We start from the raw sequence: 47,465 nt of genomic DNA, 5'->3' as shown, positions 1-47,465 counted from the left end.
TAGCCCGAGACGGTCCCGGGCTGACAATTTCGACTGTAATGGACGTTTCTAAATGACTAGTCATTGGGGACGTTCTTTTACGACTAGTCGTTTAAGAACGTCCCCAATGTCTAAGTTAGGCGATATGGAGGGGGTTGGCGGCGTCGACGGCATCGGGGGCGTCGGAGAGGTCGCCAGGAGCAGTGTCTGCCGGGTCCTCGTCGGGGGTCTCGATCTGCTTGATCATGACCTCCTGGCCCTGCAGCAGATAGGTCTCGCCGCTACCGCAATGGGGGCAGGTCTTGCCGTGCTCGACCGTCGCGTAGTCGCAGCCGCACGCCTCGCAATGCGTCACGGCCTCGACAGGCTCCACAATAAGCTCCGCGCCCTGCGTGATAGGCTTTTTATCTGCCGCCCAGCGCCAAGCATCAAGCAGCAGATCGGGAACGACGCCCGAGACCTCGCCCAGGAGCAGCGTCACGCTCGAAACGCGACTCACGCCATTGGCGCGCGCCACATTCTCGACATCGCGAATGATGTGATAGACGATTCCTAATTCATGCACTTTTTCTTCCGCCGTTCTAACGAACGGCGGTCGACTTGACGCTGCGCGAGCCCCAGACGGACGATCTGCCTTTCAATCGTCGGGCATGGGCAAAAGCCCTATGCCCTCCTCTTTCAAGGCACCTCGCCACGCCTGGGACTCGCTCGCTGTCCAACCGTTCTCTACGCCGTTCTCTTGTTTGTTGCGTTTTTTATTTCTTCCCAAATTTGATTTTGATCGCGCGCTTCAAAGCGTACTTGCCGAGGCTCGGGAGCTTTTGCTCGTATTTGACCATCGTGGAGCACTCGGGGCGGTCGCGATCCAGATGGATGGCGTCAAACGCGCACTTGGTGGTGCACAGGCCGCAGCCGATGCACTTGTTGGGGTCGGCGATCGAGGCACCGCAGCCCAGGCAGCGAGCGGTCTCGGCGCGCACCTGCTCCTCGGTAAAGGTCTCGACGTACTCGCTAAAGGGCGCAGCCTTCTCGCGCTCGCGGTCGACACGTGCCACCTCGCGGCTTGCGTTGTCATAGCTCTCAATCACAACATCGTCGCGGTCAAGCGCGGTGTAGCGGCGCTGGTTGCGGCCGATGGTGAGCGTGGAGCCCGGCTGCACAAAGCGATGGATGGACACCGCGGCCTCATGACCGGCCGCGATAGCGTCGATAGCAAAGCTGGGGCCGGTGTAGACGTCGCCGCCCACAAAGATGTCGGGTTCGGCGGTCTGGTAAGTCTGGGGATCGGCAAGGGCACCCTGGCCGCGGCCGAGCTCCACCTTGGAGCCAGCCAGCAGGTCGCCCCACACAATGGACTGGCCAATCGACATGACGACACGGTCGGCATCGACACGGCGCAGATCGTTCTCGTCGTACTCGGGCGCAAAACGGCCCTCGTCGTCAAAGACACGCGTGCAGCGCTTGAAGGTGATGCCGCACACACGACCCGCATCGTCCAGGTGAATCTCCTTGGGGCCCCAGCCGCAGCTGATGTGAGCGCCGTCCTCAACGGCCTCGCGACGCTCCTCCTCGCTGGCGGGCATCTGGGCCTCGCTCTCCAGGCAGAACATCTCAACGTGCTCGGAACCCAGACGGCAGGCGTTGCGCGCGACGTCGATAGCCACGTTGCCGCCGCCCACCACGATGGTGCGGCCGGGCAGCGCGTCAATCTTGCCGCTGTTGACCTCGCGCAAGAAGTCGACGGCCACGGTCACGTCCTCGGCATCCTCGCCCGGAATACCGGCGAGGCGGCCGCCCTGGCAGCCGATGGCAACATAAAAGGCCTTAAAGCCCTGCTCGCGCAGCTCGTCGAGCGTCACATCGCGACCGACTTCCACGCCATAGCGGAACTCGGCACCCATCAGGCGAATGACCTCGACCTCGGCCTCGATAACATCCTTCTGCAGCTTAAAGCTGGGAATACCGTAAGTGAGCATGCCGCCCGGGCGCTCGTTTTTCTCGAACACGACGGGCTTGTAGCCCTTCTCGGCCAGATAGAAAGCGCAGGACAGACCGGCCGGGCCGGCACCGATGATGGCGATCTTCTGATCGAAGCCGCCGGCACGCGTCGGGGTCACCACGGGCGGGACATAGCGGGTCGCGGCATCAAGATCGCGCTGGGCGATGAACTTCTTGACCTCGTCGATAGCCACGGCGGCATCCACGCGACCACGGGTGCAGGCATCCTCGCAGCGGCGGTTGCACACGCGGCCGCAGATAGCGGGCAGCGGGTTCTCGCGCTTGATGAGCGCCAGCGCCTCGTCATAGCGGCCCTGCGCCGCGAGCTTTAAGTAGCCCTGAACGGCAACGTGCGCGGGGCAAGCCGTCTTGCAGGGCGCGGTGCCGGACTCGTGCGTCTCGATACGGTTATCGTTGCGGTAGTTGGGCGACCACTTGGTGTGGTCCCACTTGGTGGCATCGGGCAGCTCCTGGCGCGGATACTCGGGCACCTGTCCGCCGGCCTTTTTGCTGCAGAGCTTCTGGCCGAGCTTAGCGGCACCGGCAGGGCACACCTCAACGCAGCGACCGCAGGCCACGCACTTATCCTTCTCGACCTTGGCGACATAGGCCGAGCGCGACAGATTGGGCGTGTTGAACAGCTGCGAGGTGCGCAGGGCATAGCACACGTTGACGTTGCAGTTGCAGATGGCAAAGATCTTGTTCTCGCCGTCGATATTGGTGATCTGGTGCACAAAGCCGTTGTCCTCGGCCTGGCGCAAAATGTCGTAGACTTCCTCGCGCGTCACATAATGGCCGCGGTCGGTCTCGACCACGTAGTCGGCCATATCGCCCACGGCAATGCACCAGTCGGCCGGGTCGTCGGCGCAGCCCTCGCCCATCACGCGACGGCTCGCGCGGCAGCTGCAGGTGCTGGCGGCATACTTACCCTCGTATTTGTCGAGCCAGTGCTCGATATGCTCGATCGGCACCGAGGTACTCGCGGCATCGATGGCCTTCTCGACCGGAATGACATGCATGCCGATGCCGGCACCGCCGGGCGGCACCATCGGCGTGGCCTTGGACAGCGGTCCCTTGGACGCCTGCTCAAAGAACTTGGCATAGACCGGATGCTCCTCGAGCTGGCTCACGCGCATGTTGAGGAACTCGGCGGAACCCGGCACCAGCATGGGCAGCACCCACTGCTTGGCGCGCTCGGGGTTTTCCCAGTTGTACTCGAGCAGACCCGTGTAGCTCATGTCGTCGAGCATCTTCTCGATATCGGCCTCGGGCATGCCGGTGAGCTTGACCATCTCGGGCAGCGTATAGGGACGGCGCATCTTCATCTTGCAGAGCACTTCGGCCTGCTCGTCGGTTGCGGCCTCGGCAAACGACCAGTACTCGTAGCCCAGCAGCTCGTCGCGGTGCAACAGGCGGTTGGTGCAGTGCTCACACAGTTTGACGATGGCCTCGCGCGGATGCTCCGGTATCGGCGGCACGAACTCCGCGCCGATATCGGGCTCGGTATAGCTAATCCCCGGTCCGTTGAGAATCATGGTTATCCCTTCTCTTGCCGCAGCCCGGCGAGACCGCAGCGCCCCTCTTTTTTTGCAGGCCGAGCATGCCCCCATGCCGTTCACCCGCCATTGTTGACATTGTGTCAAAAATAGTATTGACGAACCGTCAACAATATTCAAGACTGTTAGGCGAACGGTCAGGCAAAAGAGGATGAAAGGCGGCAAAACATGGGCAACAACACAGCGGATATCTCTGTGGTCGATGCCGTCCCCGCATCCGATAGCGCGGCAAAGCGCCTGACGGGCGACGAACGCCGTCGCGAGATTCTCGATGCCGTGCGCACCGTAAGCTCCGAGCTGGGCGTGTCCCACCTATCGGTATCGGCCGTGACCAAGCGAGCCGGCTGCACGCGCTCGCTGTTCTACCACTACTTCGCCGACATGGACGCCGCCGTCACCGCCGTCATGGACGAGGCAATCGACGGTTTTATCTCCGAGCTCGAGCAGTGGAATGCCGGCCGCACCGTTGGTGATATCGAGGGCGCGCTCGACACCGTCGCCCCACTCTTTAAGCGTCTGGTCGCCAGCGGCCACGAGCTGCCGAGTACGCTCACCTCGAGCAGCGGCGCGCTCTACGGCGGCTTTTTGCACAACGTGGTCCAGCGCGTGGCGCAGTATATCTGCGATACCACCGTGGTGGATTTTGTCGCCCATCATGAGCTACGCATCGACCATGTCTACGAGACGTTCTACACCCTCATCATGGGTCTTTTGATGTATATCCGCACGCACCCCGATGTGCCCGACGAGACGGTCAAGGAAATCATCGCCTCGACACTCCACATCGAGGGCTACACCGCCAAGTATCCGGAGCGCAAGCCCCAGAACTGACGACATTTGGCCAAACTGCCCGCGATCGGAAGAGGGGCCGCGGGCGTGTGAAAGGAGAGCAGCATGCTGTTCGATGTTTGGGGTAGCGATACCCTTATCCACTGGGCCGGCTGGGCCATGGTCTTTATTGGCCTGATCGTGCTCAACGAGGTCGGCCGCCGCACCAAGCTGGGCGCGGCAATCATCTTTGGCGTGGCTCCGCTGGCCATGACCATCTACTGCGTCGCTATCGCCATCGGCGTCTCGCAGGGTGCCGAGTGGGCGCTCACCAACCCCACCCATGTGTACCAGAACAGCTGGTTCCACTACGCCAAGGTATACGCGGCGCTGGCCGGTTGCTGGGGCTTCATTGCCATTAAGTACCAGTGGGGCAAGATCGGCAAGGCGCATTGGTTCCGCGCGTGGCCGTTTGTGATCGTCGCCATCAACATCATGATTGCCGTCGTGTCCGACTTTGAGAGCGCCTATCACTTCTTTGTCCTGGGCCAGTCCACTTGGGTCACCTCCGAGGGCGCCACGCAGCTTGCCGGCTGGAACAACGTGTTCAACGGCATCGCGGGCATCATCAACATCTTCTGCATGACCGGTTGGTGGAGCGTCTACGCCTCCGAGGACAAGACCGACATGCTGTGGCCCGACATGACCTGGGTCTACATCATCGCCTACGACATCTGGAACTTCTGCTACACCTACAACTGCCTGCCCACCCACTCCTGGTTCTGCGGCTTTGCGCTGCTGCTGGCGCCCACCGTCGCCGCCTTTATCTGGAACAAGGGCGGCTGGATCCAGAACCGTGCCTTTACGCTGGCCATTTGGTGCATGTTTGCCCAGGTGTTCCCGTACTTCCAGGAGGAGTCCATCTTTGTGACGCACTCCACGCTTGACCCCGGCGCCGCTACCGCGGTCTCGGTCGCTGCGTTGATCGCCAACATCGCCGCGATCATCTACATCGCCTACCGCGCCAAGAAGCTCGGCCGCAATCCCTACAAGCAGGATGTCTTTGAGGGCACCAGCGATTGGGAGAAGGCTACCGCTCGCCGCGCCAAGGTTGATTACGCGCACGCCGAGTAACATGTTGGCCGCTGTTGGCACTTGGGCATAGGCCCGCTCACCAGGCCTTTCAATCCAATGTCTCGCAGAGCCCCCGAAAAGCGTTTCGCTCGCTTTCCGGGGGCTTTTTGTCGTTGCGCCTCTATTCATCTATTCAAAAACACGCGCATATATAAAATCGGATTTCAAATCATGCGGCGGCTCTATGGAGCCCCGTTTTTGGGTACATTGTTGTCCCGATATTGAGCTTGGGGGATATATGAAAGATGAGACGATGGGCCAAGAGGATGCGGTCCAAGATGCAGAAGCGTGTGCCGAGGCCCTGGAGAGTCTAGACCAGATCGCGCTGGCCGAGATTACGTTTGACGATTCGAGCGTTGATGTGCAGCATGAGCCGGAAATCGAGGCGCAGCTCGATGATCAGGATGCAAAAGACGATGGCGCCGCGCCCACCGAAGACGAGGCAGGTCACGAAGACACCGAAAGCAAGGCCGGCAATCAGCCCGAATCCGACACGGGCGAGGAAACCGTCTTGCTCGACAGCTTGCCGGCCGAGGATTCGCTGACCCGCGAGCTTCCTGGCCTGGGTTCCGCACCAGCCGTGGACGAGACCATCGCCATGGGCGATATTCCCCTACCGTCCGTTCCCTCGGCACGCGAGGCCGAGGTTCGTCATCGCAAGATGTCGCCCAAGCGCCGCAATCTGATGGTCGCCGGTATCGTGGCCGCCGCGCTCGTCGCCGGCGGTGCAGGCTATGCTGCCTGGAACGGATATCAGCAAGAGCAGGCTGCCGCTGTCGCCGCCAATGCCCACACGATGATGTCGGTGCAGATTGGCGTGCATGCCGCGGGCCTCGACTGTTCCACCAGCTCTAAGATTCCCGTACAGGTGAGCGGTCAGGACGCTGATGGCTCATCCGTGAGCGAAACGCTCTATGTTGACGAGCACGGCCGCGGCATCAAACTGCTGCCCGGCGATTACACGCTCTCCATCGCTGCCTCTCCCATCGCGGCCGACGGCACCATCTATACCGTCCCGACCACCAAGGCTCAGGTCACGATCAAGAGCGACGGACAGGACCTAAGCAGCCAGGCCGCCTTTAAGCTCAAGGCGCCTTCGGCCGACACGGTGACTGACGACCAGATCGATGCCGCCGCCAAATATGCCGAGGAGGGAGGCGCGAGCTCCGCCGCCACCGCCAAGGTGCTCCAGCAGGCGGCAACCGCGCGGCGCGACGCCGCCGTCAATGCCGTGAGCGCGCAAAAGGCACAGGCGGCCCGTGATGCCGACGCCCGCCACAAGGCAACCGACCTCTACCAGCTCGATATCCCCGTCGAGTGGTACGGCAAGGTCGAGACTTGGCAAAATGGCAGCACGCTATGCATCTATCTTGCCGGCGACAGCGATACACCGATCGTGACGCTCGTCGCAGTGCGCGAGGGCGAGAGCTTTACGCCCGATGAGGGCGATACGGTTTTGGGTGCGGCCAACCTAGGCAACGGTTATACCGTCTACGCCAGCGGTCCCGTCTATCCGTACGTGGTGCCCCAGACCATCAACGGACGGACGCAGAATCCCGTGTCGACCTACCCTATGGACTCGGCCATTGAGCTTGTCGAGCTCACGACCGGCAACCGCTACACCTATAGCCAGATCAAGAACGTACTGGTCGGCAAAGACGGCAAGGCCGACGCTGCGACCAAACTCGAGACCGACTACCTCGCCCAGATTCTCCTGCCGAGCATCAAGGCCCAGGATTAGCGGACCATGACACCTGAGTCCTGGCCTCGCAAATCCATAGACGATTAGGAAAGGAGCCACTTCCATGCGGGCACAGCATGTACCACGCCGTGTTTGCATGGAATATCGGCCTGCTCATCCATGGTAACGATTACCGACTCGCCAAGATCAAACTGGGCCATCGCGGCATCGAGCGCGGCAATTTCGCGCTCGCGCGTTTTCTCGCTTGTCATATCCACACTTACCTGAATCAGGCCGTAAGCCTGCATGAGCAGTGCATCCCCAGCCACAAAGTCCACCTCATGGCTTTTATTCTTATCTTTAATCAGCAGGCGGCAAACCGAACCGGGCCGCACGGCGGGGGTCCTTCTTCTGAGCGCATTGAACACCGCGGTCTCGAGCCTCTGACCATGATCCAATGCCGATGCGGGGGAGAACGCTCCGAACATCGCAGGATCGACGGCGTAGACCTTAGACGCAGACCGCGTATTATTTGCAAGCGAACGCGTGAACTCCGGCACCGAAAACAGCAGGTAGGCGTCCTCGTAATACTCAAGTAAGTCGCTGAGCGTATTTCGACTGACGGATATCTGTCTGCTCTTGAACTCGTTGTACACTTTGTTCACTGACAGCTCTCGTCCCGAAGATGCCATGCACCGCGCCAGAAACAGCGAGGCCAAACGGGGGTTCTTGACGTCGTAACGTTCAACGACGTCCATGGCGACCGTTCGCGACGCATATTCCTGTAGCAGCTGAATCGCGTCTGCGGGCGTCTGCTCAAGTGTCGCGATGAATCCCCCTCGCTCGAGATATCCGACCAGATGGTGTCGGAGCAACGCTGCATCGCTCGAGGAGAAGGGTGCGTTCGACTCAGGAACGCTCCCCGTCTTATATCGGACGTATTCCGAAAAACTCAACGGAAAAAGCTCTCGCACAAGAGAACGGCCCCTGAACTCGCTCTTAAGTTCTGAGGACAGCATCTTAGAAGAAGATCCCGTCACGTAAACGGTCGCCTTCTCCGTATCGACCACGCGTCGCAGAAACGCACCCCATTCGGGTATTTCCTGGATCTCGTCAAAGAAAAGGTAGGCGCCCTCGCCTCGAGCAGCAGGATATAGTGCATAGAATGTATCGAGCACGTCCGCTAGTAGCGATGGCTCATACGGACGCAAGCGCTCATCCTCAAAATTGAAATATAGCATCCGGTCAAGCTCGACGCCTTGGCCCTGAAGCCGCCGTATCTCCTGATACAGGCGATACGTCTTTCCACAACGACGGGCGCCCACAATCACATATACGATGTTGTCGCGCTTTGGCTCCTGCGGGTTGCCCAGATCAAGGTCGCGCTCAAAGACCTGCGGAATCCCCTGTTGCTCAAAGTCCTTTATTTTTTGAGCCACCAAGTCGTTGAATGCCATAATTCTCCAATCTTGCTCTCCTGCTAATCAAGATTATAACGATTCTTGATTAGCAGGAGAGCAAGATTATGCGTATCTTGATTAATGGATAAGCAAGTTTTCTATTAGTGGCCCCTCCCGGAGGATATCGAGCGGCCGAGGGGGGCAGGCATGAACGCCTCTAGCCGAAAACAAAGTAGCTAAAAAAGCCCCGTCCCAAATGAGCTACTTAACGCCAGGGGTCGGCTTCGAAGAGGGGCTCGCGCTCGGGGCGACGATCGCTATAAGGATCGTAGCCGTCGTCATCCTCGTTCTCGGCACGGATGTAGGGGTCGCGCGGCTTGGGCACAGGCTTGGGTGCAGGCTTGGGTGCGGCCGGCGCGGCGTTGGCAACCGGCGCATTCGTCTTGTTCTTGTCTATCATCTGCATATCTCCTTGCCATGCAATCGTGTTCAACATTATCGATTGTCGCACGAAAAAGGGCGGCGGACCCAATTGGATCCGCCGCCCTTGGCGTTTAGAGACGGCTGGCAGATTTTAAGGCATGTCCCATAAATCTACTCGGCGTCGGGGACCTCGTAGGTAGCAGACGGCGTGTTGTCGCACACGACGGTAAAGCCGCCGTCCTTGTCGGCATCGACCGTCACCTGATCGCCCTCGCGCACCGTACCGTCGATGATGGCGGCGGCGATGGCGTCCACGACCTCGCGCTGGACCAGGCGCTTGAGCGGACGGGCACCGAACACGGGGTCCAGGCCACCCACGGCGAGCATCTGCTTGGCCGCCGGGGTGATGGCAAGCGTCATGCGCTCCTTGGCCAGACGCGCGCGGACGTCGGCAAGCTGGATGTCGACGATCTTCTCGATCTGCGCCATGCCGAGCGGATGGAACACCACGATATCGTCGATACGGTTGAGGAACTCGGGGCGGAAGGTCTGAGCCATGGCGGCGTCGACCTGATGGCGCATCTCCTCCTCGTCCTTACCGGACAGATCGGCGATGGCCTTGGAGCCCACGTTGGACGTCATGATAATAATCGTGTTCTTGAAGGACACCTGGCGACCCTGGCCATCGGTCAGACGGCCGTCATCAAGCACCTGCAACAGCACGTTAAAGACATCCGGATGAGCCTTCTCCATCTCGTCGAGCAAGATCACGGAGTAGGGACGACGGCGCACGGCCTCGGTGAGCTGGCCGCCCTCGTCATAGCCCACGTATCCCGGGGGCGCACCGATCAGACGCTGGACGCTGAACTTCTCCATATACTCGGACATGTCGATACGCACGAGCGCGCGCTCGTCATCGAACAGGCACTCGGCCAGCGCCTTGGCGAGCTCGGTCTTGCCTACGCCGGTGGGGCCCAGGAAGAAGAAGCTGCCGATGGGCTTGTCTGGGTCGGAGAGACCCGCACGGCTGCGACGCACGGCCGCGGCTACAGCGGAGACGGCCTCGTCCTGACCGATAACGCGCTTATGCAGCTCGCCCTCCAAGCCCTTCAACTTGTCGAGCTCGCCCTGCATCATCTTGGACACGGGCACACCGGTCCAGGCGCTCACGACCTCGGCGATCTCGTCGGAGGTCACCTGTTCGTTGAGGCCCTCGCCGTCCTGCTGCTTTTGCGCCTCGAGCGCAGCCTCGGAATCCTGAATCTGCTGCTGCAGACCCGGGATCACAGAATAGCGAAGCTCGGACGCACGGCCCAGATCGCCGTTGCGCGTCGCGCGCTCCTCTTCGCTCTTGGCCGCGTCAAGCTGGCCCTTAAGCTCCTGCACGTGGTCGATGGCGTTCTTTTGGTTGAGCCAGCCGGCCTTTTGCACGTTGAGCTTTTCCTGGACTTCGGCAATCTCTTGGCGCAGAGCCTCCAAACGCTCCTTAGAGGCGTCGTCGGTCTCTTTCATGAGCGCCTGTTCCTCGATCTGCAGCTGGGTGAGCTGACGCGTGGTGGCGTCGATCTCGACCGGCATGCTGTCGAGCTCCATGCGCAAGCGGCTTGCCGCCTCATCGACCAGGTCGATGGCCTTGTCGGGCAGGAAGCGGTCGGCGATATAGCGATCGGAGAGGTCGGCAGCTGCCACGAGCGCACTATCGGTGATATGCACGCCGTGGAAGATCTCGTACTTCTCCTTGAGGCCACGCAGGATTGAAATGGTGTCCTCGACGGTAGGCTCGCTGACCATCACGGTCTGGAAACGACGGGCGAGTGCCGCGTCCTTCTCGATGTACTTGCGGTACTCGTCGAGCGTAGTCGCGCCGATTGCGTGCAAGTCGCCACGGGCGAGCGCCGGCTTGAGGATGTTGCCGGCATCCATGGAGCCCTCGGTGGCACCCGCGCCCACGATGGTGTGGAGCTCATCGATGAACAGGATGACCTTGCCTTGCGCCTTTTGCACTTCCTTGAGCACGGCCTTCAAGCGGTCCTCGAACTCGCCGCGATACTTGGCGCCGGCGACCAGCGCGCTCATGTCGAGCTCGATGAGGTCGCGGTCGCGCAGGGTGCTCGGTACGTCGCCGGCCACGATTCGCTGAGCAATGCCCTCGACGATGGCCGTCTTGCCGACGCCCGGCTCGCCGATAAGCACGGGGTTGTTCTTGGTGCGGCGGGACAGAACCTGAATAGTACGACGGATCTCGTCGGTACGGCCGATGACCGGGTCGAGCTTGCCGGCGCGAGCCAGATCGCAGATGTTGCGACCGTACTGCTCCAACGCCTCAAACTGCGTCTTGTCCTCGGCAGACGTCACGCGGTCATCGCCGCGCAGTTCCTCGTAGACTTGCTCGATGCGCTCCTTGGTCACGCCGGCGTCACGCAGCACGCGACCCGCCTCACCCTTGTCCTCGGCAAGTGCCATCAGCAGATGCTCGGTCACCACAAAGCTGTCGCCCATCTTGGTGGCCTTTTTCTCGGCCTTCTCGATCACGCGAACGAGCTCGTTGGACAGGCCCATCTGCTGACCCTCGCCCGACACCTTGGGCGCATGGTCGATGGCATCTTGTGTGGAGCGTGCGAGCTGAGCCGGGTCGGCACCGATGCGCTCGATGATCACGGAGATATTGCGCTCGCCGGCACCGAGCAGGGCAGACAGCAGGTGGATCGGCTCCACCGCGCCGGCCTGTGCATCGGCAGCCGTGCTCATGGCGGTCTGCAGCGCCTCGCGCGACGTCATTGCTAGCTTATCGATTCTCATGGAATCACCTCTCTTGGGGCGGCCGCCCTACGGGGCGGCTTCACGTTGTTCGAGAAGTATTGTTGCCAGCTTTACGCGATCTTATACACAAATCTAAGTCTCTATATATAAGATTTTCTGAGTGAATTACGGATAGGGTACTGAGATGTCAGCCCGCCGCTGCCCAGGCGCGCTACCGTCTCGATCTGTAACATCTAGCAGCCATTTTTGATCCTAGATGTTACAGATCGAGACAGACCGAAAACCACCACAAAGAGGACAGGCACCTTTGTGGTGGTCGCGGTCTCTACTCCTTCGCCGAACCCGTACTTCCCGATTCGACGGTCCAGGGCATCTCATCCTCGAACAGCCATGTACGGGCAGACCCACTATCGCGTGCAGTCTGCGGGTCAGGCAAGCAGGTCTGTTTATAGGCATCTTGGATACACTGACCCATAAAATCGTTGAGCTCGGTCTGGTCGCCCTCCATGACATAGGCGACATCGCCGTCCATGATGTAGATGCCCGGACCCTCATTGCCCTCGTAGCCCGGATCGTACGAGACATCACATAACTTTGCGCCGTTTGCAGTGTCCAGCTCGATGGACGAGTGGCATCCGCCAACCATGTCGTTCGCTTTTGCCCGATAGGACGCATATCCGTACCAACGCTTAAATGTTTTGCCCTTGAGTAGCTCGGACGCCCTATCGATCAGGCTTGTATCCGTGGTATAGCGCATGGCCCCAAGCTGAATACGCGGATAATTGCTAATGCCCAGCACAGCCGGCTGCTCATCAAAATCAACGGTAATGGTCTCGGGCTTGTCGTCGCCGGTCAGAAGTTCGACAGATTGAGTCACAGGCTTGACCACCGGCTCCGTCACCGCAGCAGGTAGAAATGCCATACCGACAGCGCCCGCGCCAACCACAGCGATCGCAAGCGCCAAGACAATCAATCCAATACGGGCAGAACGGCTCACGGCAAAACACCCCACAATGCAAACCTTCGCCACCTGCACTAATGATACCGCCAGCTAACACTATTACCAAAAGAAGCCGCGCGCTCCTCACCACCACAAAGGGGACAGGCACCTTTGTGGTGGTTTTCGACGCTAACGGTCGACCATCTCGCGCAATGAGATTAAACTTGAATTGCTCTCTGAACATATCCATTTCTGCCTATCCTCAACAGATCTTTGTCTCGAGGAGCGCATATGAAGCCGCCTCATTCCACCGGTCGCAACGTCATCGCCATTCTCGCCATACCCATCGTGATGCTCTTCCTTATCGTCATCACGCCCTTTTCCCTTGGTATCACCTCGCCCTTCGATTTATGCGGAATGGTCGACGCCGGCTCGCGTGCCACCTCGCTCTCCTTTATCTGTCGCGGCGTGTTTTACGAAGATGGAATTCCCACCGGAAGTTGGCAGTCAAAGTTGCCACTGCTCGGTCAGATCGACGGATGCTCCCCCTATTTCTGCCTTGGACCTCAGACGCTAAACTATCTAATCGACGACCAGCCACTCGACTTCATCACCCTCGCCTACGACTACGCACCAAACACCGATGAGCGCCACATGAACCAAGTCCTCGACAAGATGCTTGGACAGTGCGGGCTCACCGAGGAGGCCGGTCGAACCATCTATAGCAACCAGAAATTAAAGCGAACAGAACTCCGCCGTGTCGGAAAAATCAAAGGGCGAAACGGGGCCGCCTACTGGGATGCCTGGGCAACACGCGACAAGGGCGAATTCGGACACAGCACCTATATGGTCACTGTCTACACCAAAGACGGAATTAAGGACAATGTTGACGATTTCGCGTCATCCAAACTCGGCATCACCAAAACAACCAAACCCGCCAGCCCAGATGAAATTCTGTAGAGCCGCCCATTAACATGCCGCTCAACGATCACAACAGCATCGAGCTCGTCCCCACCACCACAAAGGTGCCTGCCCCCTTTGTGGTGGTTTTCAACAAAAAGAAGCCGCCCCGATAACAGAGGCGGCATCAAGCAAGTCTATTTATTAGCGTCCCTCAAGACCCAACGAGAACGTCGCAGTAGCCCCAGCCACACCTTTCCCTCGGGCGACCCTCGCGAAGCGCGTGAGCACGAGGGAAAGGTGTGTCCGGGGCGTACAGCAGAGTTACTCGGCAGCGGCCTTGAACTTGTTGTAGTTGATCAGGCAGCCGGCCTTGACGATGGCACGCTCTTCGGCCGTCATATCGGCAATATAGAGCTCAATCTGCTCGACCGCACCATCGGCGCGCACCACGTAGGCGGCGATGTCCTTCAGGTCGCCATCGAGCGCGGCACGGATACCCGGCACAAAGACGTAATCGCCCACCTCAAAGTTGGGCTCGGCCTCCATCTGGAAGGGCACCATGCCCCAGTTCATCACGTTGGAGCGATAGCGCTTGGTGGCGTACTCGTGGACGATGTTGGCCAGGCCGCCAATTACGCGCTGGCAGCTCGCGGCCTGCTCGCGGGCGCTGCCGTCGCCAGGCTTCTTGGCGTAAATCATGGAACCGAACTCGGTCGCCTTGGCATCGGCCGCGACACCCGCGCCGGCCAGCGCCTCAAACACACCGGCAAGCTCGGCATCGAACGCCGCCAGGTCGCCCGCGGACTCGCCGGCAACGCGACGCTTCTCCACAGCGTCGACCTCCTTGGAGCGACCCACGTAGGCCGGGTCGCGGCGGCTCAGCGTAAACTCAGCCAGGCCCAGCGGGTTGGAGCGGAAGGAGCTCGTCTCGCCCGAGGGAATGAGCTCGTCGGTCGTGGTGACCGGGTCCATGATCTTGGAGCAAACCTTGAGCAGGATGTCGTCGCCGAGCGGCTCCATCGCGGGCCACGGCTTGATGTTGGGGCCTTCGACCAGCTCGTCGGCAGGCTCCGCCTTGCCAAAGCCCCAGCACACGCGCTTCTTGTACGGCGCGTCGTCAAAGGTGTACTCGCAGGCCTCGTCCCAAGTGTCCTCGGGCAGGTCGGTCGCCGGCGTCAGGACGCCGCCGTTGGCAGCCGTTGCCGCAATGGAGCGGGCGTCCATCAGGGCCACGGCGCTCAGCTGGCCATTACCCGGCTTGGAACCCTCGCGGTTGGGGAAGTTGCGCGTGGTGTGACGGATCGAAAGGCCGTTGTTGGCGGGCGTGTCGCCGGCGCCGAAGCACGGGCCGCAGAATGCCGTGCGCACGATTGCGCCGGCCTCCATGAGGTCGTAGATGTAGCCGCGGCGTGTAAGTTCGAGCGCCACGGGCTGGCTCGTGGGATAGACCGACAGCGAGAACTCGCCGCAGCCGGTATTGGCGCCCTTGAGCACGCGGGCAGCCTGGACCACGGAGTCATAGTTGCCGCCCGAGCAGCCGGCGATAACGCCCTGCTGCACGTGCAGCTTGCCGTCGACGATCTTGTCGAGCAGGCTAAAGTGCGTCTTGCCCTCGCCGATCTTAGCGGCCTCGAGCTCCACCTCGTGAAGGATGTCCTCGAGGTTCTCGTTGAGCTCGTCAATCTCAAAGCCGTTGGAAGGATGGAACGGCAGCGCAATCATGGGCTTGATGCTCGACAGATCGACCTCGACGCAGCCGTCGTAGTAGGCAACATCGGCAGGCTTGAGCTCACGGTAGTCGTCGCCGCGGCCGTGCATGGCTAGGAATGCGTGCGTGTCCTCGTCGGTGGCCCAGATGCTCGACAGACAGGTGGTCTCGGTGGTCATGACGTCGACGCCGTTGCGGTAGTCGGTCGTCATGCTCGCGATGCCGGGGCCCACAAACTCCATGACCTTGTTCTTGACGTAGCCCTTGGCAAAGACAGCGCGGATGATGGCGAGCGCCACATCGTGCGGGCCGACGCCGGGGCGCGGGGCTCCCGTGAGGTAGATGGCGACGACGCCGGGATAGGCGACGTCGTAGGTGTCGCGCAGCAGTTGCTTTGCCAGCTCGCCGCCGCCCTCGCCCACGGCCATAGTGCCCAGAGCGCCGTAGCGGGTGTGCGAGTCGGAACCCAGGATCATCTTGCCGCAGCCCGCGAAGTTCTCACGCATAAAGGAGTGGATAACGGCGATATGCGGCGGAACGAAGATGCCACCGTACTTCTTGGCGGCCGAGAGGCCAAAGACGTGGTCGTCCTCGTTGATGGTGCCGCCCACGGCGCACAGCGAATTATGGCAGTTGGTGAGCACGTAAGGCAGCGGGAACTGCTCCATGCCCGAGGCGCGCGCCGTCTGGATGATGCCGACAAAGGTGATGTCGTGGCTCGCCATGGCGTCGAAGCGAATCTTGAGTGCCTCGGGATCTCCGGACGTATTGTGTGCCTGGAGGATCGAATACGCGATGGTGCCGCGCTTGGCATCCTCGGGCGTCTGCGTAATACCGCGCTCGGCAGCCTCGGCCGCAGGCACAACCTCGCTGCCGCCGCGCAGGTAGATGCCGTCCTCGTACAGCTTGACCATACTGTCTCCCACTCTGCCCAAAACGATTTGGGCGCATAGCATACATTCGTTCAATATCGTGCCATAGAACGGTTGCGAGTGGGTTACGAATCTCTGCGTTCACTTTATCTCAGTAAAGCAGAGGACGAGTTAGGTCCTGGGGAGGCAGACTTAGACGCTCAAATGACGAGAGTGGATAATCTCCCACTTTGAGCCTGCAAACAGGCAAAAAACGGGAGATTATCCACTCTCATTCTGCAGGTACTCATTTAAGTCTGTCCCCAATGAGTGCCTACAGGTCGCCGCCCGTGCCCAGCAGTTTGCGCATGACTTGCTCGGGGTTGACCGAGCCGTCGCGCGGGGCCAGGGCGGTGATCTTCTTCTGCATCTTGTACTCGTGCAGCTCGTCCTCGAGCTGGCGCACGCGTGCGCGGAGTTTTTCGTTCTCGCGCTCGCGCTCCTCGGCACGCTCCTTCATATCGAGGATGCGCACCACGCCGGCAAGGTTGATGCCCTCGTCAGTCAGCTGGTTGATGAGCTCCAGGCGCTCGATATCGGCACGCGAATACAGACGCGTGTTGCCGCCCGAGCGCTGGGGGTTCACCAGGCCCTTGGACTCGTAGACGCGCAGAGTCTGCGGATGCATGCCGGTCAACTCGGCCGCCACGCTGATCATGTACAGCGGTTTATTCCTATTGTCCTCGGCCATGCTACCTGACCCCTTTCCGTCTCGTTATCGTCCATCATAAGCCCGCGGGCGCGGGTGTGCGCCACGACCGCCCTAGTACGTCGCCTTGTAACGGTTGACCTTCTCGCGATAATCGCGCGTGTCGACCTCGCGCAGCTTGGTCATGGCATCGCGCTCGTCATCGGATAGGTTCGTGGGGACCTGCACCTTGATCTCGACGAGCAGCGCGCCCGTACGGCCACGGTGCTTAACGTCGGGCGCCCCCATTTCCTTAAAGCGGAACTTCTTGCCCGTCTGGGTACCCGCGGGCACCTTCAGACGAACCGTCGCACCGCCGGGCGTCGGCACGTCCACCGTGCAGCCGAGCGCCGCCTCGTAGACCGAGACCGGTACCTCCATGGTCACGTCGGCACCTTTACGCTTAAACAGCGGATGCTCCTCCACATGCGTGGTCACGACCAGGTCGCCGCGCTCGCCACCCGCAACGCCATACTCGCCGCGACGCTTGTAGCGCAGCTTGCCGCCGTCGACCGCGCCCGCGGGCACCGAGACCGTGATGGTCTGCTGCTCGCCTGTCGAGGGAATGCGATAGGTGACCTTGTGCGTCACACCGCGGAACGCGTCCTCGGCAGTTACGTCGACAGTCAGCGACAGGTCACCGCCCTTGCGCGCGCGGTTGCGGCCCGCGCCCGCACCGGCAGCGCCCGCGGCCCCGGCAAAGCCCGAGCCCCAATCGCTGCCCCAGGCGCCGTTGCCGCTAAAGATGCTGTCGAAGATGTCGCCCCAGCCGCTGGCGCCCGCGCCGGCACCGTAGCCGCCGCCATACGCGCCGCCTGCGCCCGGCATGCCGCCAAACATGAGCATCTGGTCGTACTCTTTGCGCTTCTTCTCGTCCGAAAGCGTCTCGTAGGCCTCGCTGATCTCCTTGAACTTGGCCTCGTCGCCGCCGGCATCGGGGTGATATTTTTGCGCGAGCTTGCGAAACGCGCTCTTGATCTCTTTGTCGGAGGCGCTCTTGGATACGCCCAGGATGTCATAGAAGGTTTTGCCTGCAGCCATCGTAGCTCCTCTCCTGTTTCATCCGCCGCCCAGCGGGCGGCGGCTCATGCTTTCATATGGCACTAGGCCAGAAAGGGCCCCGGGTGTTGCCCCGGGGCCCTTCTCAATTACTCCTCGGTGCTCTCGGCCGTATCGGCCGCAGCATCCTCGGGCGCCGCTTCGGGCTCCGGTGCGGGGCGCTTCTCGCCACCGTAGGTCACCGTCACCATCGCGGAACGCAGGATGCGATCCGCCATGCGGTAGCCCTTCTGGTACACGTCGTTGACGGTCTCGTCGTACTGCGATGCGTCCTCGACGCGACCCACAGCCTGGTGCTCGAGCGGATCGAACGCCTCGCCCTTGGGGTCGATGGGCTCAACGCCCTCGTGCGCAAACACATCAAGCAGCTTGGCATGCACCGCATCGACGCCATCGACGAACTGCTTAAAGTCGTCGGAAAGCTCTTGGCTGCGGGCATGGTCAATCGCGCGCTCGATATCGTCAATCACCGGCAACAGCGCGGTGACAAGCTTCTCGGTCGCGCGCTCGCGCTCGGCGATACGCTCATTGGCGGTGCGGCGACGGAAGTTCTCCCAGTCGGCCTGCAGACGGGCGGTACGCTCGGTGGCGTCCTTTGCCTTGTCCTCGGCGGCCTTCTGAGCCTCTGCCGCAGCATCGAGCTCATTGCGCACGTCGGCAAGCTCTTTCTGAGCCTGCTCGAACTTGAGCTTAAAGTCGTTGTCGGCGGCTTCCTCACCGGCGCGGATAGCGGCTTCCACCATCTCGTCCTCGGTCATCGTCGCCTCCTTGTTGGAATCCTCTACCTGGTTCTCGGCAGCCTCGGCGGCCGGGGCCTCGTTGGCCTCGGTATCGTCAACGGCCTCTACGGGAATCTTCACGTCCTTCTCCTCAGAGTCAACGGGGGCGGCGCCAGCGGCGGCCGCCTCCGTGCGAGCTTTACGGGCGGACATGATTATTTGTCCTCGTCGTCCACAACCTCGTAGTCGGCGTCGACAACGTCATCGTCGGCAGGCTGGGCGCCAGCGGCACCGTCGGTCTGCTGCTGAGCGTCGGCGTAGACAACCTGAGCCAGCTCGTAGGCTACGGCCTGCAGGGATTCGCCAGCGGCCTTGATGGCCTCGACGTCAGAACCCTCGAGCGCCTTCTTGGCGTCGGCGATAGCGGCCTCGGCCTTGGACTTCACATCGGCGGAAACCTTGTCGCCCAGCTCGTTGAGGGTCTGCTCGGTGGAGTAGCACAGGCTGTCGGTCTGGTTGCGGACCTCGACCTCTTCCTTCTGCTTCTTGTCCTCCTCGGCATGAGCCTCGGCGTCCTTGACCATGCGATCGACTTCGTCGTCGGAAAGCGCGGTGGAGCCGGAAATGGTGATCTGCTGCTCCTTGCCGGTGCCCTTGTCCTTAGCAGAGACCTTGACGATGCCGTTGGCGTCGATGTCGAAGGTGACCTCGATCTGCGGCACACCGCGGCGGGCAGCCGGGATACCGGTCAGCTGGAACTTACCGAGCGACTTGTTATCGCGGGCAAGCTCGCGCTCGCCCTGGAGCACGTTGATCTCGACGCTGGTCTGGTTGTCGGCAGCGGTGGAGTAGACCTCGGTCTTGGAGGTCGGGATCGTGGTGTTGCGGTCGATCATCTTGGTCATGATGCCGCCCATGGTCTCGACGCCCAGCGACAGCGGGGTAACGTCGAGCAGCAGGATGCCCTCGACGTCGCCGGTGAGCACGCCGCCCTGGACGGCAGCGCCGTCGGCAACGACCTCGTCGGGGTTCACGGACATGTTGGGCTGCTTGCCGGTCATGGTCTTGACCAGATCCTGGACGGCGGGCATACGGGTGGAGCCGCCGACGAGGATGACCTCGGTCAGATCGGAGAGCTTAAGCTTGGCGTCGCGCAGGGCGTTGGTGACAGGCTGCTTGCAGCGCTCGAGCAGGTCGCGGGTGATCTTCTCGAACTCGGCGCGGGTCAGCGTGTAGTTGAGGTGCAGCGGGCCGGACTGGTTCATGGTAATGAACGGCAGGTTGATGGTGGTCTGCTGGGCGGCGGAGAGCTCCTTCTTGGCGTTCTCGGCGGCCTCCTTCAGACGCTGCAGGGCCATGGGGTCCTGACGCAGGTCGACACCGTTCTCCTGCTGGAACTTATCGGCCATCCAATCGATGACGCGCTGATCCCAGTCGTCGCCGCCCAGGTGGTTGTCGCCCGAGGTGGACAGAACCTCAAACACGCCGTCGGCGAGGTCGAGGATGGAGACGTCGAAGGTGCCGCCGCCCAGGTCGAAGACCAGGATGCGCTGGTCGGTGCCCTGCTTGTCCAGGCCATAGGCAAGAGCAGCAGCAGTCGGCTCGTTGACGATACGCTTGACGTTGAGGCCGGCGATCTTACCGGCGTCCTTGGTGGCCTGACGCTGGGCGTCGTTGAAGTAGGCCGGGACGGTGATGACGGCGTCGGTGACGGTCTCGCCCAGATACTTCTCAGCGTCGGCCTTCATCTTTGCGAGCGTCATGGCGCTCACCTGCTCGGCGGTGTAATCCTTGCCCTCGATGTCGACGACGGCACGGCCGCCCTGGCCCTCCTTGACCTCATACGGCACGGTCTTGATCTCGGAGGTGCACTCGGAGTACTTGCGGCCCATGAAGCGCTTGATGGAGAACACGGTGTTCTTGGGGTTGGTGACAGCCTGGTTCTTAGCGGCCTTACCCACAACGCGGTCGCCGTCGGCACGGAAGCCCACGACGGACGGGGTGGTGCGGTCGCCCTCGGCGTTCACGATAATGGTCGGAGAACCGCCCTCGAGAACGGCCATGGCGGAGTTAGTAGTACCAAGGTCGATACCAAGAATCTTACTCATTAGAAATTCCCTCTCTCTTTTGCGTTCGCGTCGCCTCGACGGTCTGTCGCGCGGCGCTTCGGCTTGTCTTTCAGGATGTAGTGTATCCCCTTATGGGCTGGAATATACAAAATCTAAGTCAATTCATATAAGATTTCTTATCTCTGAGAGTTTAGGTTCTCAAATGTGCAGGTAGATGCACTGTTTGAGTTCTCGGCAGATCTATTGAGATCTATGTAGAGTTGACTGAGGTGTGAGCCTGAAGCCGTACAGGGGGCCTTGGAGCGACCCCGGGGGAAGCGCGACCCAGTCTGAGCGTAAATTCCGGGACGCAGTTTCCGCCGGGCGGTCCAACCGGAAACCGTGTCCCGTTTTGGACGTGGATTACGGGATGCGGTTTCCGCAAACACGCTCAATCGCCCTATATTTCAAGTCACCTGTAGCTAACATTTGCGCAGCTCAACGGCCTCACCTGCATGTTTTTTAGTAAGCCGTGGCATACTCGGCGAACGGTATGAAGATGCCGGTCAGAGGGTATTGCAAACGGTCGCTCCCGTGGTATGTTTTTGCCCGAATCAAACCGACGCGCATCGCCTGTAGCGTCGGTCAACAGAGAGGAAACTACCATGGCTCATCCCGTAATTGATGCCGACGAGTGCATCGCTTGTGGCGTTTGCGTCGACTCCTGCCCCGCTGGCGTTCTGGAGCTCCAGGACGTCGCCACCGTCGCTGACGAGGACTCCTGCGTCGCCTGTGGCGCTTGCCAGGACGCTTGCCCCGCTGGCGCGATCACCGAGATCGTCGAGGAGTAACAACTCCCGCACTTGCACACTCAAAAGTACACCGTGCACAAAAAAAGGAGGCCTCCGCATCGCCGCGGAGGCCTCCTTTTTTGTGCGGATAACCAATTAGGCACCATCGCAGGTTGAGCTCACGTCAGCGAAAACGCCCCTAAGCGAGCAAGGTGACGTGAAAGAGGAGGGAAGCGTACTTCGGTACGCGACCGACGATTGAACGTCAGATTGCCGCTTAGGGACGTTTGCAGCATCGGCTACGACAGATCGTCCTCGTAGGGCATCAGGTCTGCCAAATAGCCTTTCTCCTTGAGTATGGCCTCGATCTCGTCGAGGGTTTGCTCATCCTCTGCCGCAATGCGGTGGAAGTGATAGCCGCTCGTCACCGTTAGTAGTGGAAAGCTCTTGCCGCTCTCGATATCGTGCAGGTAGCGCTCAACATCGCGACGATTGCGAATGTCCAGGTCGGCCGTGATCTTACCGTACACGCGGTGATTGACGATCACGTTGAGCACGGCGCCGCCGGCGTCGACGATACTCGTGAGCTCATCGCCTGCCTGCTCCACGCTGTGGCGAACCTTGACCAAGCGCGTGGGCACGGCGGGGCTGCTGGGGGCCTCCTGCAGCACGTAGCCGCGGTTGGTTGCCACGACATCGTGCCCATCGGCGCGCAACAGGGCAATATCCTGAACCACGACCTGGCGGCTCACGCCAACCTCGCGGGCAAGTGCGCTGCCCGAAACGGGCTCCCTGGCTCCCTCGAGCACGCCCATGATGGCACGACGGCGCTCGCGGGCGTTCATTATTTACCGTCCAGCAGACGCAGGTGCTTAAGCGAGAGGTCGAGGATCGGGGCGGAGTGTGTCAGCGCGCCCGAGCTAATAAAGTCGACGCCCAGATCGGCCAGGGCGCGAATATTGCTGGCGTCCACATTGCCCGAACACTCAGTCTTGGCGCGACCGGCGATAAGCTCAATAGCGGCGGCCATGTCGTCGTGGGTCATGTTGTCGAACATGATGATGTCGGCGCCGGCTTCCACGGCCTCGCGCACCATGTCCAGGTTCTCGCACTCGATCTCGACCGTCGTGGTAAACGATGCATGGGCGCGCGCCATCTCAATCGCGCGCGCCACGCCACCGGCGGCGTCGATGTGGTTGTCCTTGAGCATGACGGCCGTCGACAGGTTGTAGCGATGGTTGCTGCCGCCGCCGATCTCAACCGCCGCCTTCTCGAAAACGCGCATGCCCGGCGTGGTCTTGCGTGTGTCGACAAGCACGGTCTTGGTACCCTCGAGCGCCGCTGCCATTCTGTGCGTATAGGTAGCGATACCGCTCATGCGCTGCAGGTAGTTGAGCGCCACGCGCTCGCCCGAAAGCAGCACGCGCGCATCGCCGCGCACCTGGCCCACGTGGTCGCCGGCGTGCACCTCGTCACCGTCGGCAACATCAAACAGCACCGAGCTCTGCGAATCCAGCAGCTCAAAGGTGCGGGCGAACACATCCAAGCCCGCGATGATGCCATCGGCCTTGGCGATGAGCTCCACCGTGGCGGGGCGCGCCGTGGGGCACACGCTCGCCGTGCTCACGTCCTCAAACGTAATGTCCTCGCGTAGAGCCTGCAGAATCAGATCATCGACGACGAGCTTCATGGTAATGGGATTCATGGTCTACTCCTCCACGGCCTGCGTGCCGGCGGCACGGGCCAAATCATCGATTGCCAGGGAGTCGGCGCTCAGGGCGCGATGACGCCCGTCAAGCGCGGGCTCGCCCGCCCGCTCCACGGCGAGCGACTCGCCGGTGCGCATGCACCAGGCGGCACGGCGGCCCCAAACCAGGGACTCGAGCAGGCTGTTGGAAGCCAGGCGATTCTTGCCGTGCACGCCGTTGCAGGCCGTCTCGCCCGCGGCGTAGAGCTCGGGCATCGAGGTGCGGCCGTCCTTGTCGACCCACACGCCGCCCATAAAGTAGTGCTGCGTGGGCGTAACGGGGATGGGCTCGTCCAAGATGTCGCGGCCGTCCTCAAGGCAGCGCGCGCGAATGTTGGCAAAGTGCCCAGTCACCACGTCGCGCTCGACGGGGGCAAAGCTCAGCCACTCGTGCTCGGTACCGTCCTGCTTCATCTGCTCGCGGATGGCGGCGGCGACCACATCGCGCGGCTGAAGCTCGTCGGTAAAGCGCTCGCCGGCGGCGTTGAGCAAAATCGCGCCCTCGCCGCGGCAGCTCTCGCTGATCAGGAAGGTGCGGCCCGGCTGCGGCGAGAACAGGCCCGTGGGGTGAATCTGCACGTAGTCCAGATGCTCCATCTTAATGCCATGCTCCTGAGCAATGTAGCAGGCATCGCCCGTGAGCTGCGGGTAGTTGGTCGAATGGTCGTATACGCCGCCGATACCGCCCGTCGCCCACAGCGTGTGGCGGGCATGGATCTTAAACGGCTCGCCGGCATGCATGCCCTCGGCGGCATTTGCCAGCTCGTCGGCGGGACGAACCGAGTTGTCCTCGTCGACGGGAACGGCGGCGACGCCGCTGCACACCGTAGCGCCATCATGCTCGGCCGTCAGGATGTCGGTCATGGCCACGTGCTCCAGAATCTGCACGTTGTCCAGCTTGCGAACGGCCTGGAGCAGCCTGGTCGTGATCTCCTTGCCCGTAATATCGGCATGGAAGGCAATGCGCGGGCGGCTGTGCGCGCCCTCGCGGGTAAAGTCGAGGCTGCCGTCGACCTTGCGCTCAAAGTCCACGCCCATGGCCAGTAGGTCGTTGATGACCGAGCGGCTCGAGCGGATCATGATGTCGACGCTCTCGCGGCGGTTCTCGTAGTGACCGGCGTGCATGGTGTCCTCAAAGAAGGCATCGTAGTCCGAGCCTTCGGGCAGCACGCAGATGCCACCCTGCGCGAGCATCGAATCGCACTCGTCGACAGCGCCCTTGGAGAGCATAATCACGCGCGTGCTCGTCGGCAGGTTGAGAGCTGCGTACAGGCCCGCCACGCCGCAGCCGGCAATGACGACGTCGCACTCCATATCGGGGTATTGCTTGGTTTCCACAGGAATCCTCTCCCTTGAATGTGACATAAGGAACCGTCCCTCATGCCACATTGTTCTAGCGCGCTGCGTACTCGAGCATACGGTCGAGCGTGAGCTTGGCCTGGTCGGCGGCCTCGTCCGACACGCCGATCTGCACCTCGCCCTCGCCCGTCTCCAGGCAGCGCACGAGCTTTTCGAGCGTGATGAGATCCATGTTGACGCAGGTGGGCTGCACCGCGGGGAAGTAGAACTTCTTGCCGGTGCCCTGGCAGCGGCGCTCGAGCTCGTAGAGCACGCCACGGACCGTCACGATAATGAACTCGCTCGCGTCGGACTCCTCGGCATACTTGATGATGCCGGCGGTGGAGCCAATGTAGTCGGCCTCGGCAAGGACGTCGGCCTTGCACTCGGGGTGCGCCAAAACGAGTGCGTCGGGATGGGCCTCCTGCGCGTCGACGATCTGCTCGACGGTGATGATGTGGTGGCGCGGGCAGTAGCCGTTGTTGAGGATGACGTGCTTTTGCGGCACCTGCTCGGCTACGAACCGGCCCAGGTTTTGATCGGGGATAAACAGGATGTGCTGCTGTGGCAGCTCGGATACGATCTTGACGGCGTTGGAGCTGGTGACACACACGTCGCTCCAGCTCTTGATCTCGACCGTCGAGTTGACGTAGCAGACCACGGCAAGGTCGTCGCCGTACTCGGCGCGCGCCGCGTCGACCGTCTCGCGCTTGACCATGTGAGCCATGGGGCAGTCCGCGCCCGGCTCGGGCAGCAGCACGGTCTTGGTGGGGTTGAGCAGCTTGGCGCTCTCGCCCATAAACTCCACGCCGCACAGCACGATGGTCTGCTGCGGCAGGCTCTTGGCAAGCTTTGCCAGGTAGAAGCTGTCGCCGACGTAATCGGCCACAGCCTGAACCTCGGGCGCCACATAGTAGTGCGCCAAGATCACCGCGTCGCGCTGGGTTTTTAATTGCTGAATGGCCTCGACGAGCTCTGCGGGTACCAGCGCCGCGCGCTCCGTTGCCGTCGTTGCCGATGCCAGGCCGGCCGCGATATCGCGTGCAAGCTCCGACGCATCCATGTTCGCGCTCTGTGCCATCAAGGCCCCTCTCTTTTGGCGAATCTTGGGGCTTTAGTATGACACCTAGGTTTACAGCTGACAAGACAGCTGTAAACCTAGGTGTAAAGTTGAAATAAAGATTCGACCATGCGGCAAGTCCATATTCGAACTGGCAAGCTGAGGACAGCCGAAAATGGACCCGCCCCATGATTCGGGCAGCCCGTTTTGTCCTGGACCAAGGGGCAGTGGTCAAAAAGGGCCAAATATGAGTACTGTCACCAAATTAGTAGCATCGATTTTCCGGTCCAGAGCAGCAAAATCGCCTTGTTTGGAGCCCGATCGCGACTCTGAAGAACGAAAATCGATGCACTTTTGGCCTCTGGCACCGATTTTTGAGGCCATTTGGCTGCCACCAAACTGGTAACAGTACTCATATTTGGCCCTTTTTGACCACCGGGTTTCCGGCAGGCCCCAAAAGCGGGCCCGAATCGCTCGATCCGGGCCCGCTGGGGGTAGCGAGCACAATCGAGGTGTAAGAAGCAAGAGAGGGCCATCGCCTAGAATCGTCAGCGCCTAGATATTCAACGAGAGGAAAGACAATGGTCCGCAGCGACATGCTACCCCAGCCGGACCGGGGGCTCGGCCTCGACCGGCCCCAGACCGAGGCATTTCACCGACGAGTTCAAGAGGAAGATAGTCGATCTCCACAACGCCGGAAAGCCCAGGCGCGAGGCCATGGACGAGTGCGACCTCGACAAGAGCACCGTGGAGAGGCGGGTCAAGTCGATAAACGAGACCGGCTCGCCGCGCGCCGCCGACAACCGCACGCCCGAGTAGAACCGGATCCTGGAGCCCGAGCGCGAGAACCGCAGGCTCCGGATGGAGGTCAACGTCTTAAGACGAGCGGCGCCAGCATACGCTCGGAAGTCAGGGCCATGGCGGCCAACGGGGGGCCGCTGCCCCATATCGGCGCAGCGCTGGCATCGAGGCCTTCTGACCTGTGTCAAGATTTCGGACACGCATGCTCGAGAAATCAAGCGGCCATAGGCATGGCCTCGAGCTTGGGCTCGGTTCTCTCGAAGAAGGCCGCCATGGCCTCGGCCGGCACCTTGTAGCCGATCGTCGAGCGGGGCCTTCGGCGGTTGTAGTACGCCTCGATGAACTCGACCACCGCGTGCTTGGCGGAATCCCTGGTCGGGAAGCTGCGCCTGTAGTACATCTCGTTCTTCAGCGTGGCGAGGAACGACTCGGCCACCGCGTTGTCGTGGCAGTTGCCGGCGCGGCTGCAGGACAGCCGCACGTCGTTGTCGCGCGCCCATTCGGCCAGAAGCCTGCTGGTGTACTGGGCGCCGCGGTCGGCGTGGAATATCGCGTTGCCGGCCACGTAGCCGCGCGATTTGGCCGACGCCAGCGCCGAAACCACGATGTCGGCGGTCATGCGCTCGGAGAGCGACCAGCCCACCACCATGCGGGTGTTGAGGTCGATGACCGTCGACAGGTACAGCCATCCCTCGCCGGTGCGCAGGTAGGTGATGTCGCCCACGAGCTTGCAGGTTGGAACGGGACTGGTGAAGTCGCGGCGCACCAGGTCGGGCCGGGGCCTGGCCTTCGGGTCGGGGATGGTGGTGCGCTTCCTGGCGTTGGGCGTGCAGCCGCGTATTCCCAGCTCGCGCATCAGCTTGCGCACCCTGTACAGGGTCAATCCGGAGAACTCGCCGGGCAGGAAGCATTTCACGAACCGGAAGCCGAACCTGCGGTCCGACTCCAGCCACACGCGCCGGACCGCCTCGCGCTCGGCCGACCAGTCTTCTCGCGGGCAGCCGTTGGAGAGCCACGAGTAGAAGCCCGATCGGCTCACGCCGAGCACGCGGGCCATCATTTTCACCGGGAATTCGGCCTTCTCCGCCAACATCATCCGGTAGCATGCGGCTACGCCTGGCTTTTGGCGAAGAAGGCCGCGGCTTTTTTCAAGAAGGCGTTCTCCATCTCGAGCTCGCGTATGCGCCTTTTCGCCTCGCGAAGCTCGCGGTCCTCGGCCTTGGGGTCGGGCCCGCCGGCAAGCTCGCGCCGGCGGCTCTGCACCCACTTGTTCACGGTCTTGGAATTCAGGCCCAGTTCTGCGCAGCATTCCGTTATCGGCCTGCCCGTCGAGATGATGTAGTCGGCGGTCTCGCGCCTGAACTCGTCGGTGTACTTGGCGGCTGGGTTGGACATAGCATACCGTCCTCTCGGTCGTCGATGAATGCATTCTAAAGGATTGGGCCTCTAGCATGCGTGTCCGAAAAGACGATACAGGTCAGACAACCCAATCAGACGTCGTCTCGAGCACGTCCTCTGCACGGTCGAGCGTGCTTCTGGCCTTGGCACCCTGTTTGAACCACGAGCGCAGGTCCTCGAGCGTGCTGCCCGCTGCGTACACCTTGATTTTTCGACCGCCCTTCGTAGTCACCGTGCAGCGGTCGCCGCTCTCGCTGTCCTCGTGCGCCGTGACCTTCTTGAGGTAATCGCGGCGGAACGCCACGACGCGGGCATTGCTGATCTCGATGAACCAATCGTCGTCGACAAGCGAAGTGCCCGTGGCACCTCGACTTGCCATCTCCTCGGCGAAGGAGAAACCGAGTTCGCGCTCCTGCCTGCCGATCTCGTAGATACCACGGGCGGGCATGCTGAGCATAAGCAGGGGCAGGAGTCCCCCTATGAACAGGAAGAGGAACGGAACGAGCAAGAGCAAGCGGGCTCCGGCATCGGTGAAAACAGCCATGAAGGCGATCACGAGCGAGAAGACGAGCGCCATGCCGTTGAAAACAATCGTCAACGGCTTGACGGCAGACCAACACAGGCCCGCCTTGGTCATGGGACCGTCGACGGCGTCCGAGACTTCGATGCCCTCTTCCTCCAGACGGGCGAGGAGGTTGAGCGAGCACACCCCCTCGAGGCTTATCGAGCAGAACTTTCGATCGCCCTCGAACAGGTCGATCCTCATCATCTGCGTGTGAAGCGTTGCATGGGTGATGTTGCCGAACGTCGTCTCCTTGCGGATGCCGAAGGCGTTACGCGAGAGAATTCGTTCACCGTCCACGTCGATGCGCGGGATGCTCAGCAGGGCCCAGATGGCCATGCCCGCAAGTGCCATGGCGTGGCCGAACCACACAAGCTCGTGGCCCCACTCGCCCAGCGAAACGCCCTGCCAGACGTAAACACCCAACATGAGCAGCTCGAACGCGACCGCGCAGCAGGCGATGATCGTACGGATGGCAGCGGGCATGCGCACCGTGAAGCGATCGAGGCTGTCCGTCGCCTCACTGCGCTCACGCGCGCCGCGACGGGCGACCCATGCAGTGAGCGGACCGACGATGAACACCACCATCGCCACGCGCAGGAACGATTCGAGTATGTCGCCCATATTAACCACCATCCCAATAGAAAACGTGAATTTGGGAGACTATAGCAGAGCGAAGCGATCTGCACGGCATCGTCCGGGTGTTTTCGGCATACGGTGGAAGCTGGTGGGGGTCGGCGCCGTAACCGGATGCGCATTCGGCCTCGCCAATGCCGTCGGCGGCGAGCTTTTCGCCCGACAGGCCTATCCACTCGTCGTGCATCTGCCGCTTGTCGTCTACCTGTGCGTACGCTATCGCCTGAGTCCGCTGCTCGCCATCCTGGGCGTTACCAGTGCCTACCTGAGCTGCCAGTTTAGCAACTGGATGGGCATCGCCGCATTCGCTGCCACCGATTCGCAAATCGCATATTACGCGGCGCGCATCATCACGACGCTCGGCGTCTTTGCGATCTTGCTGCATTGGGCCAGAGACATCGGTCCGCGCCTGGCGGCCAAAAGCCCCACCGAGTTGGAGATTCTGCTCATCCTGCCGCTCGTCTACTACATCTTCGACTACGCCACCAACGTCTATACCACGCTCTTCCACTCGGGCTCGGTAGTAACCGTTGAGTTTTTGGCGTTCGCCCTCTGCGCGTTCTACCTTATGTTTCTTGCCGTCTACCTTCGCGAATACGAGGCAAAGGAAATCGCCGAGCGCGAGCGCTGGATGCTCGCGACCCGCGACAGCGCGGCCATCAAAGAGCTCGAAGCCTGGCGCCAGTCCGGACGCGAGCTCTCGGTTCTCCGTCACGACATGCGCCACTACCTGCGCGGTCTAGCGGCCCTGATCGAAGAGGGTCACACCGATGAGGCACTCGAGCGCATCGACGCGCTCTGCGAGACCAACGACCGCACCGCCGTGCGCCGCTACTGCGCCAACGAAACGGTCAACATTGCGCTCTCGTCGCTTTCCGCGGACATCAACGCGCACGGCATCACCGCCGACCTGCACGCCGCCGTGCCCGAAACCGTCCACGTGGGCGATGTCGATCTATTCAGTGTGGTATCGAACGCCCTGGACAATGCCATCGCCGCGGCGAGCGCCGCCCCCGAAGGCAAGCGGTTTGTCGACCTGGACCTTCGCTACGAAGACGGTCAGCTTCTATTGCTGGTTTCCAACACGTTTGGCCGTGCGCCGCACATGGTCGACGGCATGCCCGTGACTCAGCACACTGGGCACGGCTTTGGCACCAAGAGCATTATGCTTGCCGTCGAGCGCATGAACGGCAACTGCCAGTTCCGCATTAACGGCGACCGGTTTGAGCTGCGCGCCGTGATGTAGGGGCTGCCGCCAACCTCGCTACAGCGGTGCAGCCGCCGGGGTCAGCTGCTTAATGTAGGCCCACATGCGCTGCTTGGCGGCCTTGTCGGTGAGCGCCGCCTCAAAACCGTCGAGCGCCAGCACGCGGCGCCCCTGCACATGGGCGACCAGGCCGGGCTTGAGCATGGCGGTGTCAAAGTCATCAATTGCCACAAGCATATCGGCATAGGTCTCGCGCATGACATCGGCCGCACTGTTGTCCAGCAGCAGCACCGCCTCGGGGTCCAAGGTCTCCAGCGCCTCGCGGAACAGGTCGCACGTCAGGGCCTCGCCCGCCGCGACCGCTCCGTCGCCCGCGCCGGCGACGCTTGCCAGCACACAAAAATCCTCGGGGGCATATCCGATGGCACCGAGCGCCTTGCGCAACGCGGCGCCATCCGCGCCGGCGGCCAGCTCGCCGCCCGAGCACTCGGCTTCATCCAAATCGCCTTTGACCAGCACAATCGGCGAGCACGCGTTGCCCGCGATACGCACACCGCGATCTGCAAGCGACGCGAGCTCCTGCTCGGTCGCCTGAGCGATGGCTTCTTTTTTCTGGCTTTGTGACGTGGGCATGCGCTCTCCAATCGTTTGCGTGCCCACCATTATATAAAAGAGCCGCCCGCGAGTGGTTGCTTTGCGGGCCGCTGGGTATAAGCACGGTCGTACTGAGTTTTACGCGGCCGAGCCGCGTCGTATTATGGAGGTCACCATGGCTGACATTAAGCAGATTACCCCCGAGAACTTCGGCGCTGTCGTCAACGATAGCCTGCCCGTACTGGTTGATTTTTGGGCCCCGTGGTGCGGCCCCTGCCGCTCGCTCTCGCCCATCGTAGACGAGGTTGCCGACGAGCTGGCCGGCAAGTTGGCTGTGGCCAAGTGCAACGTCGACGACAACCAGGACCTGGCCATGAAGTTTGGCGTCATGAGCATCCCCACGCTGATCGTCTTTAAGAACGGCGAGGAGGTCGACCGCTCGGTTGGCGCCTTACCCAAGGCAAGACTTCAGGCACTGCTGGAGAAACATCTGTAATACGCTTGTTACTTGTCTGCCGTCCATGAGCGGTTTCGCACCGCTCACCGGAGTGCCAAACGCAAGGCATGCGACCACGGATAGTATGGTAGTTACAAACAGCCCCCAGTGAACGGGTGCGGGTCGCACAGGCTCGCACCCGTTTTCTTATGCAGCTGCGCGCAAAGCGGGCGTAGTAAAATCTGAACCACTGAACTGCCCCATACAAAAGGAGATTTCCCATGCATGATGTTGGAATGAACATGAGCCAGCTTGCCATGAGCGTCAAACAGGTCGACGACACCATCGAGCTCGCTCACGAATGGAGCCATCAGTTGCTGCATGCGACCGAGAATTTTGACATGGAGCGCATCGGCGCCAAGCTCGAGGCCGCCATGGCCGCGCTGCACGAGGCCCACGGCGCGCTCGAGGGCTACGAAGAGGCCATCGAGGCCGACCACAACTCCGTCGGCTCCGTGAAGCTGGTGTAACGTGGCCGAACACGAGCACGGCTGCGGATACGAGCACGAGCATCCGCACGGGGCGGACGGCGACGCGGGCTGCCACTGTAGTGGCTCCGGCTCCGAGCTGGTCCGTTTTTCGGTTACCGCACCGGATGACCTGCTGCGCCGTTTTGACGAACAGATCGCGCGCCGCGGCGACGTGGCCAACCGCTCCGAGGCCGTGCGCGACCTGATTCGCGCCTCGATCGCCAAGGAGCAGATGCGCACGCCCGATGAGCATGTTATCGGGTCGCTCACCATGATCTACGACCACCATACCGGCGACCTGACGCGCCGTCTGGACGAAGTGCAGCACGACTACACCGACGAGATCGTATCGACCATGCACGTGCATCTGGATCACCACAACTGCTTAGAGATTCTGGCGCTCAAGGGTCGCGGCGAGCGCGTCTACGAGCTGGCCGACCGTCTGCTGGGCCTGCGCGGCGTTAAGCACGGCGAGCTCACGTGCGCCGCCACCAAGCAGAGCCTGGGACTGTAGCGCACCTGCCAAAAAGGGACAGGTTTGTTGTGGCAGGTTTAGAAGTTTTACCGACCAAAATAAACCTGTCCCTTTTTGGTCGGTTTTGATGAGGGGTGTCGCATGCGGCATGTGCATATTCATGTGACGGGCATTGTGCAGGGCGTTGGCATGCGACCGTTTGTGTATCGCGAGGCCATGGCGCATGGCATTTGCGGATGGGTGCTCAACGCGGGCGACGGCGTGCATATCGAGGCGCACGCTCCGGCCGATGCGCTCGATGCTTTTGTTGCCGCGCTTTCTGAGCATGCGCCTGCGGCAGCCCGCGTTGAGCGAGTCGATATTGCGGATTTGGGGCCTGGCGGTTGGAGCGCTGCCGGTGAGCAGGGCTTTCGCATTGTGGCATCGCAGGACCAGACCGCGCACACGACGCTCGTCTCGCCCGATATCGCTACCTGTGACGATTGCCTGCGCGAGTTGTTCGATCCCGCCGACCGACGCTATCACTACCCCTTTATCAACTGCACTAACTGCGGGCCGCGCTTTACCATCATCCGCTCGCTGCCTTACGATCGAGCGGCCACCTCGATGGATTGTTTTCCCATGTGTCCCAAGTGCGCCGCGGAGTATGCCGACCCACTCGACCGGCGTTTTCACGCGCAGCCCGATGCCTGCTTTGATTGCGGGCCGCATATTACGTGGCGCGAGGCTGTGAACGGCAATGCGTGCGGGAATTCGTCCGCGACACCGGCCGTCGGCACCACACGCGAGGCCAGCGACGCCATTATCGACCGCTGTGTTGAGTTGCTGGCCGGTGGCGGTATCGTCGCCATCAAGGGGCTGGGCGGATTTCACTTGGCATGCGACGCCTCCAACGAGCAGGCGGTAGCCGAGCTTCGCCGCCGCAAACGCCGCAGCAACAAGCCGCTTGCCGTTATGGTGCGCGACCTTGCCGACGTTGAACGCCTGTGCCATGTCAGCGACGTTGAGCGCGGCTTGCTGACCGGCAGCATTCGCCCCATTGTGCTGCTGCGCCGACGTGCCGTTTGCGAGAGTGGAGATTCCCCCGACGCCCTCGCGCTCGCGCCGTCCGTCGCGCATGACCTTCCCGAGCTCGGTGTTATGCTCCCCTACACCCCGCTTCAGCATCTGCTGCTTGCCGCGGTAGAAGTCTGCGGTATGCACGCGCTCGTCATGACCAGCGGAAACCTGAGCGAAGAACCCATCGAGACCGACGACGACCTTGCCTGGAAACACCTCATTGCCGCCGGCATCGCCGACTCGTTGCTCGGTAACGACCGCGCGATCCTCTCGCGCTACGACGACTCTGTAGTGCGCGTGGTCGACGGCGCCGTTATGCCCGTGCGCCGCGCCCGCGGATACGCTCCGCAGCCGTTACCGCTGCCGGCATGCGACGGCACTGTACCCTGCATCCTCGCCTGCGGCCCGCAGCAAAAGGCGACGATTGCGCTCACTCGTGAAGGGGCGAACGGCGAGGTAACCTGTTTTGTGTCGCAGCATATCGGCGATGTTGAAAACGGCGGGACCTTCGATGCCTGGAACGCCGCGCGCACGCGCTTGGAAGATCTCTTTGACTTGGCGCCCGCCGCCTTGGCCTGCGATTTACACCCCAGCTATCTGTCGAGCCAGTGGGCGCGCGAACAGGCACGGGAGCACAATCTGCCGCTTATCGAAGTCCAACATCATCATGCGCACATCGCGAGCGTAATGGCAGAGGCGATTGTCGCAGGCCGGCTTGCAACCGACGCGCGTGTCCTTGGCATCGCCTTTGACGGCACCGGCGCCGGCACCGATGGGACCATTTGGGGCGGCGAGTTCCTTGTCGCCGGCCTTGGCGGCTTTGAGCGCGCCGCGCACCTGCGCACCTGGGCGCTCCCCGGCGGGGCGGCCTCCGTGCGCGACGCCCGCCGCAACGCCTTTGCCCTGCTCAGTGAGCTCGGCCTGCTCGAGCACCCGGGTGCCGCTCGGCTTTTGGACAGCCTCGACGAGCAAACGCGCAGCGTGACAGCCACCATGATCGAGCGCGGCATCAACAGCCCGCGCACCAGCAGCATGGGGCGTCTCTTTGATGCCGCAGCAGCGATTCTGGGCATCTGCGACAAGGCAACCTACGAGGGCGAACCCGCCATAGAACTCGAAGCCGCCGCCTGGCGCGCGCTTGACGGTAAGCCCGTTCGTCTCGACGGCAATCATACAGGCGTATTCACGTCTGCCGACGACTCCCCCATCTTGGACCCCCGACCGCTCATCGAAGCTCTTCTGAATGGAATCGAGGCAGGCGCGCCGGCCGACCGGCTCGCCCTCGGGTTTCACATCGCCATTACGCACGCTACGACCCACATCGCACGCGAGATCTGTGATCACGAAAGCCTCGATACCGTCGCGCTCTCGGGCGGTGTGTTCATGAACCGGCTTTTGCTTCAGCTCCTTACCCACGAACTCAAAGACGCCGGTCTTGCCGTCTTGATCCCCCACGCCGTGCCCGTTAACGACGGCTGCATCGCCTACGGTCAGGCCGCCATCGCTCGCGCTCGCCTCGCGTAGACAGCATTGCGATAGGCTGTTTTGCCAGCCTGCGCGCCGCCGTCTCACAGGTGTAACGCGTTTGCTCGTGACTCCCGCGAGCGCTACCATCAACTGATGGGTAATTAGGCGCCTATCCAGCGCAAAACGTATAAAAGGGGAACATTATGTGCCTTGCCGTTCCCGGTAAAGTGGTCAAACGCGACGACGACCTTAAGGCGACCGTCGACATGATGGGCATCGAGCGCCCCGTTTCGCTGCGCCTCGTGCCGACGGCACAGGTAGGCGACTATATTCTCGTGCACGCCGGCTTTGGCATTCAGATCGTCGACGAGCAGGAAGCCCAAGAGACACTCGAACTCGTCAATACCATGGCCGAGCTGGCCGAAGAGGACCAGCTCGCCACCAACCCGGCCGAGGCATACTAGTGGCGGCGGCGCAGCCGGTTCGCTCCGGTATCGACTTTTCGGCATTTCGCGACCCCAAGCTGGCTCGCGAGCTCATTGATCGTATTCACGAGCTTGTCGGCAACCGCAGCATCAACCTTATGGAAGTCTGCGGTACGCATACCGTGAGCATTGGCCGCTATGGCTTTCGCTCCATTATGCCGACGGGACTCAAACTGCTAAGCGGCCCGGGATGCCCCGTTTGCGTCACCGCCAACCGCGACATCGATCACGCAATTGCGCTTTCCAACATGGACGGCGCCATCATCACCACCTTTGGCGACATGATGCGCGTGCCCGGATCGTCCACCTCGCTTGCCGCGCAAAAGGCGGCGGGGCGCGACATCCGCATCGTCTACTCTCCGCTCGACGCACTCGACATTGCCGAGCAAAATCCCGAACGCCCGGTCATCTTTATGGGCGTCGGCTTTGAGACCACAACGCCCACCATTGCCGCCGCTATCCTGGAGGCCGACGCGCGCGGGCTCCAGAACTTCTCGGTCTACTGTGCTCACAAGACCACGCCGCCGGCTCTGCGTGCGATCTCCAACGACCCCGAGACGACCATCGACGGCTTTATCCTGCCTGGTCACGTCGCTACCATCACGGGCCTGGCACCCTTTAGGTTTTTGGTCGATGAGTTCGAGACCCCCGGCGTGGTCACGGGATTTGAGCCGGTCGATATCTTGCAGGGCATCAGCATGCTAGTCCAGATGGTTGTCGAGCACAGGCCCGCAATCGACAACGCCTACCGCCGTGGCGTCAACGCTGACGGCAACCCCGTGGCACGCCAGCTGGTCGAGCAGGTGTTTGAGCCGTGCGACACCACGTGGCGCGGGCTGGGACCGATTGCCAACTCGGGTCTTTCCATCCGACCCGAATTCGCGCGCTTTGATGCCGGCGCCCGCTTTGACGTGCCCATTGAGGCGACGGTCGAGCCGCGCGGGTGCCGCTGCGGCGACGTGCTGCGCGGTGCCATCACGCCGAGCGACTGCCCATTGTTTGGCCGCACCTGCACGCCCGAGCACCCCGTCGGCCCGTGCATGGTGAGCTCCGAAGGCAGCTGCGCGGCGTACTACCGCTACCGCGACTAACCCGGACGCGCCCGCATGCTGACACCACCCACGATTGGAGTTTTCGATATGTCCCGTACTGCCACCGATAGCACTGTCCTGCTGGGCCACGGCTCCGGCGGCCAGATGATGAAGCGCATTATCGATGAGGTCTTTCTGGATGCCTTTGGGTCGCCCGAGCTGCTTGCGGGCAACGATGCTGGTGTCGCCGCGCTGCCCGCAAGCGAGCGAATCGCCATGTCGACCGACAGCTTTGTGGTAACGCCGCAGTTCTTCCCCGGCGGCAATATCGGCCGCCTCGCCGTATGCGGAACCGTCAACGACGTCGCGACCTCGGGCGCTAACGTGCGCTACCTCTCATGCGGCTTTATCCTCGAAGAGGGCTATCCCATGGACAAGCTGCGCCAGATTGTGCAGACCATGGCCGAAACGGCACATGAGGCAGGCGTGAAGATTATCACCGGCGACACCAAGGTGGTCGAGCGTGGCGGTGCCGACGGCGTCTACATCAATACCGCTGGCGTAGGCGAGGTGCCCGCAGGCGTGACACTCAGCGGTGCCAACTGCCGGCCCGGCGACGTCATCCTGGTGTCGGGCACACTGGGAGACCACGGCATCGCCATCATGAGCCAACGCGAGGGCCTAGCGTTTTCGAGCACCATCGAAAGCGATGCCGCGCCGCTCAACCACCTGATTGCCGACGTTCTGGCCGCAGCGCCCGGCACGCGTTGCTTTCGCGACCCCACGCGCGGTGGCCTGGCGTCCACACTCAACGAGTTTGCCCAGGCCAGCGGTGTTGCCATGGAGGTCGACGAGGATGCCGTGCCCGTGCGTCCCGACGTGCAAGCCGCCTGCGAGATGCTCGGCTACGATGTGCTACAGGTGGCAAACGAGGGCAAGATGGTCGCCGTGGTGCCGGCCGAGCAAGCCGATGCCGCGTTGAGCGCCATGCGCGCCGCCCGCTACGGCGAGAATGCCGCCATCATCGGTCGCGTGCTGCCGCTTGCCGAGGGTGCCCGTCCCGCCGTGCGCGTGCGCACCGGCTGGGGCTCGACCCGCATCCTCGACATGCTCGTGGGAGAGCAGCTGCCGAGAATTTGCTAGGGCGGAATTGCACAGCTGGCGCGATATGGCCTGATAACCCTGGAGATGTTCAGATTCCAGCCACGCCAGACACGTAAGCCCAGTATTATGAGGTGCGTTTTAAACCCAATGACGGGAGCTTTCATGGCAGCAGCTTTTTCCACCGTGATCTTTGACCTTGACGGCACCATCCTCAACACGCTCGAGGACCTGGCGGCCGCCGGCAACCACACCTGCGAGATGCACGGCTGGCCCACGTTTGCCGTGGACGAGTACCGCTACAAGGTGGGAAACGGCATGCTTAAGCTGGTCGAGCGCTTTATGCCCGCCGAGTACGCGGGCGACGGCCGTATGTTTGAGCAGACGCTTGCCGAGTTTAGGGCCTATTACGGCGAGCACAAGGAGGACCACACCTCGCCCTACGCCGGCACGATTGAGATGCTCGACCGTCTGCGCACAGCGGGCGTTCAGCTTGCCGTGCTCACCAACAAGGATCATATTTCGGCAGCCCCGCTTATCGAGAAATACTTTGGCCCCGATCGCTTTGCGCTGGTACAGGGCCGTGTGGGCGCATTTCCGCCCAAGCCCGAGGCACCCGTCACGTTGCATGTGATGAAAGAGCTGGGCGCCGATCCGGCAACCACGCTCTATGTGGGCGATTCGAATGTCGATGTTCTGACCGGCCACAACGCCGGCCTTAAGAGCGCGGGCGTCAGCTGGGGCTTCCGCGGCCGCGCAGAGCTGGAAGCCGCCGGCGCCGACTACGTGGTAGATACGCAGGACGAACTCGCCGAGCTAATCTTGGGCGAGTAGCGAGCGACACCGCTTAACGCAGCTGCGACAATTCTTCCACGCGGAAAGTGCATCCCGTTTTGGAGCTCCGAAATGGGATGCACTTTCCATTTGAGGCGCGTCGGGGAAACCGCATCCCGTTTCAGAGCAATATTCCGGGTCGCGGTTTCCGCAACCCACCCCATCCGGAAACCGCGACCCGGAATTCGGCCAAAAACCGGGTCGCATTTTCCCGAGCATTTGATGCGGCGTTGATACAAGGAGTGTCCCCAACTGCCGGCAGAAAAGGAACGTCCCCAACTGCCACCTCAATGACTACCATGGCAACGCCGCAGGTAGAGGACGGGCAGCGAGCGGGCACCAGAGCGAACAAATTGGCATGAAAAGAGGACGGCATAGACCTTCTGGTCATGCCGTCCTCTTTGAATGACAAGTTGTCGCTCTGGCGCCCGCGCAGCGTCGAACAGTTACGGCGTTTGGCAAAACGCCGTAACTCCCCTAGCTCATCATGGCATTCATCATCTCGTTGGTTGCGGAATCGTCGGCAGACCACTCGCCGTCGTCATTGCAGGAATACTTGAAGGTGACCTTGGTGTCCTTGGTCTTAGCAGCCTTGGTCACATCGACCATAACCTGACCGGCCATCTTGTACAGCTCGTCATCGGAAGGCATCGAATCGAGCGCGGCGACCTTCTCCTGATACTGGGTGGCAAAATCCTCAACGATCTGGTTCATGGACTTGCAGGTAATGGTGACCTCGGCAGTTGCGGTGCCCTTGTCCTCGTCGACCGTCACGTCGCCGATCTTGTAGTCAAAGCCCTCGAGATAGCTCTTGGCGTACTCCTTGGGATCGATGCCCAGCTGCTCGAACTCGTCGCCCGAGGCCTCTTCCAGGCCAGCGAGGAAGTCGTCGCCGCCGTTCTTGACCTCGTCAAACTGCGTCGTAAGATCCTCGGTAATGAGCTCCTCAACCGAAGGACCTCCGCAGCCGGAAAGCACAACCACGCACGCGACCAGAACAGCCATCAGGGGCGCAAGCAGCAGCTTCTTCTTCATGACATTCCTCCCAACAAGCGGCACCGCGCTTCCCGACGCGGTGCACGTCGTAACAATAAGGCCATACTAGCCGATAACGAACACCCCCGGCAAAGCAAAGGCGCAATCGGCTCGATTTAACGTCCGAACGGTTTACCGGTCCGCCCAACGCGCAATAAAACGTTCCGCCGCATTGTAATAAAAAAGGGCGGCCGGATAACCCGACCACCCTTGCACACCCTTTGGATGCCGCAGCTTACTTGCGGACGACTTTGACGATGGCATCGCCGGCGGCGACAGCGGAGTCGGCCTCGACGGCGAGTTCGACATCGGCAAACTCGGCGGTGTTGGACACGGCCACCACGACGCAGTCCTTGTAACCGGCAGCGGCGATCTTGGCGCGGTCGATCTTGAGTATGGGCTGGCCAGCCTTCACAACGTCGTCGGCCTTGACGAAGCCCTCGAAGCCATCACCGTTCATGTTGACGGTATCGACGCCAACGTGCACCAAAACCTCGATGCCGCTATCGGACTGCAGGCCCACGGCGTGACCCATGGTGACGGTCACCTTGCCGTCGCAGGGAGCGTAGACCAGATCGTCCTCGGGCCACACGGCGCAGCCCTTGCCCAGAACCTCGCCACCAAAGACGGGATCGGGCACGTCGGCCATCTTGATGACCTTGCCCTTGACGGGCGAGCACAGCACGTCGGCGCCGGCAGAAGCAGAGATGGAGGCGGGAGCAGCAGCAGCCGCGGGCTCAGCCTTCTTCTTGAACATGTCAAACAGACCCATACGTTTTCTCCTCTTGATTAAGCGCAACGTTGTGCGCATGCCTATGGTGATTATAGTGCCAAATGGTTCAAATGCTAAGGTGGGGACTCGAATCGCGAGCCCATCCCAACGCTTTTCCCCGGTGGCACTCATATTGTCGATTAATCCAGGCCCTCGGCACCGTTGGACTTGATGATCTTCTGGTAGGCGTAGAAGCTGTCCTTGCGGCGTCGCTCGTAGGTACCGGTGCCGTCGTCGTACTTATCGACGTGGATAAAGCCGTAGCGCTTGCGCATCTCGCCGGTGCCGGCGGAAACCAGGTCGATGGGGCCCCACCAGGTGTAGGCGATCAGGTCGACGCCGTCGGCAATGGCCTCGCCCATGGCCTTGACGTGGCTCTGCAAGTAGGCGATACGATACGGGTCGTGGATGGAGCCGTCCTCCTCGACCTCATCGTAGGCGCCCATGCCATTCTCGACCACCATCAGCGGAATCTCGTAGCGGGCGTAAATCTCGTTGAGGGCGATGCGCAGACCCAGCGGATCGATCTGCCAGCCCCAGTCGGTGGACTCCAGATAGGGATTCTTGCCGCCAAAGGTCATGTTGCCCTCGGTCATCTCGTGATCCTTGTGGGTGCCCACGGTGCCGGACATGTAGTAGCTAAAGGTGTAGAAATCGACCTTGCCGTCGGCGATATCCTGCAGGTCACCGTCCTCCATCACAAGCTCGACATCGTTCTCGGCCCAGAAGCGCTTGGCATAGAACGGATACTTGCCGCGCACCTGCACGTCGGAGCAGTACCAGTTCATGGTATTCATCTCCTGCTGCGTGGCGAACACGTCGGCCGGATCGCACGTGGCGGCATAGGAGAGGATGAAGCAGTCCATGTTGCCCATCTTAAACTGCGGATAGTGCTCGTGGGCATAGCGCACGACGCGGCCGCTGGCGACAAACTGGTGATGCAGGGCCTGCATACGGGCCTGCGGCGTGGTGTGGACCGCCGAAGCCGGGCCCTCAAAGCCCTGGATCATGCTGGTCCCAAAGAGGTTGCCCATGTCCTGGGTGCCGCAGTTGATCTCGTTGAAGGTGAGCCAGAACTTGACCTTGTCCTGATAGCGGTCGAAGACGGTCTGGCAGTACTTCTCAAAGAAGCCGATGAGCTCGCGGCTCGCCCAGCCGTTGTATTTCTCGACCAGGTGATAAGGCATCTCGTAGTGCGACAGGGTCACGAGCGGCTCGATATTGTGAGCGCGCAGGCAGTCGAAGACGCGGTCGTAAAAGGCGAGGCCGGCCTCGTTGGGCTCGGCGTCGTCGCCGTTGGGGAAGATGCGGCTCCAAGAGATGGACATGCGGAACATGTTGAAGCCCATCTCGGCGAACAGCGCGATGTCCTCCTCGTAGTGATGGTAGAAATCGATGCCGTCATGGTTGGGGTAGAAGCGGTTAGGGTCGATGTCGATCGTAATCTGGCGCGGCTCCTTGTAGCTGCCACCCAAGAAATGGTCGTCGACGGAAGGACCGCGGCCGTCCACGTTCCAAGCGCCCTCAAACTGATTGGCGGCCGTGGCGCCGCCCCAATAGAAACCCTCGGGGAACTTGATGTTTGCCATGAGCATCTCCTTTGCATTGCGGGTCGATAGGCCGAGTATCGCCCACGCACGCGACAGGCAGGGGCAGGGGTGCCAAACCCGACACTTCTTTTCGCAGACGCGCGCTGCAACAGCGCTGCAGCTGAAACTTTTTGACACCGAAGGAGCGAAGACGATCCGCCCCGCGCTTACCGGCGGTATGCCGCGGGGGTGCAGCCATACTTGTCGTGAAACTTACGGTAGAAGAAGCTCATGTTTTCATAGCCCACCGCATGCGCAGCCGCCCCGGCCGTGGCGCCGCCGCGCAGAAGCTCGGCCGCATGTACCAGGCGTCGCTCCTGCACAAGCTGCCTAAAGGTCTTGCCCACATGCCGCTTAAGGAGCGCCGTCGCATAATTAGGGCTCAAGCCAAACTCCGCCGCCATCCCCTCGAGGGAGCACGCGGCGAATTCGCGATCGATATAGCCGAGCATTCCCGTCACCAGGGCAGTGGGCCCCGCCGCGCCGTCCGCCGCGCCGCGCACCAGCTCGCGCTCGTAGCAATCCATGAGCTCGACCAAAAACAGCTGAAACAGACGCAAGACGATCTCGGGACCGTTGGGGCTCGGGTCGTACAGCTCGCAGAGCATCTCCTGCATGTAGCGCCGAATCCGACGGCTCTCGCCGCAGTAAAAACGGACATGGCCCCGATGGTCCGTCTCGCTGTTGAGCGCGTTGAACAAAAACCGCGAGACCGCGCTCTCGCGCGAGAGGCTCGACTCGAGACTCCGGCGCAAAAAAGAGCGTGAAACGGTCATGCTCAGCATGATGTCGTCCTCGCCGAGCGCCGCCACGGCATGAGGGCAAAGGGCGTCGAGCAAAAGCACCTCGTTGCGGCGCAACTCGAGCCTCTCCCCCGCCACCGTCTGCGGGCAGCGCCCGCGATACACATAACTCATCTCCACGTAATCATGCACGTGCTCGGGAACTGCATTAAAGCGCGAGTTTTTCCTTATCGTCAGGCCACGCGGCATGCCGGGCTGGGCATAGGCAAACCCTGGCTGCCCAATCTTGCGCACTGGGCATCCGTCGATTTCGACATGCTCGGTCATAATCGACCAATCAAATGCCATGCCGTCTTTATAAGCGATCTCACTGGCGCTCAGTTCGCTGAGCCTACGCTCGAGCTCGTCGATCTCCATGGCTTGCCAATCGTTGATTTGGTCATAGTTCGTCGTGATTCAGATATTAGCAGAGTGCGCCGACACGTCCATAATCTGTGCCATACAGCAGATCGATCGAGCCAAGGAGGATCCATGACCGCGTACTACCAGCAGGTGCTCGAGGGCACATACGACAACCACGTGCTTCCGTTTTTGTGGATGAAGGGCGAGAGCCATAAGACCATTGCCGAGTATCTGGAGAAGATCGCCGGCGCCGACATCCACGAGGTCTGTCTCGAAAGCCGCCCACACCCCGATTTTTGCGGCGAGGGCTGGTGGCGCGACTTGCGCTTTGTCATTGACGAGTGCAAGCAGCTGGGCCTTAAGCTCTGGATCTTGGACGACGCGCACTTCCCCACGGGCTTTGCCAACGGCGCCGTCAAGGAGGCCGTGTCCGAGCTCCGCAAGATCGTGCTCACGCACCGCACGTTCGACATCGTGGGCCCCACGTCCGCCGCGAGCATCGCACTCGCCAACATGCTCGACAAAACGGAGCGCTTCTACGGCGTGACATTTATGCAGGACGGCAGCCCCGTCGACGTCGCTTACCGAGTAATCGACGATGCAGACGGCAACCCCAGCCGCCTGGTCTTCGATGCACCTGCGGGCCTCACGCAGGCATGCGTGATGTTCACGAGCGGCAAGACCTCCTACAACGAGGACTACATCAATATGGTCGACCGCGCCTCGGTGGCGCAGCTCATCGATGCTGTTTACGAGCCGCATTTCGAGCATCTGGGCGATGAGTTTGGCAAGACGATCCTGGGCTTTTTCTCCGATGAGCCCGGATTTGCCAACGAGAAGGGCACCACGGGCCCCGATGGCATCTCGGACACGCTCATCGGCAAGGCCACCGCGCCCCTACCCTGGTCGGCCGAGCTTGAGCGTCGCCTGCGCGCGGCACTGGGCGAGCGCTACCTGGCCGAGCTCCCGCACCTGTGGGACCGCGAGCCAGCCGGCGCGCACGTACGCCACGTCTATATGGACATCGCGAGCACCCTCTATAAGGAGTGCTTCTGCGACCAGCTCGGAGACTGGTGCCGCGCGCGCGGCGTGCAGTACATCGGCCACGTTATCGAGGACAAGGACTGCCACGCGCGCCTGGGCGTGGGCGCCGGGCACTACTTCCGCGCCGTGGGCGGTCAGGACATGGCGGGCGTCGACATCGTGATCAACCAGCTGGTACCCGGCATGGACCGCGGCCTTCACAGCTACGGACGCGGCGTGTGGGACCTCGAGTTCTATAACTACGTGCTGCCCAAGCTGGGCTCCTCGGCAGCACACCTCGACCCCAAAAAGCAGGGGCGCTGCATGGCCGAGGTCTTTGGCGCATTTGGATGGCACGAAGGCCTACGCGAGATGAAGTGGATCGCCGATCATTTTTTGGTGCGCGGCGTCAATTGGTTTGTGCCGCATGCCTTTAGCGTGGCCGCCTTCCCCGACTGGGACTGCCCACCGCATTTCTATGCGCATGGCCAAAACCCCCAGTTTGCACACTTTGGGCAGCTCATGAGCTACATGAACCGTACGGCGAGCCTACTGAGCGGCGGGCGCGCAACGACCCCGGTGGCGCTTCTCTACCATGCGGACGCCGAGTGGACAGGCGAGGCGAACTTTATGCAGCATGCCGCCTCCGAGCTTATGCGCGCGCAGGTCGACTTTGACATCGTGCCGGCAGAGGCATTTGAGGACGCAGGGCGCTATGCCGTTGAAATTGCCGCAGACGGTAGCGGCTTTGGCGTGAACGGCCAGGCATACCGCTGCCTGGTGATGCCCGGAGCCGAGTTTGTCGGCGGAGCCGTGCTCGACTTTGCCACGCGCGCCGCAGCCGCAGGTGTTGCCGTGTACGCGCTGGATGAGTTGCCGAGCAAGCGCTACGACGGTGATATTGCAGCCCGCGAGGGCTTTGCCTCCGTGGATGCAGCCGCGGTCGCCGGCATCAAGCTCCTGGCAACCGCCGAGCTCGCAGGCACGCTTGCCGACGCCGGTATGCAGACCGTGGTTTGTGCCGAGTCCCAGCCCTGGCTGCGCGCACTGCGCTACGAGCGGGCGGGCGAGACCTATCTGATGCTCGTCAACGAGCATCCCAAGCAGGGTATCTCCACTCAGATTGCGCTTGCCGACGGCATACCCGTTGCAGGCGCGCGCCTCGACCTGCTCAACGGCACCGATCCCGCCGCCTTTGACGGCACGCTCGAGCTGGCTCCCTACGAGAGCTGCATCGTGGTCCTTGGGGCTACAGGTTCCGCCGGCGCGGTAACTGCTGGAGACGAAGCCACATGCGTCGACGAGCCCTGGGCGGTTGCCTTCTCTGCCCCTGGTACCGATGCCTTTGGCGAGTCTGTTGAGCTTGCAGACCTGCACGACCTTTCCTCGGCCGAGTTCCCCGGCAAGGCCGGCACGTTCCGCTACCAGGCCTCCTTTGTCCTGGGCGAAGCGGCCAGCCGCGCTGTCATCGACCTTGGGGAGGTCTTTGAGACCGCAACCGTCACCCTCGACGGCAAATCCCTCGGCACCCGCATCTGTCCGCCTTACCGCTTTGAGGCCGCCGCACTTTTAGCCGGCGAGCACGCGCTCACGATCGATATCATCAACACCCTCGACCACGCCGTCCCCGACGTGTTCGGCATGACCGAGCCCTCCGAGCCCAGCGGTCTCTTGGGGCCCGTACGCGTGCTCGGGTAACGCCCCGGGCGCAAACGGCCCAACAAGGACAGCGCCCCTATGTTGAGCCCGCGCAGCGTCGAGCGGTCCGTCGTTCATAGACCGGCGGACCAAAACTCCCAGCCAAGCCGAACGTTTTATTTATCGCTATGATTGGTTTATCGCGACGCAAACGCATAGGAGCCATATGGATATCAGGCGAAAGATCACGCAGGGCAAAAGCCTCACCCCCACCGAGCAACAACTTGGGCGAACGGCCCTCGCCATGGGCGAGGATGTGCGCGGGCTTTCCATTAAGGAATTTGCCGCGTGCGCCAACGTTTCGGTCGCGAGCGTGCACCGCTTTTGCAAAAAGCTCGGCCTCGAGGGATTCAAAGACCTCAAGGTCGAGCTCATCCGCCAGGCGACCGAGGCGGGCAACCGGCGCGACGTGGACATCAACTTTCCCTTCGATGCCACCTCCGCCCCTGCGCAGGTGATGGAGCGCATGGAGGGGCTCTACCAGACCACCTTGGCCGAAACGCAGGAGCTGCTCGACCCTGCACAGCTCGACCACGCCGCCAAGCTCATCATGCGCGCCGGCACCGTGGACATCTACACGGGCTCGCATAACCTGTATCCAGCGGGAATGTTCCGCGATCGCCTGCTTTCCGCCGGCAAAAGCGCGACGTGCCACGACAGCGTCGAGGCGCAGGTGCGCACGGCGCTCGCCTCGGGTCCCGACCATGTGGCAATCGTCATCTCCTACAGCGGCCTTGCCCCCAACCTCAAGGAGATCTTGCCGATCCTTAGCAGTCGACATGTCCCGGTCATCGTCATCGGCACGCCGTACTGTGCCCGCATTCACCCCGGCTTTGCCGCCTATCTCACGGTAAGCGACCACGAGAGCATGACGCACCGCATCACGCAGTTCGCCAGCCATATCGCCGTGCAATACGTACTCGATTCGCTCTATAGCAGCTACTTTGCCAAAGATTACGCCCGCTGCTCCGAGTTCTTAGAGCGCTCGTTCCCCTACACCCGCCTCCCCGGACTCAAGTAACAACGAGCGAGGATTATTGGACACTCAAATAACGAGCGTGGATAATCTCCCACTTTGAGCCCGCACACAGGCCAAAACCGGGAGATTATCCACGCTCATTTTGGGTCCCCCGGGAACGCATGAGGAGGGCGGATAGACAGCCGTTATTTGCGAGGCGTCAGCGACGTAAAGAGTCCGTGTTGGTTGCAGTAAAGATATATCCTGCCGCGCCCGGTAATATGGAAGCGCGGCTGCACCGATTGCTCTGGATAGAGCTTCTTAAAGCAGATGCCGTCCATAGTCGCATATGCCACAAAGCTAATGTAGTGATCCTTGGTCATGGGATGATCGAGCGTGACGTACCAATCGTCCTCGATGCGCTCGATGGAAAAGGCGTGGTCCGCGTCCGGCTCTTCGGCCTCCTGGGGAAACATCGTGGAGCCACAGCAGCTAAAGCTGCCTTCTCCGAGCGCGTGCACAACGTTTCCGCAGATAGGGCAAACGTAAAAGACGCCTTTGAGCATATTGCCTGCACGGTTGGCGTTGGCCCGAATGTCACCAGCCAAAAGCTCAGCCACGCTTATGCCGAGTCTCTGGGCCAAAGGCTCAACGAGGGAAATGTCGGGAAGGCCGCGGCCGGATTCCCACTTGCTGACGGCTTTATCGGTCACGCCAAGGCTTTCCGCCAGGGCGCGCTGGGTGAAGCCGCGCTCTTCGCGCAGCTGCTTGATGGCATGCGCTGCCAAAAAAGTATGGGAGGCATTGGTTTGCCGTGTCTGGTTCATGGGCTGTCCAATCAAATTGAAGAAATGGAGTGAACCGGTTCGACAGTCAGTATCCATTTGAAGGCCAGGCTCGACAACCTACGCTGCGTAGACATGCGCCAATCGAACGAGCGCGGATTTTTGGACACTCATCCTGAGTAGTCATTTAAGAACGTCCATTACAGTCGAAATTGTCAGCCCGGGCCCGTCTC

General features: G+C 61.6%; 39 protein-coding genes and 1 pseudogene. 16 read left to right on the top strand and 24 right to left on the bottom strand.

Going from position 1 to position 47,465, the window contains the following annotated elements:
- Positions 1-115 precede the first annotated feature (115 nt).
- Together DW171_RS07830 and DW171_RS07825 are read right to left on the bottom strand one after the other, a co-directional pair.
- The gene (locus DW171_RS07830) at positions 116-544 is read right to left on the bottom strand and encodes a hydrogenase maturation nickel metallochaperone HypA (RefSeq protein WP_118270898.1); all 429 of its coding nucleotides are present in this window, start codon (positions 542-544) and stop codon (positions 116-118) included.
- 190 nt (positions 545-734) lie between these two features.
- A complete protein-coding gene (locus DW171_RS07825; RefSeq protein WP_199586918.1) occupies positions 735-3,512 on the bottom strand; it encodes an FAD-dependent oxidoreductase in 2,778 nt (925 codons plus the stop codon).
- 189 nt (positions 3,513-3,701) lie between these two features.
- Between DW171_RS07825 and DW171_RS07820 the strand changes: the two genes are divergently transcribed.
- From DW171_RS07820 to DW171_RS07810, 3 genes are all read left to right on the top strand, one after another.
- Positions 3,702-4,364: a TetR/AcrR family transcriptional regulator gene (locus DW171_RS07820; RefSeq protein WP_118270897.1), complete on the top strand. Its 663-nt coding sequence runs from the start codon at positions 3,702-3,704 to the stop codon at positions 4,362-4,364.
- 63 nt (positions 4,365-4,427) lie between these two features.
- A complete protein-coding gene (locus tag DW171_RS07815; RefSeq protein WP_118270896.1) occupies positions 4,428-5,435 on the top strand; it encodes a DUF5692 family protein in 1,008 nt (335 codons plus the stop codon).
- A gap of 238 nt (positions 5,436-5,673) precedes the next feature.
- On the top strand, positions 5,674-7,176 hold the full coding sequence (locus DW171_RS07810; RefSeq protein WP_147357351.1) for a hypothetical protein: 1,503 nt from the start codon (positions 5,674-5,676) through the stop codon (positions 7,174-7,176).
- A gap of 44 nt (positions 7,177-7,220) precedes the next feature.
- Here DW171_RS07810 and DW171_RS07805 read toward each other — a convergent pair whose 3' ends face one another.
- The 4 genes from DW171_RS07805 to DW171_RS07790 form a co-directional block, all read right to left on the bottom strand.
- Entirely contained in the window at positions 7,221-8,573 is a 1,353-nt protein-coding gene (locus tag DW171_RS07805) for an ATP-binding protein (RefSeq protein WP_055250796.1), read from the bottom strand.
- 208 nt (positions 8,574-8,781) lie between these two features.
- On the bottom strand, positions 8,782-8,976 hold the full coding sequence (locus DW171_RS07800) for a hypothetical protein (protein WP_233502698.1): 195 nt from the start codon (positions 8,974-8,976) through the stop codon (positions 8,782-8,784).
- A 134-nt stretch (positions 8,977-9,110) separates the two neighbouring features.
- Positions 9,111-11,738, bottom strand: a complete 2,628-nt coding sequence (clpB, locus tag DW171_RS07795; protein WP_118270894.1) for an ATP-dependent chaperone ClpB — start codon at positions 11,736-11,738, stop codon at positions 9,111-9,113.
- A 286-nt stretch (positions 11,739-12,024) separates the two neighbouring features.
- On the bottom strand, positions 12,025-12,696 hold the full coding sequence (locus DW171_RS07790) for a hypothetical protein (RefSeq protein ID WP_147329350.1): 672 nt from the start codon (positions 12,694-12,696) through the stop codon (positions 12,025-12,027).
- Positions 12,697-12,930: 234 nt separating this feature from the next.
- Between DW171_RS07790 and DW171_RS07785 the strand changes: the two genes are divergently transcribed.
- Entirely contained in the window at positions 12,931-13,599 is a 669-nt protein-coding gene (locus DW171_RS07785) for a hypothetical protein (protein ID WP_117848332.1), read from the top strand.
- Between the two features lie 264 nt (positions 13,600-13,863).
- Here the strand turns inward: DW171_RS07785 and DW171_RS07780 are convergent, their stop codons facing one another.
- From DW171_RS07780 to dnaK, 5 genes are all read right to left on the bottom strand, one after another.
- Positions 13,864-16,164 carry a hydratase gene (locus DW171_RS07780; RefSeq protein WP_118270893.1) on the bottom strand — a complete coding sequence of 767 codons (2,301 nt, stop codon included), beginning with the start codon at positions 16,162-16,164 and terminating at the stop codon, positions 13,864-13,866.
- Between the two features lie 271 nt (positions 16,165-16,435).
- The gene (locus DW171_RS07775; protein ID WP_055250809.1) at positions 16,436-16,852 is read right to left on the bottom strand and encodes a heat shock protein transcriptional repressor HspR; all 417 of its coding nucleotides are present in this window, start codon (positions 16,850-16,852) and stop codon (positions 16,436-16,438) included.
- A 72-nt stretch (positions 16,853-16,924) separates the two neighbouring features.
- Positions 16,925-17,890, bottom strand: a complete 966-nt coding sequence (locus DW171_RS07770) for a DnaJ C-terminal domain-containing protein (RefSeq protein ID WP_118270892.1) — start codon at positions 17,888-17,890, stop codon at positions 16,925-16,927.
- 107 nt (positions 17,891-17,997) lie between these two features.
- Positions 17,998-18,840, bottom strand: a complete 843-nt coding sequence (locus DW171_RS07765; protein ID WP_118270891.1) for a nucleotide exchange factor GrpE — start codon at positions 18,838-18,840, stop codon at positions 17,998-18,000.
- 2 nt (positions 18,841-18,842) lie between these two features.
- Positions 18,843-20,735, bottom strand: coding sequence for a molecular chaperone DnaK (gene dnaK / locus DW171_RS07760; protein ID WP_118270890.1), 1,893 nt, complete (start codon positions 20,733-20,735; stop codon positions 18,843-18,845).
- A 605-nt stretch (positions 20,736-21,340) separates the two neighbouring features.
- Between dnaK and DW171_RS07755 the strand changes: the two genes are divergently transcribed.
- Positions 21,341-21,526: a DUF362 domain-containing protein gene (locus DW171_RS07755; protein ID WP_006235216.1), complete on the top strand. Its 186-nt coding sequence runs from the start codon at positions 21,341-21,343 to the stop codon at positions 21,524-21,526.
- A gap of 239 nt (positions 21,527-21,765) precedes the next feature.
- Here DW171_RS07755 and DW171_RS07750 read toward each other — a convergent pair whose 3' ends face one another.
- The 7 genes and pseudogenes from DW171_RS07750 to DW171_RS07720 form a co-directional block, all read right to left on the bottom strand.
- The gene (locus DW171_RS07750) at positions 21,766-22,311 is read right to left on the bottom strand and encodes a transcription repressor NadR (protein ID WP_117776390.1); all 546 of its coding nucleotides are present in this window, start codon (positions 22,309-22,311) and stop codon (positions 21,766-21,768) included.
- Positions 22,311-23,171: a carboxylating nicotinate-nucleotide diphosphorylase gene (gene nadC / locus DW171_RS07745; RefSeq protein ID WP_055250817.1), complete on the bottom strand. Its 861-nt coding sequence runs from the start codon at positions 23,169-23,171 to the stop codon at positions 22,311-22,313. The genes DW171_RS07750 and nadC overlap by 1 nt, the downstream gene beginning before the upstream one ends.
- A gap of 3 nt (positions 23,172-23,174) precedes the next feature.
- Positions 23,175-24,578: an FAD-binding protein gene (locus DW171_RS07740; RefSeq protein ID WP_199586916.1), complete on the bottom strand. Its 1,404-nt coding sequence runs from the start codon at positions 24,576-24,578 to the stop codon at positions 23,175-23,177.
- Between the two features lie 28 nt (positions 24,579-24,606).
- Positions 24,607-25,632, bottom strand: coding sequence for a quinolinate synthase NadA (gene nadA / locus DW171_RS07735; RefSeq protein WP_117876932.1), 1,026 nt, complete (start codon positions 25,630-25,632; stop codon positions 24,607-24,609).
- Between the two features lie 994 nt (positions 25,633-26,626).
- A complete protein-coding gene (locus DW171_RS07725; RefSeq protein WP_158551670.1) occupies positions 26,627-27,679 on the bottom strand; it encodes an IS3 family transposase in 1,053 nt (350 codons plus the stop codon).
- Positions 27,580-27,807: pseudogene (locus DW171_RS10335) on the bottom strand (transposase); the annotation flags it as partial. The pseudogene DW171_RS10335 and the gene DW171_RS07725, both read right to left, overlap by 100 nt.
- A gap of 82 nt (positions 27,808-27,889) precedes the next feature.
- Positions 27,890-28,996: a hypothetical protein gene (locus DW171_RS07720; RefSeq protein ID WP_233539138.1), complete on the bottom strand. Its 1,107-nt coding sequence runs from the start codon at positions 28,994-28,996 to the stop codon at positions 27,890-27,892.
- A 103-nt stretch (positions 28,997-29,099) separates the two neighbouring features.
- On the opposite strand from DW171_RS07720, the gene DW171_RS07715 reads away from it, so the two are divergent.
- Positions 29,100-30,254: a sensor histidine kinase gene (locus DW171_RS07715; protein ID WP_158551669.1), complete on the top strand. Its 1,155-nt coding sequence runs from the start codon at positions 29,100-29,102 to the stop codon at positions 30,252-30,254.
- Positions 30,255-30,272: 18 nt separating this feature from the next.
- On the opposite strand, the gene DW171_RS07710 is transcribed toward DW171_RS07715, so the two are convergent.
- Entirely contained in the window at positions 30,273-30,848 is a 576-nt protein-coding gene (locus DW171_RS07710) for a hypothetical protein (RefSeq protein ID WP_117564541.1), read from the bottom strand.
- A 136-nt stretch (positions 30,849-30,984) separates the two neighbouring features.
- Between DW171_RS07710 and trxA the strand changes: the two genes are divergently transcribed.
- The 8 genes from trxA (at position 30,985) to DW171_RS07670 (ending at position 38,227) form a co-directional block, all read left to right on the top strand.
- On the top strand, positions 30,985-31,305 hold the full coding sequence (gene trxA / locus DW171_RS07705; RefSeq protein WP_117629728.1) for a thioredoxin: 321 nt from the start codon (positions 30,985-30,987) through the stop codon (positions 31,303-31,305).
- Positions 31,306-31,526: 221 nt separating this feature from the next.
- The gene (locus tag DW171_RS07700) at positions 31,527-31,775 is read left to right on the top strand and encodes a hypothetical protein (RefSeq protein WP_118270887.1); all 249 of its coding nucleotides are present in this window, start codon (positions 31,527-31,529) and stop codon (positions 31,773-31,775) included.
- 1 nt (position 31,776) lies between these two features.
- A complete protein-coding gene (gene nikR, locus DW171_RS07695) occupies positions 31,777-32,289 on the top strand; it encodes a nickel-responsive transcriptional regulator NikR (RefSeq protein ID WP_118205863.1) in 513 nt (170 codons plus the stop codon).
- Positions 32,290-32,391: 102 nt separating this feature from the next.
- Positions 32,392-34,833, top strand: a complete 2,442-nt coding sequence (gene hypF, locus DW171_RS07690) for a carbamoyltransferase HypF (RefSeq protein WP_118270886.1) — start codon at positions 32,392-32,394, stop codon at positions 34,831-34,833.
- Positions 34,834-34,979: 146 nt separating this feature from the next.
- Positions 34,980-35,240, top strand: coding sequence for a HypC/HybG/HupF family hydrogenase formation chaperone (locus DW171_RS07685; RefSeq protein WP_117736746.1), 261 nt, complete (start codon positions 34,980-34,982; stop codon positions 35,238-35,240).
- The gene (hypD, locus tag DW171_RS07680) at positions 35,240-36,352 is read left to right on the top strand and encodes a hydrogenase formation protein HypD (RefSeq protein WP_118270885.1); all 1,113 of its coding nucleotides are present in this window, start codon (positions 35,240-35,242) and stop codon (positions 36,350-36,352) included. The genes DW171_RS07685 and hypD overlap by 1 nt, the downstream gene beginning before the upstream one ends.
- Positions 36,353-36,400: 48 nt before the next feature.
- A complete protein-coding gene (hypE, locus tag DW171_RS07675; protein ID WP_118270884.1) occupies positions 36,401-37,435 on the top strand; it encodes a hydrogenase expression/formation protein HypE in 1,035 nt (344 codons plus the stop codon).
- A 123-nt stretch (positions 37,436-37,558) separates the two neighbouring features.
- The gene (locus tag DW171_RS07670; RefSeq protein ID WP_233539137.1) at positions 37,559-38,227 is read left to right on the top strand and encodes an HAD family hydrolase; all 669 of its coding nucleotides are present in this window, start codon (positions 37,559-37,561) and stop codon (positions 38,225-38,227) included.
- A 477-nt stretch (positions 38,228-38,704) separates the two neighbouring features.
- On the opposite strand, the gene DW171_RS07665 is transcribed toward DW171_RS07670, so the two are convergent.
- The 4 genes from DW171_RS07665 to DW171_RS07650 form a co-directional block, all read right to left on the bottom strand.
- Complete coding sequence (locus DW171_RS07665; protein ID WP_117634513.1) at positions 38,705-39,262, bottom strand: hypothetical protein; 558 nt, start codon at positions 39,260-39,262, stop codon at positions 38,705-38,707.
- Positions 39,263-39,497: 235 nt separating this feature from the next.
- A complete protein-coding gene (locus tag DW171_RS07660) occupies positions 39,498-40,034 on the bottom strand; it encodes a PTS glucose transporter subunit IIA (RefSeq protein ID WP_055285321.1) in 537 nt (178 codons plus the stop codon).
- A 140-nt stretch (positions 40,035-40,174) separates the two neighbouring features.
- The gene (locus DW171_RS07655) at positions 40,175-41,623 is read right to left on the bottom strand and encodes a glycoside hydrolase family 1 protein (RefSeq protein WP_117800618.1); all 1,449 of its coding nucleotides are present in this window, start codon (positions 41,621-41,623) and stop codon (positions 40,175-40,177) included.
- Positions 41,624-41,790: 167 nt separating this feature from the next.
- Positions 41,791-42,783, bottom strand: coding sequence for an AraC family transcriptional regulator (locus DW171_RS07650; RefSeq protein ID WP_118270882.1), 993 nt, complete (start codon positions 42,781-42,783; stop codon positions 41,791-41,793).
- Between the two features lie 114 nt (positions 42,784-42,897).
- Here DW171_RS07650 and DW171_RS07645 point away from each other — a divergent pair, with 114 nt between their 5' ends.
- Both DW171_RS07645 and DW171_RS07640 read left to right on the top strand, forming a co-directional pair.
- On the top strand, positions 42,898-45,489 hold the full coding sequence (locus DW171_RS07645; RefSeq protein WP_118270881.1) for a glycoside hydrolase family 2: 2,592 nt from the start codon (positions 42,898-42,900) through the stop codon (positions 45,487-45,489).
- A 166-nt stretch (positions 45,490-45,655) separates the two neighbouring features.
- Positions 45,656-46,510 (top strand): MurR/RpiR family transcriptional regulator, encoded by an 855-nt coding sequence (locus tag DW171_RS07640; protein ID WP_117634523.1) that lies wholly within the window; start codon positions 45,656-45,658, stop codon positions 46,508-46,510.
- 143 nt (positions 46,511-46,653) lie between these two features.
- Here DW171_RS07640 and DW171_RS07635 read toward each other — a convergent pair whose 3' ends face one another.
- Entirely contained in the window at positions 46,654-47,274 is a 621-nt protein-coding gene (locus tag DW171_RS07635) for a helix-turn-helix domain-containing protein (protein ID WP_118270880.1), read from the bottom strand.
- Positions 47,275-47,465: the final 191 nt, after the last annotated feature.

This window comes from Collinsella sp. AM15-2, from assembly GCF_003471985.1.
GTDB lineage: Bacteria > Actinomycetota > Coriobacteriia > Coriobacteriales > Coriobacteriaceae > Collinsella.
Note: the sequence above shows the minus strand (reverse complement) of the source record. Positions and strands in the feature narration are given on the sequence as shown.

Excerpts from the sequence above, each read along its gene's own strand:
- DW171_RS07825 (WP_199586918.1), bottom strand. The coding sequence starts at position 3,512 with ATGATTCTCAACGGACCGGGGATTAGCTATACCGAGCCCGATATCGGC.
- DW171_RS07820 (WP_118270897.1), top strand. The coding sequence starts at position 3,702 with ATGGGCAACAACACAGCGGATATCTCTGTGGTCGATGCCGTCCCCGCA.
- DW171_RS07815 (WP_118270896.1), top strand. The coding sequence starts at position 4,428 with ATGCTGTTCGATGTTTGGGGTAGCGATACCCTTATCCACTGGGCCGGC.
- DW171_RS07810 (WP_147357351.1), top strand. The coding sequence starts at position 5,674 with ATGAAAGATGAGACGATGGGCCAAGAGGATGCGGTCCAAGATGCAGAA.
- DW171_RS07805 (WP_055250796.1), bottom strand. The coding sequence starts at position 8,573 with ATGGCATTCAACGACTTGGTGGCTCAAAAAATAAAGGACTTTGAGCAA.
- DW171_RS07800 (WP_233502698.1), bottom strand. The coding sequence starts at position 8,976 with ATGATAGACAAGAACAAGACGAATGCGCCGGTTGCCAACGCCGCGCCG.
- clpB (WP_118270894.1), bottom strand. The coding sequence starts at position 11,738 with ATGAGAATCGATAAGCTAGCAATGACGTCGCGCGAGGCGCTGCAGACC.
- DW171_RS07785 (WP_117848332.1), top strand. The coding sequence starts at position 12,931 with ATGAAGCCGCCTCATTCCACCGGTCGCAACGTCATCGCCATTCTCGCC.
- DW171_RS07780 (WP_118270893.1), bottom strand. The coding sequence starts at position 16,164 with ATGGTCAAGCTGTACGAGGACGGCATCTACCTGCGCGGCGGCAGCGAG.
- DW171_RS07775 (WP_055250809.1), bottom strand. The coding sequence starts at position 16,852 with ATGGCCGAGGACAATAGGAATAAACCGCTGTACATGATCAGCGTGGCG.
- DW171_RS07770 (WP_118270892.1), bottom strand. The coding sequence starts at position 17,890 with ATGGCTGCAGGCAAAACCTTCTATGACATCCTGGGCGTATCCAAGAGC.
- DW171_RS07765 (WP_118270891.1), bottom strand. The coding sequence starts at position 18,840 with ATGTCCGCCCGTAAAGCTCGCACGGAGGCGGCCGCCGCTGGCGCCGCC.
- dnaK (WP_118270890.1), bottom strand. The coding sequence starts at position 20,735 with ATGAGTAAGATTCTTGGTATCGACCTTGGTACTACTAACTCCGCCATG.
- DW171_RS07755 (WP_006235216.1), top strand. The coding sequence starts at position 21,341 with ATGGCTCATCCCGTAATTGATGCCGACGAGTGCATCGCTTGTGGCGTT.
- DW171_RS07750 (WP_117776390.1), bottom strand. The coding sequence starts at position 22,311 with ATGAACGCCCGCGAGCGCCGTCGTGCCATCATGGGCGTGCTCGAGGGA.
- nadC (WP_055250817.1), bottom strand. The coding sequence starts at position 23,171 with ATGAATCCCATTACCATGAAGCTCGTCGTCGATGATCTGATTCTGCAG.
- DW171_RS07740 (WP_199586916.1), bottom strand. The coding sequence starts at position 24,578 with ATGTCACATTCAAGGGAGAGGATTCCTGTGGAAACCAAGCAATACCCC.
- nadA (WP_117876932.1), bottom strand. The coding sequence starts at position 25,632 with ATGGCACAGAGCGCGAACATGGATGCGTCGGAGCTTGCACGCGATATC.
- DW171_RS07720 (WP_233539138.1), bottom strand. The coding sequence starts at position 28,996 with ATGGGCGACATACTCGAATCGTTCCTGCGCGTGGCGATGGTGGTGTTC.
- DW171_RS07710 (WP_117564541.1), bottom strand. The coding sequence starts at position 30,848 with ATGCCCACGTCACAAAGCCAGAAAAAAGAAGCCATCGCTCAGGCGACC.
- trxA (WP_117629728.1), top strand. The coding sequence starts at position 30,985 with ATGGCTGACATTAAGCAGATTACCCCCGAGAACTTCGGCGCTGTCGTC.
- DW171_RS07700 (WP_118270887.1), top strand. The coding sequence starts at position 31,527 with ATGCATGATGTTGGAATGAACATGAGCCAGCTTGCCATGAGCGTCAAA.
- hypF (WP_118270886.1), top strand. The coding sequence starts at position 32,392 with ATGCGGCATGTGCATATTCATGTGACGGGCATTGTGCAGGGCGTTGGC.
- DW171_RS07685 (WP_117736746.1), top strand. The coding sequence starts at position 34,980 with ATGTGCCTTGCCGTTCCCGGTAAAGTGGTCAAACGCGACGACGACCTT.
- hypE (WP_118270884.1), top strand. The coding sequence starts at position 36,401 with ATGTCCCGTACTGCCACCGATAGCACTGTCCTGCTGGGCCACGGCTCC.
- DW171_RS07670 (WP_233539137.1), top strand. The coding sequence starts at position 37,559 with ATGGCAGCAGCTTTTTCCACCGTGATCTTTGACCTTGACGGCACCATC.
- DW171_RS07665 (WP_117634513.1), bottom strand. The coding sequence starts at position 39,262 with ATGAAGAAGAAGCTGCTGCTTGCGCCCCTGATGGCTGTTCTGGTCGCG.
- DW171_RS07660 (WP_055285321.1), bottom strand. The coding sequence starts at position 40,034 with ATGGGTCTGTTTGACATGTTCAAGAAGAAGGCTGAGCCCGCGGCTGCT.
- DW171_RS07655 (WP_117800618.1), bottom strand. The coding sequence starts at position 41,623 with ATGGCAAACATCAAGTTCCCCGAGGGTTTCTATTGGGGCGGCGCCACG.
- DW171_RS07650 (WP_118270882.1), bottom strand. The coding sequence starts at position 42,783 with ATGGAGATCGACGAGCTCGAGCGTAGGCTCAGCGAACTGAGCGCCAGT.
- DW171_RS07645 (WP_118270881.1), top strand. The coding sequence starts at position 42,898 with ATGACCGCGTACTACCAGCAGGTGCTCGAGGGCACATACGACAACCAC.
- DW171_RS07640 (WP_117634523.1), top strand. The coding sequence starts at position 45,656 with ATGGATATCAGGCGAAAGATCACGCAGGGCAAAAGCCTCACCCCCACC.
- DW171_RS07635 (WP_118270880.1), bottom strand. The coding sequence starts at position 47,274 with ATGAACCAGACACGGCAAACCAATGCCTCCCATACTTTTTTGGCAGCG.